At 43.7% G+C, this 57,580-nt stretch carries 37 protein-coding genes, 1 tRNA gene and 6 riboswitches; of the genes, 27 read left to right on the top strand and 11 right to left on the bottom strand.

The window, feature by feature from the left end:
• Positions 1-186, top strand: a riboswitch (cobalamin riboswitch). This riboswitch is flagged as partial in the annotation.
• Between the two features lie 207 nt (positions 187-393).
• From VB073_RS12290 to VB073_RS12260, 7 genes are all read left to right on the top strand, one after another.
• Complete coding sequence (locus VB073_RS12290) at positions 394-2,223, top strand: PKD-like domain-containing protein (RefSeq protein WP_323404476.1); 1,830 nt, start codon at positions 394-396, stop codon at positions 2,221-2,223.
• Positions 2,224-2,255: 32 nt separating this feature from the next.
• Positions 2,256-4,151, top strand: a complete 1,896-nt coding sequence (locus VB073_RS12285; RefSeq protein ID WP_323404475.1) for a DUF5074 domain-containing protein — start codon at positions 2,256-2,258, stop codon at positions 4,149-4,151.
• Between the two features lie 117 nt (positions 4,152-4,268).
• Positions 4,269-6,335 (top strand): TonB-dependent receptor plug domain-containing protein, encoded by a 2,067-nt coding sequence (locus VB073_RS12280; RefSeq protein WP_323404474.1) that lies wholly within the window; start codon positions 4,269-4,271, stop codon positions 6,333-6,335.
• Between the two features lie 104 nt (positions 6,336-6,439).
• Entirely contained in the window at positions 6,440-7,525 is a 1,086-nt protein-coding gene (locus VB073_RS12275) for a YncE family protein (protein ID WP_323404478.1), read from the top strand.
• A gap of 82 nt (positions 7,526-7,607) precedes the next feature.
• Positions 7,608-8,405: a hypothetical protein gene (locus VB073_RS12270; RefSeq protein WP_323404473.1), complete on the top strand. Its 798-nt coding sequence runs from the start codon at positions 7,608-7,610 to the stop codon at positions 8,403-8,405.
• A gap of 95 nt (positions 8,406-8,500) precedes the next feature.
• A complete protein-coding gene (locus tag VB073_RS12265) occupies positions 8,501-9,952 on the top strand; it encodes a PKD-like domain-containing protein (RefSeq protein ID WP_323404472.1) in 1,452 nt (483 codons plus the stop codon).
• Positions 9,953-9,990: 38 nt separating this feature from the next.
• Positions 9,991-10,563 (top strand): DUF6580 family putative transport protein, encoded by a 573-nt coding sequence (locus VB073_RS12260; protein WP_323404471.1) that lies wholly within the window; start codon positions 9,991-9,993, stop codon positions 10,561-10,563.
• 387 nt (positions 10,564-10,950) lie between these two features.
• Here VB073_RS12260 and VB073_RS12255 read toward each other — a convergent pair whose 3' ends face one another.
• The 6 genes from VB073_RS12255 to VB073_RS12230 form a co-directional block, all read right to left on the bottom strand.
• Positions 10,951-11,412 (bottom strand): DUF4395 domain-containing protein, encoded by a 462-nt coding sequence (locus VB073_RS12255; protein WP_323404470.1) that lies wholly within the window; start codon positions 11,410-11,412, stop codon positions 10,951-10,953.
• 252 nt (positions 11,413-11,664) lie between these two features.
• The gene (locus VB073_RS12250) at positions 11,665-12,855 is read right to left on the bottom strand and encodes a cation:dicarboxylate symporter family transporter (RefSeq protein ID WP_323404469.1); all 1,191 of its coding nucleotides are present in this window, start codon (positions 12,853-12,855) and stop codon (positions 11,665-11,667) included.
• Between the two features lie 23 nt (positions 12,856-12,878).
• Positions 12,879-14,165: an amidohydrolase gene (locus VB073_RS12245; protein ID WP_323404468.1), complete on the bottom strand. Its 1,287-nt coding sequence runs from the start codon at positions 14,163-14,165 to the stop codon at positions 12,879-12,881.
• 4 nt (positions 14,166-14,169) lie between these two features.
• Complete coding sequence (locus VB073_RS12240) at positions 14,170-14,982, bottom strand: C39 family peptidase (RefSeq protein WP_323404467.1); 813 nt, start codon at positions 14,980-14,982, stop codon at positions 14,170-14,172.
• A 20-nt stretch (positions 14,983-15,002) separates the two neighbouring features.
• Positions 15,003-16,640 (bottom strand): RagB/SusD family nutrient uptake outer membrane protein, encoded by a 1,638-nt coding sequence (locus tag VB073_RS12235; RefSeq protein ID WP_323404466.1) that lies wholly within the window; start codon positions 16,638-16,640, stop codon positions 15,003-15,005.
• A 49-nt stretch (positions 16,641-16,689) separates the two neighbouring features.
• Complete coding sequence (locus VB073_RS12230; RefSeq protein ID WP_323404465.1) at positions 16,690-19,755, bottom strand: TonB-dependent receptor; 3,066 nt, start codon at positions 19,753-19,755, stop codon at positions 16,690-16,692.
• A gap of 686 nt (positions 19,756-20,441) precedes the next feature.
• Between VB073_RS12230 and VB073_RS17490 the strand changes: the two genes are divergently transcribed.
• The 19 genes from VB073_RS17490 (at position 20,442) to VB073_RS12140 (ending at position 49,907) form a co-directional block, all read left to right on the top strand.
• Positions 20,442-20,672, top strand: coding sequence for a cysteine-rich CWC family protein (locus VB073_RS17490; protein ID WP_416349542.1), 231 nt, complete (start codon positions 20,442-20,444; stop codon positions 20,670-20,672).
• Between the two features lie 299 nt (positions 20,673-20,971).
• Positions 20,972-21,177: riboswitch (cobalamin riboswitch) on the top strand.
• A gap of 132 nt (positions 21,178-21,309) precedes the next feature.
• Complete coding sequence (locus VB073_RS12225; RefSeq protein WP_323404464.1) at positions 21,310-21,549, top strand: thioredoxin family protein; 240 nt, start codon at positions 21,310-21,312, stop codon at positions 21,547-21,549.
• Positions 21,546-21,914 (top strand): class Ib ribonucleoside-diphosphate reductase assembly flavoprotein NrdI, encoded by a 369-nt coding sequence (gene nrdI, locus VB073_RS12220; protein WP_323404463.1) that lies wholly within the window; start codon positions 21,546-21,548, stop codon positions 21,912-21,914. Before VB073_RS12225 ends, nrdI begins: the two co-directional genes overlap by 4 nt.
• A gap of 78 nt (positions 21,915-21,992) precedes the next feature.
• Positions 21,993-24,083: a class 1b ribonucleoside-diphosphate reductase subunit alpha gene (nrdE, locus tag VB073_RS12215; protein ID WP_323404462.1), complete on the top strand. Its 2,091-nt coding sequence runs from the start codon at positions 21,993-21,995 to the stop codon at positions 24,081-24,083.
• Positions 24,084-24,304: 221 nt separating this feature from the next.
• Positions 24,305-25,300 carry a class 1b ribonucleoside-diphosphate reductase subunit beta gene (nrdF, locus tag VB073_RS12210; protein WP_323404461.1) on the top strand — a complete coding sequence of 332 codons (996 nt, stop codon included), beginning with the start codon at positions 24,305-24,307 and terminating at the stop codon, positions 25,298-25,300.
• A gap of 50 nt (positions 25,301-25,350) precedes the next feature.
• Positions 25,351-25,543, top strand: a riboswitch (cobalamin riboswitch).
• A 163-nt stretch (positions 25,544-25,706) separates the two neighbouring features.
• Positions 25,707-28,004 carry a 5-methyltetrahydropteroyltriglutamate--homocysteine S-methyltransferase gene (gene metE / locus VB073_RS12205; RefSeq protein WP_323404460.1) on the top strand — a complete coding sequence of 766 codons (2,298 nt, stop codon included), beginning with the start codon at positions 25,707-25,709 and terminating at the stop codon, positions 28,002-28,004.
• Positions 28,005-28,024: 20 nt separating this feature from the next.
• A complete protein-coding gene (locus VB073_RS12200; protein WP_323404459.1) occupies positions 28,025-29,701 on the top strand; it encodes a putative transporter in 1,677 nt (558 codons plus the stop codon).
• Between the two features lie 256 nt (positions 29,702-29,957).
• Entirely contained in the window at positions 29,958-31,466 is a 1,509-nt protein-coding gene (gene accC / locus VB073_RS12195) for an acetyl-CoA carboxylase biotin carboxylase subunit (protein WP_323404458.1), read from the top strand.
• Between the two features lie 12 nt (positions 31,467-31,478).
• Positions 31,479-31,982, top strand: a complete 504-nt coding sequence (locus tag VB073_RS12190; protein ID WP_323404457.1) for a biotin/lipoyl-containing protein — start codon at positions 31,479-31,481, stop codon at positions 31,980-31,982.
• Between the two features lie 11 nt (positions 31,983-31,993).
• Positions 31,994-33,526 carry an acyl-CoA carboxylase subunit beta gene (locus VB073_RS12185; protein WP_323404477.1) on the top strand — a complete coding sequence of 511 codons (1,533 nt, stop codon included), beginning with the start codon at positions 31,994-31,996 and terminating at the stop codon, positions 33,524-33,526.
• A gap of 27 nt (positions 33,527-33,553) precedes the next feature.
• Positions 33,554-33,767: riboswitch (cobalamin riboswitch) on the top strand.
• 146 nt (positions 33,768-33,913) lie between these two features.
• Positions 33,914-35,953, top strand: coding sequence for a TonB-dependent receptor (locus tag VB073_RS12180; RefSeq protein WP_323404456.1), 2,040 nt, complete (start codon positions 33,914-33,916; stop codon positions 35,951-35,953).
• Positions 35,950-37,167, top strand: coding sequence for a YncE family protein (locus tag VB073_RS12175; protein WP_323404455.1), 1,218 nt, complete (start codon positions 35,950-35,952; stop codon positions 37,165-37,167). The genes VB073_RS12180 and VB073_RS12175 overlap by 4 nt, the downstream gene beginning before the upstream one ends.
• Positions 37,168-37,251: 84 nt before the next feature.
• Positions 37,252-38,928 (top strand): PKD-like domain-containing protein, encoded by a 1,677-nt coding sequence (locus VB073_RS12170; RefSeq protein ID WP_323404454.1) that lies wholly within the window; start codon positions 37,252-37,254, stop codon positions 38,926-38,928.
• 20 nt (positions 38,929-38,948) lie between these two features.
• The gene (locus VB073_RS12165) at positions 38,949-40,724 is read left to right on the top strand and encodes a hypothetical protein (protein ID WP_323404453.1); all 1,776 of its coding nucleotides are present in this window, start codon (positions 38,949-38,951) and stop codon (positions 40,722-40,724) included.
• Between the two features lie 20 nt (positions 40,725-40,744).
• Positions 40,745-42,985, top strand: a complete 2,241-nt coding sequence (locus VB073_RS12160; RefSeq protein WP_323404452.1) for a hypothetical protein — start codon at positions 40,745-40,747, stop codon at positions 42,983-42,985.
• Between the two features lie 224 nt (positions 42,986-43,209).
• Positions 43,210-43,450: riboswitch (cobalamin riboswitch) on the top strand.
• 167 nt (positions 43,451-43,617) lie between these two features.
• Complete coding sequence (nrdD, locus tag VB073_RS12155) at positions 43,618-45,735, top strand: anaerobic ribonucleoside-triphosphate reductase (protein ID WP_323404451.1); 2,118 nt, start codon at positions 43,618-43,620, stop codon at positions 45,733-45,735.
• 78 nt (positions 45,736-45,813) lie between these two features.
• Positions 45,814-46,296, top strand: coding sequence for an anaerobic ribonucleoside-triphosphate reductase activating protein (gene nrdG / locus VB073_RS12150; protein ID WP_323404450.1), 483 nt, complete (start codon positions 45,814-45,816; stop codon positions 46,294-46,296).
• 164 nt (positions 46,297-46,460) lie between these two features.
• Positions 46,461-46,671: riboswitch (cobalamin riboswitch) on the top strand.
• Positions 46,672-46,815: 144 nt separating this feature from the next.
• Positions 46,816-48,834 carry a TonB-dependent receptor plug domain-containing protein gene (locus tag VB073_RS12145; RefSeq protein ID WP_323404449.1) on the top strand — a complete coding sequence of 673 codons (2,019 nt, stop codon included), beginning with the start codon at positions 46,816-46,818 and terminating at the stop codon, positions 48,832-48,834.
• 11 nt (positions 48,835-48,845) lie between these two features.
• On the top strand, positions 48,846-49,907 hold the full coding sequence (locus VB073_RS12140) for a DUF5074 domain-containing protein (RefSeq protein WP_323404448.1): 1,062 nt from the start codon (positions 48,846-48,848) through the stop codon (positions 49,905-49,907).
• 134 nt (positions 49,908-50,041) lie between these two features.
• On the opposite strand, the gene VB073_RS12135 is transcribed toward VB073_RS12140, so the two are convergent.
• The 5 genes from VB073_RS12135 to purB all read right to left on the bottom strand — a co-directional run bounded on the left by VB073_RS12135 (position 50,042) and on the right by purB (position 56,772).
• On the bottom strand, positions 50,042-50,434 hold the full coding sequence (locus VB073_RS12135; RefSeq protein WP_323404447.1) for a hypothetical protein: 393 nt from the start codon (positions 50,432-50,434) through the stop codon (positions 50,042-50,044).
• A gap of 164 nt (positions 50,435-50,598) precedes the next feature.
• Complete coding sequence (lepA, locus tag VB073_RS12130) at positions 50,599-52,386, bottom strand: translation elongation factor 4 (protein WP_323404446.1); 1,788 nt, start codon at positions 52,384-52,386, stop codon at positions 50,599-50,601.
• Positions 52,387-52,459: 73 nt separating this feature from the next.
• Positions 52,460-53,857, bottom strand: coding sequence for an asparagine--tRNA ligase (gene asnS / locus VB073_RS12125; RefSeq protein ID WP_323404445.1), 1,398 nt, complete (start codon positions 53,855-53,857; stop codon positions 52,460-52,462).
• A gap of 195 nt (positions 53,858-54,052) precedes the next feature.
• The gene (locus VB073_RS12120; RefSeq protein WP_323404444.1) at positions 54,053-55,300 is read right to left on the bottom strand and encodes a pseudouridine synthase; all 1,248 of its coding nucleotides are present in this window, start codon (positions 55,298-55,300) and stop codon (positions 54,053-54,055) included.
• Positions 55,301-55,434: 134 nt separating this feature from the next.
• The gene (purB, locus tag VB073_RS12115; protein ID WP_323404443.1) at positions 55,435-56,772 is read right to left on the bottom strand and encodes an adenylosuccinate lyase; all 1,338 of its coding nucleotides are present in this window, start codon (positions 56,770-56,772) and stop codon (positions 55,435-55,437) included.
• A gap of 301 nt (positions 56,773-57,073) precedes the next feature.
• On the opposite strand from purB, the gene VB073_RS12110 reads away from it, so the two are divergent.
• A tRNA-Val gene (locus tag VB073_RS12110) sits at positions 57,074-57,151 on the top strand.
• Positions 57,152-57,580 lie beyond the last annotated feature (429 nt).

Genomic DNA, 57,580 nt, shown 5'->3' with positions numbered 1-57,580 from the left:
ACTTCAACGGCTTCGAAGTGAATGATGAAAAGGGAATCAGGTGAAAATCCTGAACAGACCCGCTGCTGTAAGCTCCGCTTACGTGCCGGACAAATACCACAATTGCCACTGTTCCGATAAACCGGGATGGGAAGGCGTCCAGCACGGGAGTAAGTCAGAAGACCTGCCGAAATTCCAAAAATGTTTTATAGCTTTCGGGGAATAAAGCTGACTACATCAAGAGGAATTATTTTTATATCCGTTTCCAGATCATTTTTATATACCGGAAGGATATGCCTCTTTAGGTGCGCATTCCCCTTACCGATTCTATCATTATCATTACCCCATTCGATGGATAAACTTCGTCGGATATGGAATAAGCCATGATAGTAAAAATATAAAAATAATTTAGATATGGAAAATAACTACTATTCCGTAAAACAGGTCTATATCCTGCTTACTTTTGTGTTATCTCTATTCTTATTTGGAGGATGTTCTGATAAAGAGGATGCATTATCTATTCTTCCTCCGCAGATATCGGGCTTAGAAGATGAATATACCATACTCGAGGGCACGGAATTGGAGTTGTCGCCTCTCGTTACCAATAGCAATGAGACTGTATATACCTGGTTATTGGATGGTAAAGAGGTATCTGCCACATTGAAATATACTTTTCGTCCCTCTTCTCCCGGAATCTGTCGGTTGAAATTTAAGGCAAAGAATGAGGGAGGTGAAGCAATAAAGGAGATAACCGTATCGGTAGTGGCAAAAGGTGAACCACCTGTCATTTCACGCCTTGAAGAAAAATATAATATCACCGTGGAAACCGAATTAGAATTATTCCCGGTTGTAACTAGCGATAAGGAGGTAACCTATTCATGGATATTGGATGAAAAGGAGGTTGCCACAACTCCCAAATATCTGTTTAATCCTTCTTCGGCCGGAAAATACACTTTGTTATTAAAAGTGACCAATCAGGGAGGTACCACCGAAAAAACGGTTTCTATTCTTGTAAGTTCGAAACCCAGAACCGAACAGGCAGAAACCTACACCATTCTTTCTCTCGAAGCGCCAGATTATATAGGTGAAGAGATGGAAATCACATGGAAGGTAGTTAAATCACCCACCGAACTCTATCGCCTCTCATACACCGATAATAAAGGCTCTTTATTTGTCACTACCAAAGAAGGAGAGTACGATCTGATCGTTTCAGACGGGGAGATTGAAAGTGAAATCAAGGTTGTAGTGAAAAAGAAAACAGGAAAGCTGAGTGCCTATATTGCTAAAGTCTTCGATTACCTTCCCGCCCCTGGTCAGTTTGTAAATAAGCTCCCTGATTATCAGGAAGGAGATACCCAAGAAGATATGGTAAGGAAAGCCAATGAATGGTTAGTAGGTGAAGATGCATGGATGATTACTCTTGGAGGATGGGGTGGCTATGTGACCGTCGGTTTCGACCATACCATCGTGAATGTTCCCGGTAAACGGGATTTTAGGATCAACGGAAATGCTTTCGGGGCGGCAATAGGACGTCCCAACGCTCCTTTCGGCGGCAGTTGTGAACCGGGTATCGTGATGGTAGCCTATGACAAAAATAAGAATAGCAAGCCGGATGACGACGAGTGGTATGAAATCAAGGGAAGCAGTAATTTTTCAGCTGAAAAAGAACCCTGGTATGGTTTTGCCTGGGAAAACGGTAATGATACGAGAGTTTTCCGTGATTACCAGATGACCTACTATAAACCGGAAAAAGAAGCACCGGAAATAGCAGGACAGCCGGATAACCCGCTTGCCTTTGTTGCCATTCAGAATTATATCCGTTGGGAAGATAATAAAAATAACAGTGGATACAAAGTAAAGAACGTCTATCACCAACAAACTTACTATCCGGCCTGGATAAAGGAAAATAAACTGACATTTAAAGGAATACGCCTGCCGGAAAATGGGATCAATGAGGGAGAATTTGTGCCCGGCATCAACGAGGGAAATATCTATTTCGTCCTTTATGGTTTCAGGTACGGCTATGTGGATAACCATCCCAATGTACAGGATGGTTCAGCGATTGATATCGATTGGGCCATTGATAAAGAAGGTAATAAGGCAGACCTTCCCGGTATCGATTTCATAAAGATATACAATGGGGTGAATCAGGAAAACGGATGGTTAGGCGAGTCCTCTACCGAAGTGGAACGGGGTGAGGATCTGCACATGTTAGGAAAAAATATAGGAACAATTAAAGAGTAATTATATTTCTAAAAAATTAAAAATCAACAAAAATGAAAAAAGTAGTACATTATTTATTGGTAACACTGCTCAGTATTGGTGTTTTCAGTTGTGCTGACGAGTATGATGATAGCTTCCTGAAGGAAGAGATCGAGAATATTAAAAAAGATCTGGCTTCACTGAAAACCCAGGTGACATCTATACAAACACTTGTGGATGCGTTGAATAAGGGGAAAGTGATTACGAATATAGAAAAGAGTGACAAAGGACATAAGATCACTTTCAACGATGGCGCTTCGATAGAGGTTCTCAACGGTGAAAAAGCGCCGGTCATAGGAGTTCAGGAATCGGAAAGCGTCTATTACTGGACTATTACCACCGATGGGAAAACAGATTTCTTATTGGATAAAGAAGGCAAAAAGCTACCGGTATCAGGGAAAGAGGGAATAGATGGAGATCCAGGAAAAACACCACAGATGGCAATTGATGCTGATGGATACTGGACCGTCGATGGTATACGGATAAAAGATGCAAACGGTGACCTGGTGGAAGCAAAAGGCGACTCATTCTTTAAAGAAGTCAAAGAAGATGACAATACTGTCACGTTCGTCCTGGCAGATGGATCGACCATCATCATCCCCAAATCGGAAGGAACATTTATCGCATTTGAAAAAACGATAGTCATTTTCAATCCGGGACAAACTCAACAATTGAGATTTAATTATGCCAATGTGCAATCGTTGGAAATTATTTCACAACCGGCAGGATGGGCAACCAATATCCACCAACCCCAAAAATATGTCAACGTGGTTGCTCCGGCTAACGGCTATGGACTGGGTGAAATCAAACTGCAAGGGATAGACAAAAACGGGTTGACTTACGTTACCATTGTAAAAGTAGGTATTGCCGGTAAAGGGTATTCTGCTACAGGAGGAATCTTTATCCTCAACGAAGGAAATATGACCACTGAAAACGCTTCACTGATTTATATCACTCCAGACGAACAGGTACTTGAGAATGTATATAAGGCTGCCAATGGAACCCAATTGGGAAATGTCGGACAAGACCTGTTTATCCATAATAACAAGATTTACATCATTACCCAAAATGGCAAGACAAATCCCCTGGGTAGCGTATTTGAAAACGACGGGATGTTGGTGGTAGCCAATGCAGAAACATTAAAAAAGGAAGCTGCATATACCGATGAGCTTTCAAACTTATCCTGGCCTTCTCATATTGCAGTATTGGACGAAACCAATATCTTTATCCGCGATAATGCCGGCATTTATCGTTTTAATTCCGTTACCAAAGAATTACAATTGATTTCCGGCACGAAAGGCGCCATAAAGAATAGAATGGCAGTGGCAGACGGAAAAGTGTTTTTCTATGTCGGCAAGAATTTGTCGGTAATCGAAAAAGGTGCCGATGCTGTAAGCTACTCCATCGAAATGAGTGGAACCATCAGAGGTATTGAAAAATCAAAGGACGGCCATCTTTGGGTAGCCACTTCCGACAAGAAAATATCCAAGGTCAACAGTGTAGATTATTCAATCATTAAGACAAATGATCTCACGGTCGGAAATGTAGGTAACAGCTTTTTTGCTACGCCGGGGATTACGTCGAAAGGTGATACGTTGTATTACGGTACAGGCAATATGGCCATCTACCGTCATATCTTCAGCACGGGAGAAAGTAAGGAAATGATCAATGCCGTTACCGTTAAATCATTGGTGCCGGATGCCGGCATGGAGTATAACGGTATTGGAGTACATCCTGAAACTGGGAAAGTCTATATGAATACAATAAAAGGATATGGCTGGGATTTCACCATCAGCAACATAAGTATATTCGATTTCGACGATGAGGATGCAGAATCGGTATTGTATGACAATTACCGCAATCATACTCGTTTTCCGGCAGGTTTCTTCTTCCCGGCCAATTTTAAATAATGATTCAATAACAATTCACAATAACAGTATGGCTCTCCTTCGGGGAGAGTCGTACTGTTTGATCTTAATGATATAATTTTGTTCTATTCAAAAGAATAGACAATCTTACGAGGTTTTATGCCAAATTTTTGTTTTATATATACGCTCGCGACGAGTATACTCCTGCTTACTGCCGGAAATATTTATGCTCAGGATTTACCGAAAGATTCGGCCGCGATGGCTTTTGATCTCGACGAGTTTGTGGTTTATGGTAGTCCTTTGATGAGAGAGGTGATCCCGGTACAGAAATTGTCGGGCGAACAACTCAAAAACCTGAGCGCTTTCTCTGTAGCAGACGCTATCCGTTATTTCTCGGGTGTACAACTCAAGGATTATGGCGGTATTGGCGGACTCAAAACAGTAAATGTAAGAAGTATGGGTACCCATCATGTGGGTGTGTTCTACGACGGTATCCAGTTGGGCAATGCACAGAATGGCCAGATCGATTTAGGGAAGTTTTCACTGGAAAATATCGAAGAGGTATCGCTTTACAACGGCCAGAAGAGCAATATCTTTCAACCCGGAAAAGACTTCGGTTCATCTGCCACGGTCTACCTGCGCTCACGCACGCCACGCTTTGGCGAAGGCAAAAATTATAACCTGAGAACGACCGTGAAAGGAGGTTCGTTCAATCTGGTCAACCCTTCCCTACTCTATGAATACAAAATCAACGATAACCTGAGTGTATCCATCAACGGCGAATATATCAAATCGTCAGGAAAATACAAATATCGCTATAAACGGGTCTTTCCCAATACCCGTGAGGTAATGTACGACACTACTGCCGTGCGCGAAAACGGTGATATCTACTCCACCCGTTGGGAAGCAGGCCTGTCCGGCACCATTCCCAAAGGTTACTGGAGGGTAAAGAGCTATTTTTACGATTCCGAAAGGGGGATACCCGGTGCCATCGTGAACAACAAGTGGAAGAACTCCCAACGGCAATGGGACCGCAGTTTTTTCACACAGGGAGTTTTCCAGAAAACGCTGACACCCAAATATGATATACTGATCAACGCCAAATATGCTTACGACCACATGCGTTATCTGAATCCGGATACCACGCTGATGCTGATCGACAACACGTTCGACCAAAAGGAAGCCTATATCTCTGCTGCCAACAGATATAGTATCACTAATAAATGGGACGCCGTACTGTCGACAGATTTTCAATACAATACGCTGACATCCGATTTGGCAGGATTCGTCTTCCCCAAACGACTTACTTCGCTGGTCGCCCTGGCAAGCGCCACCGACCTTGGTAAAGTGAAAATACAGGGAAGTATCCTGGCCACGTTTGTACGCGAACGGATCAACTCGGGCAATACCGCTGCCGATGAGGGAGCAAAGGCGGCTCCCGACAAGAAGGAATTCACGCCGGCTTTCTTCCTGTCATACAAACCGTTCAAAACCCAGAATTTCAATCTACGTGCTTTCTACAAGCATATTTTCAGGATGCCGACCTTCAACGACCTCTATTATACCGATATCGGCAATATCAACCTGAAACCCGAATATACCTATCAATACAACGTGGGATTCCAATACGAGAAAGATTACTCGTACAAATTTATAAAGCAATGGCACCTGCAGGCCGATGCCTACTATAACGAGGTGACCGACAAAATCGTGGCTGTACCCAAAGGGAGTGGCCAATACCGCTGGATGATGATGAACCTCGGTTATGTGGAGATAAGGGGTGTGGACATGGCCGCATCAATACTCTCGGAGCCGGTGAAGGATTTGATGCTCAATATCAGGCTGACCTATACCTACCAGAAGGCGCAGGACTTCACGCCGCGCCCGGGTGAGATACTGAAGAGAAGTACCTGGGGCGGGCAAATATATTATATCCCCTGGCACAACGGCTCCTTGATTGCCAGCATCGATTACAAAAACTGGCTACTCAATTACAGCTTCATCTACGTGGGTGAACGTTATCACTCTCCGGCCAATATTCCGGCAGAATATGAACAGCCTTGGTACACCAACGATATGACCATTACACGGAAACTGAAGTACAAGTCCGTGAACCTTCGGCTGAGTGCTGAAATCAACAATATCTTCAGCCAGGACTATGATGTGGTACTCAACTACCCGATGCCGAAACGGAATTATAAACTTGCACTAACGGTTGAATTATGAGGAGGAAGAAGTTAGAAGCTGGAATTTTTTTGGGTATAAGAGGCTTTGCCGTTACTCTCTCGCTGCTTCTCCTATTATTCTCCGGTTGTCGTGGCGATGTGGAGATGATTCTCTCGGAAGACATCGCGGTGGGCAATCCCGAGATTATTAAAGGATACAAGGGTTTCTACCTGCTCAACGAAGGAAATATGGGTAGCAACAAGGCGACCCTCGATTATTATAACTTCGCCACGGGGATATACACGAAAAATATTTATGCCGAAAGAAACCCGCATGTACCCAAGGAGATGGGAGACGTGGGCAATGATATCGGTATCTACGGTGGAAAGCTCTATGCTGTCATCAACGTCTCCAATAAGGTGGAAGTGATGGATGTGGAAACGACAAAACGGATTGGTCAGATTGAAATCCCCAACTGCCGTTTTATCAAGTTTCACCAAGGATATGCCTATGTCACTTCGTATGCCGGACCGGTAGTCATCGACCCCAATTATGAACAAAAGGGATTCGTGGCAAAAATCAATACCGCCACGCTGAAGGAGGTCGACCGCTGCATAGTGGGCTTCCAACCCGACGAACTTGAGATTGTAGGCGGAAAGATATATGTGGCCAATTCGGGAGGATATATGGGTGCAGGGGACACGAAGGGTTACGAACGTACCGTCTCGGTAATCGATATCGTCTCGTTCAAGGAGGAGAAGCGTATAGACGTGGCCTATAACCTGGAACGTATCAAGGCCGACAGCCGGGGTAACCTGTGGGTGAGCTCCCGTGGCGACTACAAAGGCCTTCCCGCACGACTCTTCTTCATCGATAGTGAAAAAGGAATGGTGACCGATACCATTCCCATCGCTGCGACCAACTACTGGATAGACGACAACTTGCTGTATGTCTATGGTACCGAATGGAGTTACATCACCAATAGCTGGGAGATTTCCTACAGCATCGTGGATACACGTACCCGGAAGATCATTACCCGTAACATCATTACCGACGGTACCGACAAGGAGATCGAGAAACCCTATGGCATCATGGTACATCCCGAGACAAAGGATATCTTTATCACCGATGCCGGCAACTATGTCACTCCAGGGGCACTTTATTGCTACGACAAGAATGGTAAACGAAAATGGGGTGTACAGGCCGGGAACATCCCGGGGCACTTTGCGTTGCATCCGATTTATGATTGATTTCTTTAGATACAAGAGCCAAGAACCAGGATGTAAGACAGGAGATAGAATAGACGTGAGAAAGAATACTAAAATGAGGCGTATGGAATGGAAAATATTTTTAATCATACTTTTGCTGGCCACTATTTTTGCCTGCAATCCGAACGATGACCCGATCAATGATATTGCCCCGGAGGACAAAGAGGAAAATATTGTGCAATTAAAATTGTCTGGCTCCGACAAAGAAATAAATATATTTGACATAACGATATTTAAGGTACGGCCGGATAAATCTGCAACCCTTCTGGATATAATGGATTCTTGCGATTCCATTGTGTGGTATATATCTGATCTTCAGGGAAGTTTTAATATTTATCAACCTAATTCTTTCATATTCCAATGGGGGCACAATTTCTTCCTGCCGGGAGAATATAAAACTTATCTATTGGCTTATAAAGACAAGAAGGTCGTCTATGGGGATACGGTATCGATAAATGTGGCCAACAACAAGGATTTTCTTGGATACAACTGGAAAGATATAAAGGGGCCCATAGGATCCAGTACAGGCTACATGGACGTTTTGTCGGACATAGAACTTGCGACATACCAATCTGTTTATAACAATGTTCCTTCCGTTCGATTTTTCGTTTGGAATGACTCCGAAGAAAATAGTGATAAAGTTCTTTCGGGTTATATCAATAAATTGTATGGTACTCCCATGTATAAGAAAGAAGAGGGAGAATCGCTTCTGGATAAATATAATGAACTGTTTAACTATAGAGAAGAGGGAGCAATTCCTGAAATCATCTGGATAACCCCTGCATCCCGTATCGTATTGTTAAAGGTTCCGCACAGGCTTGATTGGCGTGAGTATGAAATTTATGCTGAACCGAATATATAAATTAGATAAACCAACAAGTGAAATTATTTAAGTATACAAGTCTTTCTCTACTCTTTCTTCTTTTATTGAGCAGATGTGCCAAAGAGAATGAAGGAATGGTTCCTCCAATCATTTCCGGTCTGGATTCAGAGTATTTAGTTGCGGTGAACGAAGAGCTGAAATTGATTCCTATAATTACAAATGATAAAGATGTTACCTATTCCTGGATATTCAACCAAAAAGAGGTGGCCAATACAAAAGCATATAGGTTTAAAGCCCCTTCAACGCCAGGCAACTATAACTTGAGACTGAAAGTTACCAATGAAAGAGGGGTTGATGAACAATCTATATCGGTAACGGTAGCTTTTCTCACCAGAATATCCACTGGTATATGCACTCTTTTACAGTTGGACACGTCCGGAAAATTCTCAGGAAAAAATAATATTACGTGGACCGTCCTAAAATCTTTTGACAACTTATACCGTCTTGCATATACCCACACCGAAAAACCTATATTCACTTCTGCACAAACCGGAGAATATATTGTAAAAGCAAGTAAAGCAGAATTGGAGCATCTGTTCTTGATAACAGTGAATGACATGCCTACCCAAACACCTTACATCTCGCAGGTATTTGACTTCCTTCCTGCGCCCGGACAGTTTGTGAATGAACTACCTCGTTATGCTAAAGGTGATACCCACAAAGATATGGTAAGGAAAGCGGGGGAATCCCTGATAGGGAGGGATGCCAATATGGTATCCCTGGGCGGTTGGGGAGGTTATGTGACTTTTGGCTTCGACCATACTATTGTAAACGTACCGGATAGACGAGACTTCAGGATATCAGGCAATGCATTTGCTGCCTCTTCTAATCCTGATCCTAAAGCTTCTTTCGGCGGAAGCTGCGAACCGGGTATTGTCATGGTGGCATATGATAAAAACAAAAATGGAAAACCTGACGAGGACGAATGGTATGAAATAAAGGGAAGCGCCAATTTCACAGTAGAAAAAGAAACATGGTACCCGAAAGCAGTCGACAACAAAAACGATACAAATACAATTCGGGATTATGAGATGACTTATTACAGGCCCAAATTTGAAACTCCCGAGCAAGCCGGGGAAATAGATAATCCGGACAGCTTTGTAACTATCCAAAATTATATACGCTGGACTAATAACAAAGGACAGGAAGGGTATAAGGTTAAGAATGTATATCATTCACAAAGCTATTATCCGGCATGGATAACAGACGACCAGCTTACTTACCGGGGAATCCGTCTGGCTCAGAATGGAATCGATGAAAGTAATTCCGGGAGTTATTATGTCCTTTATGCTTTTGGTTACGGGTATGTGGATAATTATCCCAATACCCATGATAATAGCGGTATAGATATTGACTGGGCAATCGACAAACAAGGTAAGAAGGCTGACTTACCCGGTATTGATTTCGTAAAAGTATATAACGGCATTGACCAGGAAAACGGATGGTTGGGCGAATGCTCTACCGAAGTGGGTCGCGGCGAAGACCTCCATCTCTTAGGAATCAATATTGGGACTATCAATAAGTAAAAATCTATTAATCATAATTTATTAATAACTAACTCAAAATGATGTCAAAAAACAAAATAATCCTTCGTTACAGCGTGATAACGCTGTTGATCCTGCTAGCCGCTTTGAGCCGGCTAATCCCCCACCCTGCCAACTTCGCACCCATAGGCGGGATGGCGCTCTTCGGAGCGGCTTATTATAGTCGCCGTGTGTGGGCATTTGTGATTCCCGTCGTTTCAATGTGGATCAGCGATCTGCTGTTAAACAATGTAATGTATGCCGAATACTTCGACAGCTTCGTATGGTTTTATAGCGGTGCATGGTTCACCTATGGCGCGTTTATCCTGATCGCGCTGATGGGAACATTTACCCTGCAGAAAATAAAGGTGCCGAACCTCTTCTTCTCTGCCTTGGGGGCATCCGTTATCTTCTTTCTGATATCGAACTTCGGCGTATGGTTCTCCGGCACCATGTACCCGAAAGATTTCAGCGGATTGATCGCTTGCTATACAGCCGGAATACCGTTCTTCAAAAATACGGTGATGGGAGATCTGTTCTACACGGCTCTCCTTTTCGGTGCATTCGAACTGAGCGTACGCCGCTTCCCAATACTGAAAAAGGTCGACGCCTGACAGCGAATCTCCCGTTTTATCCTTAAACAGGGATAACACATAAAAACCGGAGAACATATTAAAGTGATACTTTGGCTGTTCTCTGGTTCTGTTTTTGTTATTGTCTTCCATTCGGTCGGGAGTATCGAACACGTTGTCTTCAGGGATCGGTATAATTCAGAGCCCTTTCAATAATAACTGAATAATCGTTTCATTAAGCATATCCTTTGAGCGTATGTTGAATATTATTTTTATTGAAGTACTGACGGATCAACGTACTTTTACCAACACCCAAAAATCCAATGATACCCATAATATCTCCTTAAGTGACTTTCAGGCTGACATTTTTCAGCATAGTGAAAGGCCCTTTTGTCTTATAAAATGTTTTAGAAATACGTCTGATTGAAATCATATCTCTCTCCCTTTTCTTTTTCCCGCATTTCTATTGACAATAGGTGCTACTACCCAATTATAGACATAACACCCCAGGCAAATATTGAAAACAGCTTCCAGTATCGCACAAGCAATTAATATTCCTCCTGTGACATAGACTGCTGCCAGATAGTGGTAGTAAAGGAATATCGCAATACTCAATGAAAACACTAATCCCAGGCCAGCCGCAAATCTTTTGGGTGGAGCAAAAATAGGTTTCGGCGTTAACCCAAATGCCCTCGTTAATCCTTTGGCGATTATAGCCAGTGGTGAAGGTATACGTGTAAAAGCCCTCAAAGCAAAATCGGCGGCTAAAAAGAGCGCCGGCCATATCCAACCTGTCACTAATGTGAACAATGTGAGAAAAATCACCTGTGCGGCAACAAGCCTCACAACTTTTTCATTTACATGATTTTTGGAAGTAATCTTTTTATTCATACGATTTTATATTAATATATTCTTTAATCACCCATTAATATTGAAATTGAAACTATAGAGCCAATTTTTGGACAAACAAGCAACACTTACTCTCCGCTGCTTCAGACAGTTTATCTCCCCTTAGATTTTTTCAATAATTCAAAGACGTCAACAGAGCAAAGAAAACTTTTATCCTCATTTGATTAATTTTTTATAATCTATTACTTTAAACTTATTCTACCATTCAATATCATTAGCTTCATCTCCTTTAATTCAGACAACGGGGACAGGTATGTTCTTTTCTCCCTCCTTCTTATCTGAGTATTTTGTCAGGATCAAAGATAAAGCACCGTCACTCGTGATATTGTGGGTCGTACCGAAACTATCCAATAAAGCGAAGATAGTTATCATCAGGGCAATCCCCTCTTCACCTATTCCCAATACAGCCTGTATTAACCCGAGAGAAGCGAAGAGTGTTCCTCCGGGCAGTCCCGGAGCGGCCACGCCAAAAACAGCAAGAAGCGGGATAAATAGAACTACCCTTTCAATTCCCGGCATTGTTCCGGTTAACAGATAAGATACTGCTAATCCTAAAAAAACGATATCCAAAACAGAACCGGGAAAATGAATATTACCCAATAACGGAATAGAAAAATCCCTTACTTCCGGCTTTAGCACAGGGCTTTTCCGGGTTTCTTCTATGGCCACCCCCAGACTTGCTGCCGACGATTGAGAACCTAAAGCTGTCAACACAACCGGTCCATAATATCTGAGCACATGCCACGGATTCTTCCCCGAATAAATTCCCGCCGAAGTGTACAGAAAGGTAAGCCAGACAATATGGCAAAGAATTGTAATCAGAATAATCAATAGAAAAACAGGTAACCTGGATATTAAATCTCCTTCGTATGCAAAAATAGTAAAATTTGCAGCAATAAAAAATGGCAGAAGTGGTATCAATACTCTTTTAACCATTACAAATACGATATCCTGAAATTCGTACAAAGCATTCTCTATTTTCCGGGAGTTTGTGATGAGTATACCTATCCCTACGAGGAAAGCCAATAAAAGTGCACTCAATACCGGCATCAGAGGCGGAATATCCAAACGGAATATCATTTCCGGAAGCACTTTCGAGGTTTCATTATTCGGAGTAATATTGAGCAATGGTATGGTATTGTAACCAACTAAAGCTGCCAATGTAGAACTACCCACACATGACAAGTAGGACAAAACGAGCGACAAAGACAACAGTTTGGAGGCATTACTCTTTAAACGGGTTATGGCAGGAGTAATAAATCCGAAAACAATCAGGGGGATCAGGAAAAAGATGATCTGTCCCAAAATATATTTTATCGGAAGGACGACGGCAATTGCTCCTTCTGTGGCGAACCGACCTATCACCAATCCGGTAATTACTCCCAGGAATAAACGAAGACTTGTATTTGAAAAAATTCTTTTCATACCATAAATTGGTTATTTTACAGTTAATCTGTGAATGAATGCAGGTATTGCACTGCAAATTGGGTCATTGCTCCCACACCATATTGTAGTGCATCCTCATCGAGATCGAAACGGTCATTGTGATGTTCCGCACCACTTCCCAGATCCTTGTTTCCAATCCCTACAAAAAGAAAAACGGTAGGTGCCAACTGACTATACTTGGCAAATGTTTCCGACGCATACCAGATATAATCCTCACCTGAGATTACCTTATCGGGATAAATCTCTTTTACGGCTTCACGGGTAAATTCAGCCAGGACTGTATCGTTCACTACTGGATCCAGGACAATCCCCATGTTATCATGGAAGATGATAGAACATTGATGCGCCCTCGCTGTGTTTTCACTTACCTCCCGCAGGATGGAGAAGCCCTTTTTACCTTCATTGAGATCGAAGAAACGGATAGTTCCCCCAATAAAAACCGAATTGGGAATTACATTATATATCTCTCCTCCCTGTATTTGCGTAATACCCAATGTAAGGACTTTGGTAATATCCCTCTGATTGTTCCATGCACTTGCAATGCCGGTCAGTATATTGGCGGCCGCAAACACAGGATTGACGGAAAGATCAGGACGGGAAGCATGCCCACCTTTTCCTACAACATCAAATGCTACCGTCCCGGTTCCGGCCATCACCGGGCCTTCCTGAATAAAAAGCTGACCCGTATTTAAGTTCGATTTGAGATGATTTCCATAAATAGCATCAATCTCCAAAGGACGTAAAGCCTCTACCATTGCGTCTATACCCGAGTTAGTCTCTTCACCCTCTTCAAAAATAAATACTATCTTGCCCCTAAGCTGATGTTGCAGGCTGTGAAGAACTTTTGCAGCACCGAGTAAGATAGCCATGTGTCCATCGTGCCCGCAAGCATGCGATACACCTTCATTTTTCGAGATCCATTTCTTCTTTTGATTCAGGTTCAAAGGATTTTCAGCTATAGGCAATGCATCAATATCTGTACGCAACCCGATGGTTTTTCCGGGGCGTTTCGTGTCTAAAACAGCATAAAATCCCGTTCCAGGAATTGTTATCACGGGTAATCCCAATTTAATCATTTCTTCCTGAAGGAAACGGCTTGTTTCAAGTTCTTCACCTGATAATTCCGGGTGCTCGTGTAAATAACCTCTTGTTTGCCTGAGATAACTATCTACTGATCGGACTTGTTCAAGAATAGCTTCCCTGGAAACCGTTTCTTGTCCCGACAATGAAAATATGCAAAAAACATAACCTGACAACAATAATATACCTGATCTTCTTTTTTTTATCATAAATTTATTTTTTATTAAAGGTATTGTGTCCTTCCGGCCATACAGCCAGAAATAAACCCCACTTGTAATCGGGATCAAAATGTGTTCGCCATAACCCGTCGTAAAAATGTTGTAGCGAAATAATGATATAGCCGTCCTGATGATGGTCGGTGGTATCATATGGATCTGCCAATATAAGTACATCATCGGCCGTATAGGGAGTTCCCATCGTATCATAACCAATGATGACCTGCCAATGGCCGCTCCATGTATCGGTACCGACAATCACGGGAATACCCCGTTGAAGGTATTCTTCGAAAAAATTCTCAGTTATCGTTTCCGGACACGGTTCTTGAAAATCATATGTTGACACATAGTCAAAACCTCCTATTCGGTCAAAAATATTGATCATATGCCTCAAATAAGTGGTGTCCTGTCGTGTGCCCCTCAATTGCTGCAGTTGATTCTCGTTATATCCGTTGCGCTTACCGTAATGCTCCAGCACCATAAGAGCGCAAGCCGGGCCACAGGTCACCTCGGAGGCCTGTGGGACTGTTTTGAATCGTTCGATCAAAGTAAGGGTTCCTCCGCTCTTCTCATTGTAAAAATCAACGTGCATGTAATATGGCGAATTCTTTATATCAAAAACTCTTTCATACTTGGCCGCTCCCTCCAGGGTTAATCCGGGATCATGAGGAATTGTCCGTGTGATGCGGACAGGGCCATTACACCCTGTCCACGACATCAGCAAGTAGCAGGTTATAATAACCAACCCCAGTAACGGAACAACCATCTTATTCATACCTATCGAACCTGAATTTTCAAGAAATACCGGCATATTTTTAATATAATATCCTATCAGTTGGCAACCGGGTCACCATAACCCGGATTCTGAGGACGAATTCCCAAGTCTTCAAAGTTGGATCCCTGAGGAATAGGAAAACGATAATTACGCCCCTTTACATTCTCGTATTTACCCCGCAAATGCTTGTGGTATCTTGCAAATACAGCTCCGACCCTATGTTCTATTCCATTTACGGTCACAATATTATCCGGGTCTGCAAATTTCTCATCGTAATATGTATAAGTAGGGACTAAAGTAAGAACAGTAGAAATAAGATTTTTCCAACGGGTAAGATTGAGCCAACGATGTTGTTCATACTGAAACTCATACTCCCACTCATCTTGTACATCTTTGAGTGTGACAGAAGCAATATTATGACTGGTATCTCCAAAAGCTCTTTTTCTAATCTGGTTAATGAGTCTGGTTGCCTCAGCATTGCCTTTACCAAGCTGGACCAACGCTTCAGCTTTGGTAATCAGCACTTCCGCATAGCGAATTTCAATCCTGTCCACATCGTTTGTCAACTGGGTAAGATAAGCGGAATTGGTATAACTCCTGTCAACACCTTTTCCATTACGGGGTAGTGAATAGGGCCACTGATATAGATGTAGGGAATCTGTAACAGGATCTCTTAATTCAGTCAATACGGAGAATGCTTTGCGTGGATCATCATCACTCCACCAATCGTAGGTGTGGACAGGTTGAATATGCGCAGGTTCCTTTTCATTCCATGGATCATGATTTGCACAGTGTGTCTGATGATTGCCTTGCTGGTCGATGCCGTCACCGTCGTGATGGATAGTGAAAATTTGCTCGGGACCTTTGCTCTCATTGGCCCGTCCCCATAAATTACGGAAATCCGGCAGAAGGCTGTAAAGATTACTGTTTATCACTTTGTCGGCATATACAACGGCAGAGTCGAGGAGATCCCGGTTATAGGAAACGGTCGGATCCGTCCTGTTATTCGCAATAGCAGCTACCTGCTGCTGTGTAAGCGGATTATTCCCCCAGGCCAGATAAACGCGGGCTAAAAGTGCGTTTGCCGCACCTTTTGCAGGATTGGTTGGTTTTGTGAGCCCATTTCCCGCCGGTAGTACGGTAGCGGCTTCTTTCAGGTCTTTTACGATTTGTGTATACACATCGTCGATAGAACTACGTCTTTTAGCGTCTCCACCGGTTTCCAGAAGAAGAGGCACCTCTCCCCAAAGTTGTACCAAATAAGAGTAATACAAGGCACGCTGAAATTTAGCCTGGGCAATTGCCTGATCCTTACCTTTCTCACTGATCTGATCAGAATTGTTTATTTTATTAATAGCATCGTTTACAATACCTATTGATTTGTATAATGCATTGAATGTTTTCCGCGGATACAAATTGGTATGTTCGATTTTGATCTGCGCGGCAAAAGTACAATCGTCATCTTCTTTTCCCAGAAAACTTGTATAACCGTCTACCGGGGTATCGATCAGGGAGGTAAAGGTAGAACTGAGTGTTTGATATGGCCTCCATGCAGAATTAATCAGAGCAAGTGCTGCATTATCATCTATGTTCTCGCCTTCAATGATATTTCCTCCCTGTTTATCATCACATGCCGCAAAACCCAATACGAGGATTACAGCTAAAATAACATGAATAAAATAATTCTTTTTCATTTTTTCTAAATTTTAATTGTTCGTAAATAATACTGTTTAGTTGTATTTATTAATAAATATTCAGTCCAAAACCAACGGAGAATGTCCTTGCCGAAGGATATGCCCCAACATCAATTCCGTTAGCTACCTCAGGGTCATAACCTTTGTAAGCTGTTATAGTAAAGAGATTTTCCGCAGAAAGGAATATCCTGACACCCGCCCGTAAATTCTTTACTTTCGGTATATTATATCCGATGGTGAGATTCTTCATCCGAAAATATGAAGCGTCTTCCACGTGCCGGTTATCGATGAATTTCATTTGATATCCTGCAGAAATACGGGGTATTTCATTTGAAGGATTATCGGGAGTCCAGGCATCGAGAAGAGCCGCGGATAAGTTGTAGCTTGAAGTGGCACGTTCAAGGTTCCGGCGAAGAGAATTGACCACTTCATTGCCTTGTGAACCCTGGAAGGATGCAAAAAAATCGAAATTGCGATAAATAAGAGAAGATGACAATCCGTAAATAAAGTCAGGATGAATACTTCCGAGAATAACCCGGTCATTCAAATCAATACTTCCATCCTTTTGAATATCGACAAATTTGACATCACCAGGTTGCGGAGTTGATCCATTGACTAATGGCAATTGTGAGATATCTTCACCAGATTGCACAATTCCATCGAAAATAAATCCGTAGAACGATCCGAAAGACTCTCCAACTTTCAATATCTGTTCGCTGTATTGTCCTGACAAGATACGGTCATCATCTCCCAGGGCGGTTACCGCATTGATATTCCGGGCAATATTGGCAGAGATATCCCATCTCAGTTTTCCCTTGTCAATTAAAATGGCATTCACGCCAAATTCAACTCCTTTATTTTGGACATTCCCAATATTTACCATTTGTTTATCTACTCCGGAACCAAGTGGTGCAGGCTTCTCAAGTAACAAGTTATAAGTATTCTTATGATACAGGTCGAGAGAGAAATTAAGATGATCCTCCATTAATCCTCCGTCAAGCCCGAGATTATATTGAGTTGTCGTTTCCCATGTGAGATCAGGATTACCCAAATTATCCATTTGGTATACGGTTTGTCCGTTATACTTCTGTGCCCTGAAAATTTGAGCGAACAAATAGTCTCCTATTTCGGTATTCCCGACCCCGCCTGCAGATAGACGTAATTTTAAAGTACTGAACAAAGACTGTTCCTGAAGAAATTTCTCCTTATCGATGTTCCAGGAAACCCCTATGGAAGGGAAATACCCCCAACGTTTTCCGGGTGCAAAACGATCCGAATAATCGGCACGGAAAGTGGCTGTCAGATTATATTTTTCCTGTAGAGTATAATTCAATCTTGTAATAATAGAATGCAGTTGGGATGCAAAAATTCCGTTTAGTGTCGGAGTTTGCACCTGACCGTCACCCAGGTTGTTGTGTTTCAGGGTTTCATTGGTAAAATGACTGGCCCGGTTTATCAAATAGTTTTCATGTACATGCTGATATGTATAGCCTCCAAGAAAATTAATAAAATGGCTGTCATTGAACTGCCTGGAATAATCAATTGTTGCATCGGCTTGCCATATCTCATGCTGTTTCTTACCGATAGACCCGACCCCCACTTCATTAAGGCCGAGAGCTGATGTAGATGGCGCGAAAAAGTTTTGAGTAATGGAACTCTGGTCTGTGGACAAATTAAGTTTTGCCACAAGACCGTTACGGATTGTATAAAGAGCATATACATTCGCCAAAATCGAATTGTTAATAGATTCGGCTACGCTATTGTTCAAATCGGAAACGGGATTTGCCTGTCGTCCGTTCAGTGAAAAGTGAGAGCTTTCCCATGGATTCAAGTAATTGTAACTCCCATCTGCATTATAAATTGGAACTGTTGGCGGCATGAATAAGGCATAGGTCAGCGAGTTTGTTATGCCGTCTCCGAAAGGTGAAGAGTTGTAATTTACCTCCTTCGAAGTTGTCAGGCTGTTCTGGTTACTTTTACCGAACGTGGTACTTGTTCCTATAGTCAGGTTTTGGTATATATCGCGGTCGATTTTTATATGTATATTGTAGCGACGGAATCCGGAGTTAATAATGATTCCGGACTGGTCAATAAAATTGCCGGAGAGCAGATACCTTGTTTTCTCATCTCCGCCACTTACCGAAATATCGTGATTTTGTCTGAATCCTGTTTGCAAAACAGCATCCTGCCAATCATAACCATGTCCGATTTGGGCAAGTTGTTCCCCGGTAATATTTCCTTTATTCCCAAAATAATCTATTTGCACTCTTGCCCATTGTGTCGCATCCATAAGACGTAAATGCCTGGAGGGTATACTCCATCCGGTCGTCAGCGTATAGTTGATAATATTCTTATCCCGACGTCCTTTTTTTGTCGTAACAATGATTACTCCATTTGCACCGCGTGAACCAAAGATAGCAGTGGCCGACACATCTTTCAAAACTGAGATTGATTCAATGGTTGCCGGATTTATAGCAGCCAGAGGATTTATACTGCTCTCTACCGCCACTTCACCTCCTCCTGCACCTGCATTTGTTGAACGAGGATAGACAATAATCCCGTCGATCACATACAAGGGGTCGTTACTTGCATTAATAGAATTTCCACCACGGATACGTATACTTGACGCAGCTCCCGGTTGACCGGAACTTTGTGTAACATTCACACCTGCAACGGCACCACCCAGCAATGCGTCGAGGGAGGGAGCTGTATTGTATTCAAGATATTGTTTTGATACTGAACCTACAGCCCCGGTCAACTCCCTCCTTCTCTGTGTTCCGTAACCAATAACTACTACTTCATCGAGATTCTCGGCAGTTTCCATCAATACTACTCGAATCTCCTTTCCCGCTTCATAAACATCAGTATCTACCTCCTCATACCCTAAGAAACTTACAGTGAGGGTTGCCGGTAGAGTGTTTTCTAAGGTTAAATGAAATTTTCCATCAATTCCTGTCACAACACCCACGGTAGTAGATTTCACCACAACCGTAGCCCCGATAACCGGGAGATTATCCTTATCCACCACCATTCCGTCAAGAATAACCTGCCCATGAACGCAGCAAGCCAATAATAACCCAATAAAAGAAACGGAAACACGTTTACTCTTTTTCATCCTGTTTTTTATCAATTATTTGTTCAAACCTAAATTCAATCTAAAAAAAAACTCCACCGAAAGCCGTTCGGTGGAGTTTTTACATACCTGCTGTTTTACTCTTGCTATTCCACACGACGGCGCCTGCGCGTTCTGCACATACACATACACATGACCATAGATATACCATCTCCTGTTACCGCGTTAGATGCGGAAGAGATCATCGTAGAATAGTGAATATTTCTTCTTGTTGACATTTGCAATATAAAAAAATCGGATATACTTAAATATAAAAAAGCCCTCCCGATATGTATCGGAAGGGCTTCTATATTCTATTATTTACCAAATATCTTAGCTTATCCGACACATCATTGCTCGAACATCATACACATAGGGCAACACATTGCTCCAAATGCATTAAAGTTCCTGTTGATATGTCGAATAGAAATATGATTCATTTTAACCTGAAATTTTACAAAAGTTCATCCTTTTAAAGGAGGATTTGCAAAAGTAGCATGAATTTATAGTAACTTCAAAATGAAAAACAATCTTTTAACTTTAATTATGTAATTACGCCTATAAATTTTTAAGATCAATCATATTTAATAAATTGATGGCCGAAATCAAAGAAGAAAAAGAATGAATGTCTATAATTTTTTATACTTTTATACGGTCTGTTGGTATATGTCCACTCAAAAAGTAATACAATGGAAAAAAATTGCCCCCGCTGCGGAAATAAATTTGAATGTAGGCCTAATGATATTTTCTCGTGCGAATGCGCCGATATCTATATTCCGCCTAACCTGGCATTCCAGATCGATTCTATGTATAGCGAATGTATTTGCACTAAATGTTTGAGAGAAATGATAAAAGAGTTTCATCAATCGAGAACTGAAGGGAACAAACAAGCAAAAAACCAAAATACTGTCACAGAATAATAATTTTTATAACCAAAACAATATTGCGGTTGCGAATTCAGTATAAGGAGATAATTGAACCTTTTAATCCCTATTCCATTTCAACTAAATATGATTATATTTACCCTTAATACCTGAAGCAAAAGACAATCCCCTTTTACAAGCTGGAATTATAATCTTGAAAAATTTGTATTATAATTTACAAAAAGGAAAACTTTTTGATTTAAAATAAGATTAAAGTTTTCCATTTATATAAACTTCATCAATATATCATAGAAAATAAATTACTTTTTATGGTACCAATTTTATTTTTTTATTCGATATTTGTTGGACATTTTGGTGTTCCGGATGGGAGACCTCTCAATCGGAATGAAAAGGGAATCAGGTGTAAGTCCTGAACAGATCCCGCTGCTGTAAACTCATTCAAGTGTTTTTGCAATTCTTTTTGCCACTTTTATCTATCTGTAAAGGGAAGGCTGCCGAAACAGAGTAAGTCAGAAGACCTGCCAAAATGGGAAATAAATTTTCTTTCGGGTGTACAAAGAAAATGTTTATTGTGGAAATTTCGGATAATTCTATTGGATATTTATTTATCAAACGCATGACAGGATATGTCATGTATATATAGACTATTTAATAACATATAAAGCAGATCAAAATGAGAAAAATTGTCAAATTTGAAAAAGAAGATTGCAATCCGTGCGTTATGGTATCGCGATTCCTTGAAGATAAAAACATTGCATTTGAAGTAGTCAATCCGTTTAATAGCCCTGAATTGGCGATGAAGCATAAAGTGCGATCGGTTCCCACCACTATCCTGATCGACGGGAGCGAAGAATTGGTGCGTATTATAGGCTACGACCCGGAGAAACTCAATACAATGGTAGCGCAACTATGACAATCTATTACGACAGCAGGACGGGCAATGTGGAGCGTTTTGTACGCAAGATAGAAGCTAAAACCGGATGGCAATGCCTGAAGATAGCGGATCATCTGGTCGCATCAACTCCCGGCCACCTGATTACCTATACGACCATGATAGGTCATGTGCCGGAAACCACTGAGCGCTTTATGCAGGAAAACCGCTCCTCTATTCTATCTGTTTCATCGAGCGGAAATATGAACTGGGGTACCAACTTCGGTCTGGCAGCCGACAAGACCTCGGCAAGATATGGAATACCGATACTGCTGAAGTTCGAACTGTCGGGATTGGAACGGGATGTAATTGCCTTTATCGAGAGAGTGAATACTTATCACTTTTAATTCTTCACTCTTAATTTTTAATTTATAAAAAAAAGTCTTGGTTCTTGGCTCTTGAATCTTGATTCTAAAAGAAAAAAAATGAAAGTAAAAAACTGGATATTACTCAACAATCAGGTAATGGTGAAAAAGGACGATGAGTTTCAGTTCGAGAAGGACAAAGAGGCTGTACGTTCCTATTTTCTCGAATATGTGAACAAAAACACCGTCTTCTTTTATACGCTGAAAGAAAAGATAGATTACCTGATCGAAAACAACTATTACGAGAATTTGCTGGAATGGTATTCCTTTGAAGATATCAAACAGGTGTATGATTTGATGTATGAAAAAAAATTCCGTTTCCCCTCTTATATCAGCGCGTTCAAATTCTTCCAGAACTATGCCTTGCGGGACGATAGCGGTGAGAAATTCCTGGAAAGGTACGAAGACCGATTAGCCTGTGCGGCACTCTATCTCGGGCGGGGTGATATAAACCAGGCGATGGAATATGCCGAATTGTTTATCAACCAGGAATACCAACCCGCCACACCCACTTTCCTAAACGCCGGTAAAAAACGATCGGGAGAACTGGTTTCCTGTTTCCTTGACGAAATAGGTGACAGCCTGAACGGGATCGGCTACGCAATCAACTCTTCGATGAAACTTTCCTCTATCGGCGGCGGTGTTTCACTCAACCTCTCCAAGCTGCGCGGACGTTCGGAAGCGATAAAAGGGGTGGAGGGACGTGCCAGCGGCGTATTGCCGGTGATGAAGCTTTTAGAGGATGTCTTCTCCTATGCCAATCAACTGGGACAACGGCCCGGTGCCGGAGCGGTCTACCTGAATGTATTCCACTCCGATATCGAGGAATTCCTCGATTGCAAGAAGATCAACGTGGACGAGAAAGTACGTATCAAATCCCTCTCCATCGGTGTGGTGGTGCCTGACAAGTTTATGGAGCTTGCCGAAAAGGATGAACCGTTCTATGTGTTTTATCCGCATACCGTCTATCAGGCGTACGGACAGTACCTCGACGATATGGATATCAATAAGATGTACACCGAACTGATCGATAACCCCAAAGTAAGGAAGAAAAGGCTCAATGCCCGACTGCTGCTGGTAAAGATCGCACAGACACAAAAAGAGAGCGGATATCCCTATCTTTTCTTCAAGGACAATGCCAACCGCGAGCACGCGCTGAAAGATATCGGTGAAGTGAAATTCTCCAACCTCTGCACCGAGATCATGCAGTTGTCGGAAGTATCGGAGATCAACGATTATTACGAGGAGGATGTGATCCGCCGGGGTATTTCCTGTAATCTAGGGTCGCTGAATATCGTGACCGTAATGGATAACAAACGGATCAAGGAAGCGGTGAAAACTGCCATCAGCTCGCTGACGGTCGTTTCGGATATCTCCAATATCGATATTGTCCCTTCCATCAAAAAGGCCAACGAGGAGCTGCACAGCGTAGGATTGGGAGCGATGAATCTGCACGGGTTGTTTGCCAAGAATTTTATCTCGTACGAAAGTACCGAAGCACTCGACTTCTGCAACGTCTTTTTCATGATGATGAATTTCTACTCGCTGGAGCGTTCCATGGAGATAGCCCGTGAAAAAGGAATTATCTTCAAGGATTTCGATAAATCGGAATATGCCAAAGGAACCTATTTCGATAAGTATACCGAAAAGGATTATCTGCCTAAAACCGATAAGGTGAAAGCGTTGTTTGAAGGAATTGAAATCCCGGGAATCGAAGAGTGGAACAACCTGAAGGAACAGGTGATGCAACACGGCCTGTATCATGCCTACCGGTTGGCAATAGCACCCAACCAATCGACCTCTTACATTATGAGTTCTACCGCTTCGGTAATGCCTGTAGTGGATACGATTGAGGTACGTGAATATGGCGATAGTACATCATTTTATCCGATGCCTTACCTCACCAATGACAATTACTTTTTTTACAAGTCGGCGTATGATATGGACCAGATGAAAGTGATAAGGCTGATCTCGGTGATCCAGCGTCATGTGGACCAGGGTATATCGACCATACTACATACCAAGAGCAGTCATACTACCCGCGATCTGGCACGGTATTATATCTACGCCCATAAAGCGGGATTGAAATCATTGTATTATACGCGGACAAGGAAAACAACAGTTGAAGACTGTATCTCCTGCTCGGTATAACTATCAGTAGTATGTACTCGACCAAATCGTTCGACAAATGATATTTTGTGACCAGTCGGATACATATTCCAAAAGTGTTCACAAAATAAAAACAACAATTATAAAAAACAAGCATAAATCAACGGCCAGCATTAATTAGTAAAGACCCCTTGCATCCTAACAATAGGAATGAAAAGTCTTGTGTCTTGGCTCTTGATTCTTGGCTCTAATATTTATTCATAATGAAACAATTTAAAGCCGTCAACTGGAATACTCCCGAGAATGACTACGTGGAGATGTTCTGGGAACAAAACCTGAAACAGTTCTGGATCGATACCGAATATATCCCCTCGAAAGATATCGACTCCTGGAAATCGCTTTCACCCGAACTGCGTGAAGCCTATAAAAAAGCATTGGGAGGACTGACTCTGCTCGACACCCTGCAGAGCCATACCGGCATGCCCAAAGTGATCGATAATATCGAGGGATTGCAAAACAAGTCGGTACTTTCCTATATGTGTATGATGGAAGCTATCCATGCCAAATCCTATTCGACCATCTTCACCACCGTGGCTTCTACCACCGAGATTGATGCTATTTTCGAATGGGCATCCACTAACGAGCAGCTACAATTCAAAGCTAAAACCATCGACAGCTATTACCGGAAACTCGACAAGGATAATGTATCCCAGGAAGAGATATACATGGCATTGGTCGCTTCGGTGATGCTTGAAACATTCCTCTTCTACAGCGGTTTCTTCCTTCCCTTATGGTTGGCCGGGCAAGGACAGATGGTGGCCAGTTGCGATATCATAAAAAAAATCATCGCCGACGAATCGATCCACGGAGTATTTGTAGGGTTGCTTGCACAGGAGATTTTCAACACTTTCAACGAAAAGAAAAAGGAAAAACTGAAAGCCGAACTACTCTCCCTGATGGATATACTTTATGACAACGAGATGAAGTATACTGATCATGTTTACAGCGATGTAGGCCTCGGAGCCGAAGTAAAGGAATATATCCGGTACAACGGTAACAAGGCGTTGATGAACCTCGGCTTCGAACCGCGTTACGAAATCAATGAAGTGAACCCGATCGTATTGAACGGTCTGAATGTGGAAACAACACAACACGATTTCTTCTCCAAAAAATCGACCAATTACGAAAAGACCCTTGAGGTGGTACATCTTCACGACGATGATTTCAACATGAAAAAAGAATTGGAGATGGAGATTTGATGTTATTCATCTATTTTTCCCTATCTTTGACGCGTAAAAGTTCTTTTTATCATTTCTTCAACCAGTAAGGTGCCCCCTAAAAAGGGATAATAGGGAACCACGTGAAAATCGTGGACTGTCGCGCAACTGTAAGCACGGTCAATGTTTCCGCCTGTTAAATATCCACTGCCCCGACAGATCGGGATGGGAAGGATGGCGGAAATCGTGCAAGTCAGGAGACCTGCCTTAATTCGGATTGACAATGCTTCGCGATAAAAGTATATGGTCAGGCTCATTCGTTTCTCCCTGTGTATAAGGGAAGAAATATCCCTGCTTTACTCCATCCTTTTTATCGGTCGTTGCATTGCGAAAGTTCGGAAAAGAGCTTTTAGCTTCATGGGTTATTCACTTTAAAAAGTTAAAAGCGATGCAAACTAACATTCTTGGTTACCCGCGGATCGGTAACCGGCGCGAACTGAAAAAAGCCTGCGAAAGCTTCTGGGCAGGTAATATCACCGAAAATGAACTACTGAAAACCGGAGCAGCAATCAGACAGCAAAATTGGACGTTGCAGAAAAAGGCGGGCATAGACCTTATCCCTTCAAACGACTTCTCTTTCTACGATCAGGTACTGGATACTACACTAACGATTGGCGCCATCCCTCCCCGTTATGCTTCACTGCAAAACGACAGGCTGGCACTTTATTTTGCCATGGCGCGCGGTTACCAGCGGGATGGCATGGATATCACTGCGATGGAAATGACCAAATGGTTCGACACCAATTATCACTATATTGTTCCCGAATTTACCAAAACTCAACACTTCTCCCTGTTTTACAATAAGGCGCTTGAAGAGTACCGGGAAGGGAAAGCACAGGGCATCGAAACCAAGCCGGTATTACTGGGTCCTGTCTCCTATCTCTTATCAGGTAAGGAAAAAGAAGAGGGATTCCATCGAACCGATTTGTTAGATCGGTTGCTGCCCATATATATCGAAATGCTCAAAGAATTAGAAGAAGCAGGAGCGGCATGGGTGCAACTCGACGAGCCTTTCCTGACGACGGATATCGACGAACAAACAAAAAGGGCATATACCGAAGCTTACTCAGCCATACGGAAAGCCTGTCCCGGTCTAAAATTGTTGATTGTAACCTATTTTGAAGGATTAAGGGATAACACCGCACTGGCAGTACAATTACCGGTGGATGCGCTGCATATCGACTTGGTACGTGCACCGTTTCAACTGGATGATGTATTGTCACAACTCCCGGAGGACAAGATCCTTTCATTAGGTGTGGTGGACGGTCGCAATATCTGGAAAAACGATTTCGACCAGTCATTGACCATGATCGGCAAAGCGATCAACAAACTCGGGGAAGGACGGGTGATGATCGCCGGTTCATCGTCGTTCCTGCACGTACCGTACGACCTTGATCTGGAAGCGAACGAAAAGGCTCTTACCCCCGAAATAAAACAGTGGATGGCCTTCGCCCGGCAGAAAGTGGAAGAACTGGCCCTGTTAAAGAAGCTGGCGAAAGGAGATCCATCCGTTAGGGATGCTTTGGAAACGAACAGGCGGGTAATGAATGATAAAGGTACCTCTTCGCTGATTCACAACAAAAGAGTAGAAGAACGATGCGCTACCGTACCGGACGATGATACCAAACGGAAAAGTCCGTTTTCAGAAAGGAAAAGTATACAGCAGCAGGTGTTACACCTCCCCTCCTATCCTACTACCACCATCGGTTCTTTCCCGCAGACAAAAGAGGTACGCTCCTGGCGGGCAAAATTCAAAAAAGGAGAACTGTCGGCAGAAGAATATGACCTATTGCTGAAAGCAGAGACCAGGAGGACCATCGAATGGCAGGAAAGGATCGGCCTGGATGTACTGGTACATGGTGAATTCGAACGGAACGACATGGTGGAGTATTTCGGCGAGCAACTCGATGGCTTCGTCTTTACGCAAAACGGTTGGGTACAGAGTTACGGTTCACGGTGTGTGAAACCGCCCGTTATATACGGCGACGTGTCCCGCTCCCACCCTATGACTCTCTATTGGACAAATTATGCGCAGTCGATTACGTCCAGACCGGTGAAAGGGATGCTCACCGGGCCGGTCACGATCCTGCAGTGGTCGTTTGTAAGAAATGACCAGGAACGTTCCAAGACCTGCCTGCAGATAGCATTGGCCATCCGTGATGAAGTGCGCGACCTCGAACAGGCCGGCATCAGGGTCATCCAAATCGACGAGCCAGCAATTAGGGAAGGGTTGCCGATCCGGAAAAACGACTGGAAAGACTATCTGGATTGGGCGGTAAAGGCGTTCTGTATTGCTTCGACGGGTGTGGAAGACAAAACCCAGATCCATACACATATGTGTTACTCCGAATTCAACGATATCATCGAACATATCGCCCTTATGGATGCCGACGTGATTACCATCGAATGTTCCCGTTCGCAGATGGAACTACTGGATGCCTTTGTCCGCTTCAGCTATCCGAACGATATCGGTCCCGGTGTATATGATATCCACTCACCACGGGTACCAGGTGTAGAAGAGATTGTAGATTTGCTCAGGAAAGCTGCCCGGGTTATTCCACAGGAGCAGCTATGGGTCAACCCCGACTGTGGATTGAAAACACGAGGCTGGAAAGAGACGGAAGAGTCGCTGATCACGATGGTGAAAGCAGCCCGGCAAATGCGGGAAGAACAGGCACGAGATTAACTTTGAATTATTAAAAATCTATGGAGTGGTTTCATTCGCTTCTTTTCGAGGAGGGTATTGCCCATACCATCCTCTTGTACGCGTTGATTATTTCCGGGGGAATAGCGTTGGGGAAAATCAAAATATTCGGTATTTCACTGGGAGTGACATTCGTATTATTCGTAGGTTTGTTTGTGGGACATCTGGGATTTGACGCAAACCATGAAATCGTGCATTTCATCCGGGAGTTCGGACTGATACTGTTTATCTTTTCCATCGGACTGCAAGTAGGTCCCGGTTTTTTCTCCTCCTTCAAAAAAGGAGGGATGAAGATGAATCTGCTGGCTGTATCGGTGGTATTACTCGGTGTGGGGGTCGCAATCGGACTCTATTATATCCTGGATGGAAGTGTATCGATGCCGATGATGGTCGGTATCCTGTCAGGGGCTGTCACCAATACGCCCGGTCTTGGGGCGGCACAGGAGACCCTGCGGCAGTTGTCGGAGTCGGGCGTGATCGGCGAAGCTCCCCAGATAGCTTTGGGATACGCCGTAGCATATCCCTTGGGGGTGACAGGCATCATCTTATCACTAATCGTAATCCGGCTTGTTTTCAGGATCGACCTGAAGAAAGAAAATCAAAGGATCAAGGAAACCAATGATGCACAATCAGAAAAGATTGAATTCCTGACCATCAGACTGATGAATAAACATTTCGACGGAAAAAAACTGCACGATATCAAACGGCTGGTCGAACGAAGTTTTATCGTATCGCGGATGATGCGGGAAGGGAACTTCTCGGTTCCTCTCGGAAACACCCTATTGAAACAGGGGGATATCCTTTTTGTGATCACCTCCAGTGCGGCAGCCGAAGCGGTCACTGCATTCCTGGGAGAATTAACTGAACTCGACTGGAAAGAATCGGATAAGATACTGATATCACGCCGGATCGTCATCACCCAGAACAACATCAACGGAAAAACGGTGGGCGACCTGCATCTGCGCTCCATCCTGGGCACCAATATCACGCGTGTCCATCGTGCAGGTATTGATCTGTTGGCTACGCCGGATCTGGTGCTGCAGGTAGGCGACAAGGTGACGGTAGTAGGCGAAGCGGATGCCATCAAAAAGGTGGAAGACCTGCTGGGTAATACCCTGAAACGGTTGGATCATCCCAATGTCACTACCATTTTCATAGGAATCGTGTTGGGAGTACTGGCTGGGAGTATTCCTTTCGCCATCCCCGGTATCCCGATGCCGGTCAGGTTAGGCCTGGCCGGTGGTCCGCTGGTCGTGGCCATCCTTCTGGGGCGGTTTGGCTATAAGATCGGGCTGATCACTTACACGACCCTGAGTGCCAACCTGATGTTAAGGGAAATCGGTATTTCACTTTTCCTGGCAAGCGTGGGACTTGCTGCAGGAGGAAAATTTGTGGAGACAGCCATTTCCGCAGACGGACTGTTGTGGGTTGCCTGCGGTTTTGTAATCACCACGCTGCCACTGTTGATCACCGGAATTATCGGTAAAAAAATATTCGGTATGGATTATTTCACTTTGATAGGATTACTGTCAGGAAGCATGACCGATCCACCGGCACTGGCCTATTCCAATTCCATATCGGAAAATGATGCCCCGGCAGTAGCCTACTCTACTGTCTATCCACTGACAATGTTCTTCCGTGTGATTTCGGCGCAGATACTGATTCTTTTGTTCATATAAAGGTGAATGTGCGGCCTAAATAGAGAGCTTATGCATTTTTCGTGAACCACCCACAATGCACAAGTAGCGTTAAAATGAGAACAAATAGAGTAAAAGTTTGTTTGAACTATACTCCATTAGAGATAACGAGAATTAAGAGTTAGGGGGATTATTGTTTTTCAATTGGCACAGCTAGTTTTTATTTCCGAGTCTAAAAGTCTCGGTTGCTGATTCTTGATTCTGAAAGATTGTAAGGTTTAACTCCATTTATACAACAATGATACAAAAAATTTTGATAGCCAACCGGGGCGAGATTGCCGTACGTGTGATGCGTACCTGTAAGGAGATGGGCATTCGTACTGTGGCTGTCTATTCTGAGGCTGACCGTACTTCAAAGCATGTCTCTTATGCCGATGAAGCGGTATGCATCGGCCTGGCCTCTTCGCAAGAGAGTTATCTGAATGCCGATAAGATCATCAAAACAGCGAAACAGTTCAAGGCGGACGCCATTCATCCCGGTTATGGGTTCCTGAGTGAAAACGCCGATTTTGCACGCCGCTGTAAAGAAGAAGGCATCATCTTTATCGGGCCCTCGGCTGAGAGCATAGAGGCGATGGGCGATAAGATATCGGCACGTCGTACAATGATAAAAGCCAAAGTTCCTGTCGTACCCGGGACATCGGAAGACCTGAAGCCGAGGGATCTGTTCCGTGTCTGCCGGAAAATAGGGTTTCCCGTGATTATCAAAGCAACAGCGGGCGGAGGCGGAAAAGGTATGCGTTTAGTATATGAAGAGAAGCAGCTACAGGCAGCCTATGACTCTGCCAAATCGGAAGCAAGGGCTTCGTTCGGGAACGATTCGGTCTATATCGAAAAGTATATCGAATCGCCCCACCATATCGAGATACAGTTTTTAGGCGATTCGCATGGGAACGTGATACACCTGTTCGACCGCGAATGTTCGGTACAGCGTCGTCACCAGAAGATCGTAGAGGAAAGCCCCTCCCCTTTTATCGATGACAAAACCCGTCTGGCAATGGGCGCTATCGCCGTAAAGGCTGCCAAATCCATCGGGTACGTAGGTGCCGGCACCATTGAGTTTCTGGTGGATGGAGAGATGAACTTCTATTTTCTGGAGATGAATACCCGTCTGCAGGTAGAGCATCCCATTACCGAAGAAGTGCTGGGCGTGGATCTTGTAAAAGAACAGATACATATTGCCAATGGGAAAAGGCTCCGTTTACGACAAAAACAACTGCACCAGCGCGGACATGCCATCGAATGCCGTATATGTGCCGAAGACCCGGAAAACAACTTCGCTCCGTCTCCCGGTATCATCCGACATATCCAGACCCCTGAAGGGATAGGTGTGCGGGTGGATAGTTTTATCTATGACGGTTACGAAATTCCGGTTTATTACGACTCGATGCTCGGCAAGCTGATCGTCTGGGCAACCAGCCGCGTCTATGCACTGGAACGGATGCGCCGCGTGCTATATGAATACAAGATCACAGGGGTAAAGACCAATATCGATTACCTGCGACGTATCATGGATACGCGTGACTTCGTAAAAGGGAATTATACCACGCACTTTATCGAGGACAACAGCAAGAAGTTGCAGGAATCTACCGTCAACGACAATGAAATTGAAGATATGGCCATCATCGCTGCCTATATCGATTATATAGTAAATAACAACGATGCGCCTTCTTCATCACCCGCCGATAACCTTCCTATAAGCCGGTGGCGTGCGTTCGGCAAACAAAAGGGCGTTTTGAGGATATAAGGAGGAATAGATATGAAAGCAAAAATAGACAACAGGACCTGTGAGGTGGAGCTGATCTCCAAAGATGGAAACAGGGTCGAGATCTCACTGGACGGGAAGATATACGATATCGACGTGGTGATGTCGGAGAACGGATTCTGCTCTATCCTCCACGAAGGAAGATCCTACAATGCCGAATCGGTACGTCATTCGGAAGGTAAATATACGATTACGACAAATTTCCGATATTTCGATATCGAACTCTCCAATCCCCAGAAGAAATATTTAAGAGGACGAAGATCTGCAGAGGAAGAGGTGCAGGAAACCATTACCTCCCCAATGCCGGGAAAGATCATAAAAGTAATGGTCTCGGAAGGGATGGAGGTAAAGCAGGGCGATCCGCTCATCGTGGTGGAAGCCATGAAGATGCAGAGCACCTACACGGCCGCCCAGAATGCCATCGTGGAGAAGATCCACGTAGGAGAAGGCGATTCCGTGGCGCGTGGTCAATTACTGATATCCTTTAAAACCAACTAAAAACAGCAATGATGACATTAGAAGAAATATATCAGGCCTTCGAGGAAAAGAATAAAGCTGCCGAATTGGGTGGCGGGGAAAAGGCAATCGAAAAACAGAAGCAAGCCGGTAAACAAACTGCCCGTGAGAGGATAGACATGTTGTTGGATGACAATACGTTTGTCGAAATCGATAAATTTGTGGTTCACGAATGCCACAACTACGGCATGCAAAACAAACGGATTGATGGCGACGGTGTAGTGGCCGGTTACGGAAAAATAGACGGGCGACTGGTATATGTCTACGCCTACGATTTCACGGTATTCGGTGGTTCACTGAGCCGTACCAATGCCAATAAGATTGTCAAAGTACAGAAGCTGGCAATGAAGAACGGTGCTCCTATCGTCGCATTGAACGATTCGGGCGGAGCCCGTATCCAGGAAGGAGTGGTCGCCCTTAGCGGTTATTCCGATATCTTCTATCAGAATATCAAGGCTTCGGGTGTGGTGCCCCAGATCTCCGCTATCCTGGGGCCATGTGCCGGTGGTGCGTGCTATTCCCCTGCCCTTACCGATTTCATCTTTATGGTGAAGGAAAAAAGTTATATGTTTGTCACCGGCCCGGATGTAGTCAAAACGGTCACACACGAAGAGTTGACCAAGGAAGAGCTGGGAGGGGCAAATACCCATGCATCCAAAAGCGGGGTGGCACATTTTGTGGGCGAAGATGAGGAGGAAACACTGATGATGATCCGCGAATTGCTGAGTTTTCTCCCTTCCAACAATATGGAAGATCCTCCGGTAGTGCCTACCAACGATAGCATTAACCGGGAATCCCCCGAACTACAGAAGCTCATCCCCGATGATCCCAATATCCCCTATAATATGAAAGAACTGATTGAAGAGGTGGTGGATGAGAATTACTTCTTCGAGATCATGCCGCAATTCGCGCAGAATATCATAGTGGGATTTGCCCGCATGGGCGGCCGTTCGGTCGGTATCGTGGCCAATCAACCGGCTTACCTCGCCGGCGTACTGGATATCGATGCGTCCGACAAAGCAGCACGGTTTATCCGTTTCTGCGACTGCTTCGATATACCGATCATTACCTTTGAGGATGTGCCGGGCTTCCTTCCCGGACGTGACCAGGAGCACAGCGGTATCATCCGGCACGGAGCCAAGATCGTCTTCGCTTATGTGGAAGCCACCGTCCCGAAAATAACGCTGATTACCCGTAAAGCCTATGGCGGTGCCTATATCGTGATGTCGTCCAAAGAGACGGGAGCAGACGTTAACCTGGCCTATCCGAATGCGGAAATCGCGGTGATGGGTGCCGCAGGTGCGGTGAACGTGCTCTATCGTTCCTCCAATGAAGAGGAACGCCAGAACGCGCTGAACGAATACACCGAACTGTTTTCCAATCCATACCGGGCTGCAGAAAAAGGATATATCGATGAGATTATCCTGCCGAAAGATACCCGCTACAAACTCATCCAGGCATTGGAAATGACAGCCAATAAGACGGAGACCAATCCGCCAAAAAAACACGGGAATATTCCGCTATAAAAATTTTCGTATTCAAAAGAATACCCTACCTTTGTACTCAGTTTTGGTGTTATTCATTTCAACGGCTTCGAAATGAATGATGAAAAGGGAATCAGGTGTAAATCCTGAACAGACCCGCTGCTGTAAGCTCCGCTTACGTGCCGGACAAATACCTCAATGCCACTGTTCCGATAAACAGGAATGGGAAGGCGTCCGGACACGGGAGTAAGTCAGAAGACCTGCCAGAATTAAAATATGTTTTATAGCTTTCGGGGATTAGAGCTTACAACATCGAGAGGAATCATTCCTTTATCCATTCGTGATCATTTTATATTCCGGAAGAATGTAACCTCTTCATGTGTGCACTTTTCGCGCAAAGCTGTTTATTAGCAAATAATAATCGGCGAAATGAAGTTTTTCACTATAGTCAGAATCGGTTTTGTTGCCATTGTTCTTTTTGCGTTCAATCCGGTCGCCGGGCAAGATACCGACTCCATTACCACCTATTCGTTGGAAGAATTCGTCGTGTCGGCACGACGGATTCAAATGGATGTGATTCCGGTACAAACCCTTTCGGGGCAACTCCTGGAGAATCTGAGCGCCCACTCGGTAGCCGATGCACTGCGTTATTTCTCAGGTGTGCAACTCAAGGATTACGGAGGGATCGGTGGACTCAAGACAGTGAATGTGAGAAGTATGGGAAGCCAGCATGTAGGGGTATTCTATGACGGCATAGAGATTGACAACCCGCAAAACGGCGTAGTTGATTTGGGTCGCTATTCCCTTGATAACATCGAAGCCGTTTCACTTTATAACGGTCAGAAAAGTGCCATATTTCAGCCGGCCAAAGATTATGCCTCTGCCAGCTCTATCTATATGGATACCAGAATCCCTGCATTCGAAAGTAAAAAAAACCGGAATCTCAAATTTACCTTCAAAACGGGATCTTTTGGTCTAATTAACCCTTCAATTTATTTAGAACAAAAACTTTCGAATAAAGTATCCTCTTCACTTAATCTGGATTATACCAACTCTTCGGGAAAATACAAATTCAGATATAAAGTAGACAATAAATCAGATGACTGGGGCGGATATGACACAACCGCTGTCCGGCAAAATGGTGATATCCAATTGTTCAGGTTGGAACAGGCACTTTTCGGTAAGATAAAGGATGGAGAATGGAAAACCCGTCTCTATTTTTATACTTCGGAACGGGGATATCCGGGTGCTATCGTCAAGGAAGAACCGGGACGGTTCAAACATGAAGACCGCCAAAAAGACCGGAATATCTTCTTGCAAACATCCGTAAGAAAACGTATCACCGACTTCTATTCGGCCAAATTATCGGGAAAGTACGCCTACGATTACCTTTATTATGAATCCGATACCTTGATACAAAAGCTGCGCAACAAGTATACGCTGCATGATTTTTATATCTCGTCGGCCAATCTGTTCGAAATTCTATCCTTCTGGACAGCCAATACCTCTGCAGATTTTCAATGGAATAAAATGAATTCGGATATAACTGAATTTATCTATCCGCAACGGTGGTCGGGTTGGATCGCGGCAGCCACTTCATTTGATCTTCGCAGATTGCAAATACAGGCAAGTCTTTTAGGAAATCTTGTACATGAAACGACCCGCGAACATAAACAGGATATTCAGCGGGACTGGAGAAAAATAACGCCTACCGTGATGGCTTCATGGCAACCGTTTGAAGATAATGAACTTTTCCTGAGGGCTTTTTATAAGGATATATTCCGGATGCCGACATTTGCAGAGATGCATTTGGCATATATGGGAAGCCTTTCATCCTACCTGAAACCGGAATTCACGAAACAATACAATGTCGGCATGGTATATTCTAAAAATATTACCCCATCATTTTATCTGCAAGGACAGGTGGACACCTATTATAATGAGGTGACCGATAAACTGCTGGCCGTACCCGGCGGGGTGAATTTCCGGTGGACGATGATGAATGTGGGATTCGTAAAGATAAAAGGAACAGATATATCACTCTCGACAACAAACAGGCTTAGTAAAGACCTGACTGTTGATACGCAACTGACATATACATGGCAGAAAGCGCAGGATTACACACCAATAAGTGTAGAGAGTGACACAATCACCTATAAGGGGCAAATCGCTTATATCCCGACACATAGCGGATCGGCAATTATAAGCTCAACTTACCGATTTTGGAGCCTGACCTATAGTTTTATTTATACCGGAGAACGGTTTACCGGGAGCGCCAATATCCCGCGCAATGGATTACAACCCTGGTATACAAGTGATTTAGGGTTTGGAAGATCATTCCGATGGAATAATGCAGCTATGAAAGCGACACTGGAAGTGAACAACCTCTTTAATCAGGCATACGATGTGGTGTTGAACTATCCGATGCCGGGGACAAATGTGAAATTTATATTCAATATTACGATATGACGCAGAATACATTCAAATTTTTATTCCTGTTGCTGATTGTCGGGACAGTTCTCTTTGCTTCCTGCCGTGGAGAAGAGGAACAAATACTCCCGCCGGTTATAACACCTCTTGAACCGGTTGTACCGGAGAATGATTCGACCGTTACAGAAGGAGATCCGAATATTGTCGGAAATGATCGAATCAAAGGTTTCTTCTTACTGAATGAAGCCAATATGGGATCCAACAAAGCCTCCATTGATTATTTCGACCGGAAAACCGGTAAGTATTGCCAGAACATCTATCCCTATCTTAATCCAAATATTGCCCATGAATTGGGAGACGTTGGCAACGATATTCAGATTTACGGGAGTAAACTCTATGCAGTCATCAATGTTTCCGGATATGTGGAAGTGATGGATGTCAACACGGCGAGACATGTCAATTCATTGACCATTCCCAACTGCCGTTATATTACTTTTGACAAGGGATATGCCTATGTGAGCTCATATAATGGTCCGGTAAAGATCGAACCGGATGCGCCACTTGGTTGTGTTGTAAAGATCGATACGACCACCATGCGGGAAGTCGGAAGAGTGACCGTAGGATATCAACCCGAAGAGATGGTAATCAGGGATAACAAGCTTTATGTAGCCAATTCGGGAGGCTATCGTGTTCCTAATTACGACAATACGGTATCGGCGATAGATCTGGATAGATTCGAGGAAATAAAGAAGATAACTGTCGGCATCAATCTCCATCGCCTCGAATTAGACAGCGACGGCAATATCTATGCCAGTTCGCGCGGTGATTACAAGACCATCTCTTCCAACACTTATATTATCGGCAAAAACGATCTGGTCAGCAAGGTGATGAACCTGCCCTGCTCCGAAATGACGGCAATGGGTGATTCCATCTATATGTACAGCGTGGAATGGAGCCATATAACACAGAAGAATACCATTACCTACGCCATTGTCAATACGAAAACCCAAACCGTGGTATCCCGCAACTTTATTACCGATGGAACCGATAAGCAGATCGTTGTTCCTTATGGTCTTGCCATCCATCCTGAAACATGGGATATATACATAACCGACGCGAGAGATTATGTCAGTCCGGGCGTATTGTATTGTTTCGACCGGAATGGTAAACGTAAATGGTCGGTGGTGACGGGAGATATACCCTCAAGTATGGCATTTACCAAAAAACGACTAACAAGCCTGGTATTGGATTAATTCAATCCTTTTTGTCACTATTGCTACATATTAAATCATATTACTTTAAGAAAGTATTTATCTATCAATAAAATAAATCAGTTTATGAACTATTTTTTCAAATTAAGAAATGTATTGTGGCTTTTCGTATGCCTCACTGCCTTTTTCTCCTGTTCGGATGATGATCCTGCCGAACTGGTAAAACCGCAGGTCTCATTCTCCTCCGAAACTGGAGAATACAAAGTAAAGGCCGGTAAATCAATTACACTGGAGCCTGTTGTTGAAAATGCTGTTAATCCCGTTTATTCATGGAAATTAGACGGCAAAATTATCTCAACGGATAAAACGTATGAATTTTCAACAGACAAACAAGGAGAGTATTTTATCACTTTTCGTGTCGATGCCGAGAATGGATTTGACGAAAAGCAAGTGAAAATTTCTGTCCTCGATAAACTGCCGCCTCAGATTAATTTAAAGCAATCTTTTGCCGGTTTTGTGAATGAAGATGTGGAAATAGCACCTGAAATAGAAAATCCCGAAGGTGTAACTTACGAGTGGTTGTTAAACGGTAAAGTGATAGGAAAAGATCCTGTTTTGAAATTCAATCAAAATGAAGTTGCCAGCTATCAGCTGATTTTATCGGCAACCAACGAAGACGGTATTGTGATGGCGGCTACCAGTGTTGTCTTGTTAATAAAACCCGAACCGGCACTCTTTTTCGATGACGGAAAATACCGTACTGCGGAAAACCGCAAGGTTCGCCTTAGCGTGCCCTTCGGACGCAGTTTGGTATTAGCTCCCGTAAAGGTGATCATAAGCGATAAAGCCACTTATCAATGGAGTGTTGACGGAGCCGTACAATCGGGTGTTACAAAAGATATATTTACTTTCAAACCTGCTGAACAAAAAACATACAAGATAAAGGTCACTGCAACCGATGGGGAAAAAATTGTAAGCGGTGAAGTTGACGTGGAGTGTGTTAAGCCCGAAGGTGCCTATTATCGTCCGGCTACAGCGACGAGCATGGTAGTAACCAATCAATCTTTCGGTTTTGTGCAGGCACCGGGACAATTTGTATCGATTACTGTGGGAACTACTGAGGTTCAACAGACACAAAAAGCAACTGATGCTATCAAAGTGAATACCGGCGGTTGGTGTTTTTCGCTCGGTGCATTTGGCGGATACGTGATTATGGGATTCGACCACAGCGTGGATAATGTTCCTGATGTTGCCGACCTTGAAATTAATGGAAACGCTTTCGTGGGATGGAGTGAGCCGGGAATTATATATGTTATGCAGGACGAAAACGGTAATGGATTGCCCGACGATATGTGGTACGAACTCAAAGGAAGCGTGTACGGTACAAAACAACATATAGCCCGTTATGCGCTCACCTATTTCCGTCCTAAAGGCAACGAAATATTCTGGGTGGATAACCTGGGTAATACAGGAGCCGGTTCCGCATTGAGTGGAGGTATCACCAAATATCCCAATTTTGTTCCGGGAGACCGGGTTACATTCGTCGGTACTTGTTTGCAGTCAACCATGAACGAAGGTGGAATCATTACGAATCCGGGATACGATTGGGGATATGTGGATAATGTCAACTCCCGAACCGGTTTTTATATCGAGGATGCGGTACAGGCCGACGGTACGCCGGCAAACCTGAAATACATCGACTTTGTGAAAGTCCATACCGGAATGAATGTAGATGCCAAAATTCTTGGGGAGGTTTCCACTGAGACAAGTGCGGCTTTCGACTTACATTTAAAAAATAAGTAACAGCTAAAATGAAGTAAGAAATGAAAATAATAAAACATCTTTTAATAATACTCCTGACTGTTTGCTTTTTTGCTTGCAGTGAAGACGACAACCTCTTCTCAGGTACGGATAATTACATAAAACAGTTTACCATAACACAGGGAAACGATAAATATTTCGGTGTTTTTGAAGGCGACAGCGTTATTGTATACTTTAAAAACGGAGTGTACAGCCAGGGCATGGAAGCAACTATTGAGTTAAGTGAGAATGCTAAAATCTTTCCCAATCCGCAAGAAGTCGGCAATTGGCTGGAAGAACAGCAGTTTGTAGTAACGTCTTACAATGGTACCCGCCGTACTTACCGCTATATTCCCAAAATCGGGGAAGTCAATCATTCGGGTGATGTGGTATTAAGAACTCAGGAAGAAGTGGATGCTTTTGCCGGTTCGGGTATTACAGTTATATCCGGTAATTTGATCATTGGAAATTTGTCGGGACAGGATTCCATATCATCCACAGAAGGTTTTAGAAATCTAAAAAAAGTTGATTATGATATCACAATAAATTCCTGTTATAATGGAGAGAATTTAACGTTGGAAAACCTTGAAGAGGTTGGAAGTATTAAAAGAAACAGTTCGAATAAGATTACTCAAATTGTGCTGCCCAATCTGAAAAGAATTAATCTTTCTGCAAATTTCGGTTCAGTATATGAGTTGGAAGTCCCTAATTTGGAAATCGTAGGTAAAGATTTTACAGTTGGTAACCTCTCCCAGATGTATTGCACACTGGCTTTCCCTAACCTGAAAAAAGTGGACGGTACATTGACAATAAACAACACCAATTTCCTTATCAGTATGTTTACTTTGCCAAAATTGGAGGAAGCAGGAAGTTTGACATTATCGTTTTACACCTATAACATGGGGTTCCCGATGCTACAAAAAGTTACGGGTGCAATAAATATTAGCAATAATAATATGTTGGCACTCGACCTGCCAAAATTAAAAACAGTAGGCAACATTTCACTTTCCGGAAGTAATCTTGTGAAATTGAACATGTCCAAACTCGAAGAAACGGGCAATATCAGTTTTACAAACCTGAAAATAAAAGAGTTGGATTTCTCCCTGCTGCAAACAGCAGCCAACATAACGCTGTCAGGAATTGAGAATATCAACGAATTGGCTTTTCCCGTATTGAAAAAAGCTCAGAATTTTTCGTTATCAAAACCAACGAATTTAAAAACGTTGGATTTAGGTGCTTCCGAAATAGGCGGTTTGACTCTTTCCGATTTCCAATCTATTTCAATAAAAGGAACCGGTAAGATGACCGGTACCTTATATCTGAGCGGTACAGCCTTGTCTTGTAAAATAACCGGGATAAAAGAGATAGGAGCAATCACATCTTATACATCGGCGCCCTATTTGGAGTGTGCGGGATTGGAGCAGGTAAACGGTAATGTGTATGTACAGCATTATGAGAAAATGCTTTTCCCTGATTTAAAGAAAATAACAGGAAGTTTAACGTTTCAGTGCTATTATGCTCAAGATACGACGGATAGTCATGTGACCTTTGCTAAGCTGGAAACCGTAGGTGGAGCGCTCTCCGTATCGGGAAGCAATGACGGGCTTACACATCTGAATATGTTTTCTTCACTCAAGTCGGCACAGTCAATAGCGGTGACCAATCTGAAAAAATTAGTGGATTACACCGGTTTAAAAAATGTCATTCATTCTATCACCGATAAAAACTGGAGAGCCACGGGTAACGCTTATAATCCCACTTATCAGGATTTACTGAATGGAAAATGGACTAATCAATAAGAAACAGGTTAAAAATAAATATGATGAATAAATTTAAAATAGCCCTTTTTGCCATACTTGTTGGTTTTATAATGGCAGCATGTAGTGAAGAAGACACCGATTTTCAGGGTTCCGACAACATTATTGCATCATTTGCGCTGGAACAACAAGGAGGTGCAAAGTATTATGCAACAATCACGGCAGACAGTATTATCATCTATGTCTCGAAAAACGTCTCACTGGCAGGGGTTGTACCCCGAATAACCGTGAGCGAAAATGCGACGGTGACTCCCGATCCTGTTTCCGTCACCAATTGGGAAAAGGATATGGAATTTACGGTGAAAGCATTTAACGGTACACAAAAAACATATAAATATACTGTCATAAAACAGGATTTGAATTTTAAAGGGAATGTAACTTTATTGACACAAGCCGATGTGGAAGAATTTGCCATATCGGGAGTATCTATGGTAGATGGAGTGTTGAATATCGGTACATCTGTGGTAGACGATACCATCAAATCGCTTAAATCCTTAAGTCATTTGACATCGGTAAAATATAATTTAAATATCGGTTCCTATTTTGGAGGTAATAGTCTGGAGGGATTGGAAAATCTTGAGAATGCGGCTTCAGTTAGTATCGGAACCAACCGTAGCTATAAAATGGACAGCTTGAAGCAGATTTCATTACCGTCTCTCAAAAAAGTAAATAATGACTTGAGCCTGAATGCCCCATCTGCCAAGATAATAGACCTGCCTTTATTGGAGTTTGTAGGGGGAGCTCTTTCTTGTAATGTGGATTCGGTTTATACATTCAAAACTCCTGTTCTAAAGACTATTGGAGGAGAATTCAGAGTGTGGTATTCCAAAAATCTCAAAAAGCTGGATATGCCCTCGCTCAAAGAGATGTATGCTTTAGTGTTTGCAGATAACAAAATCCTGGCTGAGATGAATTTCCCCGCTTTAACAAAGATGGTAGACCGTTTTTATATAGGCTCAACAGCTACATTGAAAACAATCAATGCTCCGTTATTGGAAATATGTGGTGGATTGGATATTTCAGCTTCAAGCACAGAGTCTGTAGATTTTGGTTCATTACGTTTATCAACAGGCAGGGTATATATTTATTCGTTGACGGGAGATGTAAATTTATCCTCGTTGGAAGAAGTAACAAGTGATGTATATTTACCTACAAATGCCAATAATTTACAATTGGGAGCCTTAACTAAGGTTGACGGTGCAATGAGCATTACTGCCAGCAAGGATGCCGAGGCCTTGGTGGGTTTTGAGAAATTGGCATCAGTGGGGAAAACCCTGTCTATTAATGGGAATGATAAAATATCCGGATTTTCTGGCTTGAATTCTTTGACGAATGTAGAAAGATTAGAAATACTAGGTTTCACAAAACTGAAAGATCTTACAGGTTTGTCGTCTCTGGAATCTGTTAATATTCTGTATATGAGAAATGTAAGCATGGCAAATATTGATACGAATACTTTTCCTGCTTCCCTGAAAAATGTATCCAAAATAGAAATTTGGCAAATGCCGTTGGAAAAACTGGATATCCGCAATTTACAAGTAAAAAATGTTGTATTGGAATATATGCAACAACAGGAAATCGAACTTATAGGAGATGGTTCTACTTTGGACGAATTATATATAGAGGCTTGTAAAAAAGTGGAGTGTACGGGTGTGGATGAAGTGAAATCATTAAGATTCTGGAGTAACGGGGCTTATGGATTGGATATTGTATGTACGGGTGTGAAGAAAGTGAGCGGGAATGCTGATTTGTATCATGGGGCATCTACACTTACCTTGCCAGATCTTAAAGAAGTTACCGGACAATTGAAACTATCATTTCCTACTAAACTACCTGCCCTTACATCGGCAGGAGAAATTTTGGGCAACGGTTCTACATGGGATAACGAATTGCCGGCAATTGAAACAGTGTCGGGAAATTTCACTATGCCTACAGGGTATGGCGCTTATTCCCTTGAAAAGATAGGTATGCCCAAATTAACCCGTGTGGATGGGAAGTTTACAATTAAAGGGTATAACAGTACAGCAGCATATCAAAACACAAAACTACAGAACCTGGATGACTTGTCAGCTCTTATAAAAGTAGGATCCATACAGATTCAGAACAATCAGGCTTTAACAGATTATAGTGGATTAAAAAATGTAATTGGTTCATTGGCAACTGGTGCTGATTGGGTTACAAACAATAATGGGTATAATCCTACTTATCAGGATATGATAGACGGTAAATATACTAAACCTTAATAAGATAATGGCATTGCAAGACAATAGTTGAAACGTTGTTTCAACTATTGTCTTGCAATATTTTTTACAGAAAATATCAAAAAGGAAAACTCCACTTTTTTTTCTTCAACGTAAATTACACTTTATAAAATATAACTATATATTATACAGATATTTAAAACAAATCATAAATATTGTTGATAACTTTTTTGGAAAACTTTATATTTTATTTTATAGAATAAGTTATCTTTGTTTTTGCATTTGGTTTTTGTTCGCACATACTAAAAATCGGCTGCGAATAAAATGAAAAGGGAATGCCGTGAAAGTCGGCAACAGTTCCCGCTGCTGTAAGCTTTATCAAGGACCTTTGCGCAATACTCATATCCACTGGTTAAACCCTTTCCTGTGAAAGGGGTGACAAATGGCCGGGAAGGACGCGCAAAAGGAGAGTAAGTCAGAAGACCTGCCAGATGCTGCACTTTTTGATCTCTTTCGGGTAAAAAGAGGGTCGAAATTGGATGATTTTCTATATCAAAAGCCAACCCAGCTTCACGAAGAATAATTCATCGTCCATTCCCGGCGACCATCTCCCGTATCGAAAAAAGTGTATCGGTATTGACACAATAGTTCAAACACTGAAAAAATATATTCGTATGGGAAACTTAGTGCTACAAATCGTGAAACGGGACGGTAAACGTGTCCCCTTCTCCATTAAAAAAATTGAAAATGCTATCGCAAAAGCATTCCTGTCGGTAGGTGCGTTCGCCACCGAGGATGACTTCATCTCCATCCTCTCCCGACTCCATATCTCCGACGGGATGAGTGTGGAAGAGATCCAGAACCAGGTAGAAACAGCATTGATGGCTGAGAAATATTTTGCCGTGGCCAAATCTTATATGCTTTACCGCCAGAAGCATACCGAGACCCGTGAGATCCGCGACAACCTGAACTTCCTGATAAACTATTGCGATGCACAAAACGCCGCTACAGGAAGTAAATTTGACGCCAATGCCAATGTGGAGAAAAAGAATATTGCCACGTTGATCGGTGAACTACCCAAGAAAAGTTTTATCGACCTGAACCGCAGGATGATCACCGACCGGCTGAAAGAGATGTACGGGAAGGAACTGGCGGACAAATATATCAGCCTGCTGAACCAGCATTTCATCTACAAGAACGACGAAACCAGCCTGGCCAACTACTGCGCCAGCATCACCATGTACCCGTGGTTGCTGAACGGTACCCTTACTATCGGCGGTAACTCTACCCCACCAACCAACCTGAAATCCTTCTGTGGCGGGTTCGTCAATATGGTATTTATTGTGTCAAGCATGCTGAGCGGTGCCTGCGCCACACCCGAGTTCCTGATGTACCTGGATTACTTTATCCGCAAGGAATATGGCGATGACTACTTCACAAGAAGCGGAGACGTGGTGGATCTCTCGAAACGGCAACGTATCCTCGACAAGGTGATCAACGACTGTTTCGAACAGATTGTCTACTCCATCAACCAGCCGACGGGCGCACGTAATTTCCAGGCTGTCTTCTGGAATATCTCCTACTACGACAGGTTCTATTTCGAAAGCATCTTTGGCGAATTTAAGTTCCCCGACGGTACAGCACCCCAATGGGAATCACTCAACTGGCTCCAGAAACGCTTTATGAAGTGGTTCAACAAGGAACGCACCAAGACCGTGCTGACATTTCCGGTAGAGACGATGGCACTTCTGACCAGGGAGGATGATGTAATGGATAAAGAGTATGGTGATCTCACTGCCGAGATGTATGCCGAAGGACACTCCTTCTTTACTTATATGAGCGACAATGCCGATTCACTGGCGAGCTGCTGTCGCCTGCGTAATGAGATACAGGACAACGGCTTCAGTTACACCCTCGGTGCCGGAGGCGTTTCCACCGGTTCGAAAAGCGTGCTGACCATCAACCTGAATCGTTGCATCCAGTTCGCGAAACGTACGGGACAATCCTACACGGTATTCCTCGAAGAGGTGGTCGACCTGACACACAAGGTACAAACCGCCTATAACGAAAACCTGAAAATGTTCCAGCAGAAGGGGATGCTACCGCTGTTTGATGCCGGATTTATCAATATCAGCCGCCAATACCTGACTATCGGTATAAACGGATTGGTAGAAGCAGCCGAATCGATGGGTATCGAGATTAACCATAATCTCCGTTATGTGGATTTTGTACAGGAGATCTTGGGTATTATAGAAAGGTATAACAAAAAATACCGGACGAAAGAGCTGATGTTCAACTGCGAGATGATTCCTGCCGAGAACGTGGGTGTGAAACATGCCAAATGGGACAAGGAAGACGGCTTTTCTGTTCCGCGCGATTGCTATAACAGCTACTTCTACCGGGTGGAAGACACCACACTCAATGTAATTGATAAATTCCGCCTTCACGGACGTGATTACATCGAGCACCTCACCGGCGGTTCGGCCCTCCACATGAATCTCGAAGAACATCTCTCGAAATCACAATACCGGCAATTGCTGCGTGTGGCAGCCACTGAAGGATGTAATTACTTCACCTTTAATATTCCCAATACGGTATGCAACGATTGCGGCCATATCGATAAGCGCTACCTGAAACAGTGCCCGAAATGTGCTTCCAAGAACCTGGATTATCTTACCCGCATCATCGGTTACCTGAAACGGGTAAGTAATTTCTCTATGCCCCGACAGGCGGAAGCATCCATCCGTTATTACGGGAAACTGGAATCGGAAAAAGAGAAGGTGGTTCATTGATGGATCGGAGTCTGTTCATCAACAAAGGTTTTACATCAAAAAAGGCTTTGATAAGCCCTCAGCAAACAAACTGTCTCCATGTTGAAATTTGTCGATTATGATATTGTCTTTCAGGAAATCCCGGATGAAGTAACGCTGGCGATCAACCTATCAAACTGCCCATACAGCTGTAAGGGATGCCACAGCCCCCACTTGCAGCAGGATATAGGTACAGCGCTGAATGAGTCTGCATTGGCCGGTCTACTGCAATCATACGGGAAGGCAATCACCTGTTTATGTTTTATGGGTGGCGATGCCGATACCGGTCAACTATATCAGTTGGCGTATTTTGTCAGGGAAAGTTGTGGAGGAAAAATAAAAACGGCATGGTACTCGGGAAACGACAGGATACCCGACAACTGCAAGGCTTATTTCGATTTCGTGAAAACCGGCCCCTATGTCGAAATGCTCGGAGGATTGAACAAAAGTACCTCCAACCAACGACTGTACCGGATCGAGAATGGCGATATTACCGATATTACATACCGGATGCAAACTGCCGTCGAAAGTTCAACTCAATAGGATATCACCGGGCAGAAATAAAAATTATTCCCGAAAGGGATATAAACTCTCTACATTAATTTATTATTTTGACAAGAAAGGCATTCCAAGTGATTGGCGTGCCTTTCGCTTATACAGGAGGCTGTTTTGGAAAATTTATTGGATAAAATCCAAAAGAATAGTCTATCTTTGTACTGAATTTTGGTGTTCCAATAACAAAGTCTTGTTATCTGAATGAAAAGGGAATCAGGTGAAAATCCTGAACAGACCCGCTGCTGTAAGCTCCGCTTGCGTGCCGGACAAATACCACAATTGCCACTGTTTCGATAAAAGAAATGGGAAGGCGTCCGGACACAGGAGTAAGTCAGAAGACCTGCCGAAATTCCAAGAATGTTTTATAGCTTTCGGGGAATAAAGCTTGACAAGAATTCGAAGAAAATTTTCATATTCCCCTTTTAGATTTTTTATCGTCGATTGATTATACCAACAAATCTCATTCGGTAAGGATCATTGCGACTGAGAGTCATGCGACAGGTATTGATGAAGATTTATAGGAAGATTGTTTTTTTACTGCTTACGATTGTCGTTTCTACGTATGGGGTATATGCACAGGAATCGATCGACACTCTGAAGCTACCGGAAGTGATGATCACGGAGAGGTATAACAACCGGGAGATCCGTTCTTCGGCTCCAGTGCAGATATTGTCCGGGGACCAGATCCGCTACCTGCACACGTTGCAGTTGTCGGATGCGGTGAAGCATTTCTCGGGCGTGACCATCAAGGACTACGGCGGTATCGGGGGATTAAAGACCATCTCGGTACGGAGCCTCGGCGCTCATCATACGGCAGTGACCTACAATGGCGTGACTATTACCAACGTACAGACCGGCCAGATCGATATAGGCCGCTTCTCTCTCGATAACGTGGAACAGGTTTCACTATATACCGGTCAGAACGACCAAATCTTTATGCCGGCCACCGCTTTCGCCTCGGCTTCCTCACTCGTGATCCAGAACATAAAACCCCAATTTGACAAGGGTGAACGGATAAACGGAAAAGCATCCGTCAAAGCAGGTTCGTTCGGATTGTTCAATCCTTCGCTGTCCACCAATATCCGACTGAGCAACAGGCTGGCAATCACTTATGCCGCTGAGTGGCTGACGTCGAAAGGCGAATATCCGTACCTGTTGCACTATGGGAACAAGGGTGACAGCACCTCCCTGGAAAGAAGGAATAATACCGATGTGGACAACCTCCGGCTTGAGGGAGCACTTTTTGCCGACTTCTCAGCCAACACCAAAGGCGACCTGCGTGCCTATTATTACCAGTCGGAACGGGGGCTACCGGGTGCCACCATCTTTTACAATACAAAGAATTACTCGCAGCAGCGGTTGTGGGACCGCACTTTCTTCGTCCAGGGAAACATGGAGCATATCTTCTCCCGGAAATGGATAGTGAAAGGCAATGCCAAATATAACCGGGGTTATCTGCGCTATCTCGATCCCGCCTACCAAGGCGCCGGAGGAAAATACGAGGATATTTTTAATCAACAGGAGACCTATGGAGGAGTGTCTGTTCTTTATAGGGCTTTTGAACGGCTCTCGTTCTCGGCATCAAGCGATTTGTCGTCCGCCACGATGCATGCCGAACGGAAGAATTTTACTACCCCTACCCGACTCACTTCACGATCAGTGATGGCGGCCAAATGGATAGGTGAACAGGTGATGGCCACGACCAACCTGCTATATACCCATACATTCGAATCTGCCCGGAATGGTGAAGCAGCCGACAACAGGAGCAAGCTGTCACCTTATTTCAGTATCTCGGTAAAACCTTTCGCTGAGACCGATCTGCATCTACGGGCCTTTTATAAAAACAGCTTCCGTCTGCCCACTTTCAACGATCTCTATTACCCTGCCGTAGGTACGCGCGACCTGAAACCCGAAGATACCCACCAGCTGAATGCCGGTATCACCTATGCTTCACTATTGGAGAACAACAGCGATTCCCGTTTTAGCGTCACCTTGGATGCTTACCGCAATCAGGTAAAAAACAAGATCGTGGCTTATCCCGGCAGTAACCTGCACGTATGGACAATGGTAAACGTGGGAAAGGTAATCATCACCGGCATGGATCTCTCCGCGGAGGGGATCTTCTCACTGAAGGATCAGGTTCAGCTATTTTTGGGCGGGAATTATACATTTCAATCGGCACTCGACATGAGCGATCCGTCAAAAAGTACCTACAAGCACCAGATAGCTTATACGCCACGCCATTCCGGCTCGGGTCGGGCCGTGTTGCAACTGCCTTGGTTGGATGTAGGCTACACGCTGTTGTGGAGCGGTGAGAGATATTCCAATAACTACAATGGCAAAGAATTTCGGATGAAAGGATACAGCGATCATGCCTTATCGGTCTCGAGGGATTTCCCCACCTGTTTCGGCAGTATCGACCTGCAACTGGAGGCGCTGAACCTGTTGGATAAGAATTACGAAATCGTACGCAATTACCCCATGCCGGGACGCTCTTTCAGAATAAATGCATCTTTTACATTTTAATAGTATATACAATGAATAGAAAAAAACTCTTTTTGTACATGTTGCTTCTCGCGACGCTGTTTATCTCGGCTTGTTCCGATGATGATAATCCCATTGATGATGGAATTCGTTCGACGAAAGCCTTGCTGATCCTCAGCGAGGGAAAATGGAATGAGAATAATAGTACCCTTTCCCGGTATGATCTGGTGGAGAAGAAACTGGACAAAGATTATTTCCTGACGGTAAACAAGAGGGGACTGGGAGATACAGGCAACGATATGATCCAGTATGGCTCCAAAATATATGTAGTTGTCAATGTCTCTTCCACCATTGAAGTACTGGATGCGGCTACCGGCAAATCCATCCGGCAGATTGATATGAAAAAGGAGGATGGAAAAGCAAAGGAACCCCGGCAGGTTGTCTCCCATAAAGGTAAGGTATACGTGACTTCGTATGATCAAACCGTCACCCGTATCGATACCGTCTCCCTTGCAATCGACGGCTCGGTGAAGGTAGGCATGAATCCCGAAGACATCATCATTAAAAATAACAAGCTATACGTCGCCAATTCCGGATTCAGTTATGACAACACGGTATCGGTCATCGATATAGAAAGTTTCAAGGAAGAGAAGAAAATTGAAGTCGGCTCAAACCCGGTCAACCTGGGAGTCGACAGCCAGGGTGATGTGTATATCGCCTTGATGGGAACCTATGGGGACAATCCTGAAGCGCCGTCATTCAAACGGATAGACAGTAAGACCGAAGAAGTGAAGACTATTGGTACGGTAAAATCTCCCGGCCGCTTTGTGATATATAATAACAAGGCCTATATCATCAACGGCACGGACAAAACGGTAACGGTATATGATTGTCTGGAAGAGAAAGTTGAATCCGATAATTTTATAAAGGACGATACAAAAATAACAAGCTTTCCCTACAGCATTGCCGTGGATGAGAAATCGGGTGAATTCTTTATCTCCGAAACCGATTATGTCACACCGGGCACAGTATACTGCTTTAATAAGGAAGGAAAGTTACAATACAGGATCTCCTCGGTAGGTATCAATCCTACGGCTGTCATCACTCTCCGATAATCGGCAACATAGTATTATAAAAAAGCCACGCGATAACGTGGCTTTTTTACACTTGTTTATAAGGCATCCCAGACGATGGTGTACCTTTTGTTTTAAGTCGGAAGTCTTTTTATAAAGAGGTTAAAGGCTTCCTTTTATTCGACCGAAAAAGTCTCTTCCACTTTAGAAGTGGATATCCTTTTACTGTTGTCTTTGCGTTTCAGATAGAAAATCTCTGTCTCATCTTTTGAGTCACGTACCACCTCTATCAATTCGAAACCCTCTTTACTCAACATATTCAGTACGGCGATCATACCATTAAAAGAGACCACCCTCCGGCGGTTATCGGTAATCTGGGGAATACGTCCACCCTGTCCATAATCGACCCTCACCGTGATTTTCGAGCTTAACAACGGTCCTGAATCCGACCATACCCGGATATAATCAGCATCCAATTCGCTGATACGCTTCTCATTCACAAACTGTGCGTTAGCCAGCGATACACTTCCCAACAGGAAGAATAGCGGAAGTAAAAATTTTATTTTCATAATTTCAAAAATTAGAGTCAAGACTCATAGACTTATAGACTTATAGAACCAAGATTTATAGACTTATAGAACCAAGATTTATAGACTTTTAGAACCAAGACTTATAGACTTTTAGGATTTATCAATCTCGTTATTCTCATTGGCACATTGGCACATTAGAATCATTAATCCAGTTTCAGTACTGCCAGGAATGCTTTCTGCGGAACTTCCACATTACCGACCTGTTTCATTCGTTTCTTTCCCTCTTTCTGCTTTTCGAGCAGTTTACGCTTACGGGAGATATCACCACCGTAGCATTTTGCAGTTACATCTTTCCGAACAGCCTTCACTGTTTCGCGGGCAATAATCTTCGCCCCGATAGCTGCCTGGATAGCGATATCAAACTGCTGACGGGGAATCAGCTCTTTCAATTTCTCACACATTCGCCGCCCGAAACTCTGGGCATTATCGATATGGGTCAGCGTGGAGAGTGCATCCACCTGTTCTCCGTTCAGCAATATATCCAGCTTTACCAGCTTCGATGGGCGATAGTCATGGATATGATAATCGAACGAGGCATATCCCTTGGAAATGCTCTTCAACTTATCATAGAAATCAATCACGATCTCGCCGAGCGGCAAATCATAAATGATTTCTACCCTGTCGCCGGAAACATATTCCTGTTTGATCAGCACTCCCCTCTTCCCGAGACAGAGTGTCATGATAGGACCTATATAGGTGGTGTTGGTGATGACCGATGCACGGATAAAAGGCTCTTCGATACTTTCGATCAGCGTGAGATCGGGTAATCCACCCGGATTGTGCACCTCTTTCATATTCCCTTTCTTGTCGTATACCTTGTAGGAAACATTGGGAACCGTAGTGATCACATCCATATTGAACTCCCGCTCCAACCGTTCCTGAACGATCTCCATATGAAGGAGACCAAGAAAACCGCACCGGAAGCCGAAACCCAGCGCTACCGACGATTCGGGCTGGAAAGTGAGCGATGCATCGTTGAGTTGCAACTTTTCGAGGGATGAACGGAGATTTTCAAAGTCTTCGCTCTCGATGGGATAGACGCCGGCAAAGACCATCGGCTTCACCTCTTCAAACCCTTCGATTGCCTTCGATGCAGGCTGTTTTACATGGGTGATGGTATCTCCTACCTTCACCTCTTTCGATGTCTTGATACCGGATATGATATAGCCTACATTGCCACAGCCTACCTCCTCTTTCGGTATCATATTCAGTCGCAGAATACCCACCTCGTCGGCATCGTACTCTTTGCCTGTATTGATGAATTTCACCATATCTCCTTTCCGCAGGGTACCGTTCACGATCTTATAATAGGCGATGATACCACGGAAGGAATTGAACACAGAGTCGAAGATAAGCGCCTGCAACGGTGCGTCGGGATCTCCCTGTGGAGCCGGTACCCGTTCGATGATCGCACGGAGGATCTCTTCGATACCAATCCCTGTCTTGCCGCTCGCCCGGATGATATCTTCACGGGGAACACCGAGAAGTTGGACGATCTGATCTTCCACCTCATCGGGCATGGCACTCTCCAGGTCGATCTTGTTGAGGATGGGGATAATCTCCAGGTCATGCTCGATGGCCATATAGACATTCGATATGGTCTGCGCCTGGATACCCTGTGCCGCATCGACCACCAGCAAAGCGCCTTCACAGGCGGCAATGGAACGTGACACTTCGTATGAGAAGTCCACATGCCCCGGCGTATCGATCAGGTTGAAGGTATATTTCTCCCCTTGATATTCATAATCCATCTGTATCGCATGGCTTTTGATCGTGATGCCCCGTTCCCTCTCCAAGTCCATATTGTCGAGCACCTGCGCCTGCAGGTCCTTTCCCTCTACGGTCTTGGTGAACTCCAGCAGACGGTCGGCCAGCGTACTTTTACCGTGGTCTATATGTGCAATAATACAAAAATTGCGTATATTCTTCATCTAACTTTCTTCTTACTCTAAATTTTTCGGGAATTCAAACCTTCCCACTATCCCACTTTCCCACCGTCTCACTTTAAAAATCAGCATTATTCGGTGTTCTGGGGAACGGGATCACGTCGCGGATATTGGCCATGCCGGTAATAAACAACATCAGCCGTTCAAACCCAAGGCCAAAACCCGAGTGAGGAGCAGTACCGAACTTGCGCGTTTCGAGGTACCACCAGATTGGATCGGTATGCATGCCGGTCTCCTCTATCCTGTTCATCAGTTTATCATAATCCGCTTCACGTTCCGATCCGCCAATAATTTCACCAATCTTCGGGAATAGTACATCCATCGCACGTACGGTTTTTCCGTCTTCGTTCTGCTTCATATAGAACGATTTGATCTCCCTCGGATAATCGGTCAGGATCACCGGCCGTTTGAAATGCTTCTCTACAAGGTAACGTTCATGTTCCGACTGCAGGTCCGTTCCCCAGTGTACGGGAAATTCGAACTTTTGCCCCGATTCTTCGAGTATCTTTACCCCTTCAGTATAGGTCAGGCGCACAAAATCGTTTTCCACCACGAAATTCAGACGGTCTACCAGTTCTTCATCGTACATCTTGGCCAAAAACTCGATATCCTCCCTACAATGCTCCAATGCATAGCGGATAAGATATTTTAAAAAATCTTCCGCCAGATCCATATTGTCATGGATATCATAGAAAGCCACTTCCGGTTCAATCATCCAGAACTCTGCCAGGTGGCGGGGGGTGTTGGAATTCTCAGCACGGAAGGTGGGACCAAATGTATAAATTGCTCCCAGGGCCATAGCTCCCAACTCTCCTTCAAGCTGTCCGGAGACAGTCAGGTTAGTCTGGCGTCCGAAAAAGTCCTGTGAGAAATCCACCTTTCCCTCTTGTGTGCGCGGCGGATTTTCTATATCGAAGGTAGATACCTCGAACATCGAACCCGCTCCCTCTGCATCTGAGGCTGTGATAATAGGCGTATGGAAATAATAAAATCCCTTGTCATTGAAATATTTATGGATAGCATACGACATATGGTGCCTCATCCTGAAAATAGCTCCGAAAGTATTAGTGCGGGGACGAAGATGCGCTATTTCACGCAGGAACTCCAATGAATGTCCTTTCTTTTGTAACGGATAGACAGCGGGATCGGCTGATCCGTACACTTCTATCCCAGTTGCGTGTATTTCCACAGCCTGTCCCTGTCCCTGCGACTCCACCAATTCTCCGTTTACATTGATACAGGCTCCTGTGGTAATAGGCCGAAGTAATTCTTCATCAAAATTGGCTATATCAATAACTATCTGAATATTATTAATCGTGGATCCGTCATTCAGAGCGACAAAACCGACGTTCTTGTTTCCTCTGCGGGTACGCACCCACCCTTTCACATTGACTTCTTCACCGAAATTTGTAAGCTTTAAAGCTTCTGAAATTTTTGTTCGTTTTAGTTGTTTCATAAACTATATACTTCAATATCGCAGGCAATTCGCATTCATCACACCTCTTCGAAGAACGATCATGCTACCCTTCATACGATTAAATTGGCCTAATAAATATTCAACCTGTTCCCGCACGAAACCGCACGGGAACAGGAATTGTTGTTGTTTTATTTGTTATCGACGGTAACTCTCCCGCCTGGGGAAATCCGTTCGTTAATCAAATGCTCCCATTCGAAGCATATTCACCTCTTGTTCTGTAAGATAGCGCCATTTTCCGCGTGATAGTTTTTTCTTGGTCAGTCCCGCGAAATAGACCCTGTCGAGTTTCATCACCCTGTAGCCTAATTTTTCAAAAATACGGCGGATAATACGATTCCTACCGGAATGGATCTCAATACCTACCTGGGTGAGGTCTTCTTCCGACACATAACTGATCGCATCGGCGTGGATCTCACCATCTTCCAGTTCGATACCGTCGGCGATCATCTGCATATGCTCCATCGCTACCGGCTTATCAAGCCATACCTGATAGATTTTCCGTTTTTCGTACTTCGGATGTGTTAATTTTGATGCCAGGTCGCCGTCGTTCGTCAGCAGCAATACACCTGTGGTAGCCCTGTCGAGTCGTCCCACCGGATAAATCCTTTCCGATGCGGCGCTTTTTACCAGTTCCATCACCGTCTTGCGGTTTTCAGGATCGTCGGTGGTAGTGACGAAACCTTTCGGCTTGTTCAGCAATACATACACTTTGCTCTCGAGCTGTATCGGCTGGTTGTGGAAAACCACCTGATCAGCACGGGTGATCTTGGTACCCAGTTCCGTCACGACCTCTCCGTTTACTTTCACAACACCGGCCTGGATGAACTCATCGGCTTCACGGCGTGAGCATACTCCGGCATTGGCCAGGTATTTGTTCAGACGGATAGGTGCATTGGGATCTGCATTTTCTTTGTACTTAACCTGCTTGAACGGCTTTTTCTTCTTCAGCTTTTTCACCGGCTTGGCAGGCTTACCCGGTCTTCCCGGTCCGGCTGACGGCTGGTTACCCCAACCACGGTTATTATTATAACCTCCGCCTCCAGTAACCCTTTGTGGCGACTGAGGACGTTCACCTACGCGGGGGCGCCTTTTTCTCATGCCTCCTTCGCCATTCCCACCGTAATTGTCCTGACGGGAATCCCTGTTGTAATTAGGGTTGTAGGAGGATCTTTCCTGATGGTACGACCTATCCTGGTTATAGGATGACCTATCTGAATTATAAGACTGCCTATCCTGATTATAGGATGGCCTGTCTTGATTATACGATGGTCTGTCCTGGTTATAGGATGATCTATCCGAATAATAACCATCTTGGGATGATCTCCGATCATTACTCCAATTTCTGTTTGAGGAAGCGTGTCTCTCATTGTTCGCGCTGTGATAACTCCGCCTTGGGCGCGACTCTTCATTGTTTGTTGTCATTGTTGCATTTACTTTTGATTTACATAATGAAACCTCACGGTTTTTTCTTTTTTAAAATCGCATTTTTTCGAATTACTACCGCCCGGCTAACATGACCGGGTCTGGATTTCTTCCAATTATTATTTACTGTGCACTTAAATTCCTGTATAATTTTGAGGTGTGATCTCCTTCAATTCCCGCTTTATCTGTTCACTCACATCCAAATCGTCAATAAATTCCGAAATGCTTTCCCGGGTGATACGCGTATTGGTTCGTGTCAAAGCTTTCAATGCTTCATAGGGTTTCGGATATCCTTCGCGTCTCAGAATGGTCTGGATCCCTTCGGCAACCACTGCCCAATTATTCTCCAGATCGCGTTCTATTGTCTCCCTGTTTAATAACAACTTAAGTAGCCCTTTTGTTGTACTTTTTATTGCAATTAATCCATGTGCCATGGGAATGCCTATATTCCTGATGACTGTCGAGTCGGTCAGGTCGCGTTGCAACCGCGAAACGGGCAACTTTGCAGCCAGATATTCCAACAGCGCGTTGGCGATCCCCAGGTTTCCTTCAGCATTCTCGAAATCGATCGGGTTCACCTTGTGAGGCATGGCCGAAGAACCGACTTCTCCTTCTTTGATCTTCTGCTTGAAGTACTCCATCGATATATATTGCCATATATCCCTGGTGAAGTCAATCAGTATAGTGTGGATACGCTTCATGGCGTCGAATGATGCCGCGAAAGCGTCATAATTGGAGATCTGTGTTGTATACTCTTCCCTGCACAGGTTGAGCTTCTCCTGCAGAAAACGATTCCCGAACAGCTTCCAGTCGATATGGGGATAAGCCACCCGGTGTGCGTTGAAGTTACCGGTCGCCCCGCCGAATTTCGCTTTTGCCGGAATATTTTTGAGTACTTCAATTTGTCCGGTCAACCTGTACGAAAAGACCTTCATCTCTTTTCCCAGTCGTGTGGGTGAGGCAGGCTGCCCGTGCGTACGCGCCAGCATGGGAATATCTTTCCACTCATCTGCCAACCCGTCGATCAGGGAGGCCAGTTTTTCCAGTTCGGGGATATATACCTTTTGCAGTGCATCACGCCACATCATCGGCGTGGCGGTATTATTGATATCCTGCGATGTCAATCCGAAGTGAATAAATTCTTTATAATCGGCCAGTTGAAGCGCGTCAAATTTCTCTTTCAGAAAATATTCCACCGCCTTTACATCGTGATTGGTGGTTTTCTCAATCTCTTTGATCTGTTGGGCATCCTCTTCACTGAAATCAAGATACACTTTCCTTAGCTGTTCGAAGATGGCCTCATTATTGAATGGAAGAATCCCTTCTTCACAAAGAGAGATAAAATAATCGATCTCCACATGTACCCGATATCGGATGAGTGCATACTCCGAAAAGAATGCATCCAGACCTGCGGTCTTATCCCTATATCGTCCGTCGATGGGTGAAATGGCTGTCAGTTGGTCTAAGTTCATTGTAATTTGGCTCGTGTTGCTTATCGAAAACATCCATTTATGAATGGTGGAAAATCACTTTTCTACACATCCACCAGAACCTTTTTAATTCTGTGTTATCTTGAAAAAAATACCACTTTTTGATAATGTATTCAATACCCTCGTTTTGATGATACAAAAATAGCGATAATAATAGACCCGTGAAAATTTTTATAAAAAATATTCGCAAAAAGTTTTGCAGGAAAATAAAAACAACCTATCTTTGCATCGCTTTTCAGAAAAGCAACCTCCACAAAGGTGGTAAGGATGACAAAACAAATTCGGGCGTTTAGCTCAGCTGGTTCAGAGCATCTGCCTTACAAGCAGAGGGTCGGCGGTTCGAATCCGTCAACGCCCACCAAGACATAAAATTGGTGGAAGTCAACAAAAGACAGAAACTTCAATTCAGAGACAAGGATCCTGTTGGTCAGTAGATTAACAGGATTTTTCTTTTTACATAGTGGACACGGTAGGACAAGAAGAGACATAAAGAGACAGTGGGTTCGTGTGCAAATCGTGTGCAAAAAACAACCTCAAATTCTGTACACGAATAGAGAAATAATCAGCTGGAATTAAGTGTCTTACAAAGACCTAACTTGGCGTTTTCAGGGCGACAAATCCTTTAACGATAAACTATAATTTTGTCGAATTAAAAGGAGAAAAAATGAAAAGTACCTATCGTGTTCTGTTCTACATTAGAAAAACAAGACCTAACAAAGACGGTTTAGTAACAATTGCAATCCGTATTACGATTGATGGAGAATCTATTGAGTTTAATCCAAAGTTGTTT

Source organism: Proteiniphilum sp. (assembly GCF_034927365.1).
In the GTDB taxonomy this organism is placed as follows: domain Bacteria; phylum Bacteroidota; class Bacteroidia; order Bacteroidales; family Dysgonomonadaceae; genus Proteiniphilum.
This window is presented reverse-complemented; position numbering and strand designations above follow the sequence as displayed.

Excerpts from the sequence above, each read along its gene's own strand:
- VB073_RS12160 (WP_323404452.1), top strand. The coding sequence starts at position 40,745 with ATGATGAATAAATTTAAAATAGCCCTTTTTGCCATACTTGTTGGTTTT.
- VB073_RS12225 (WP_323404464.1), top strand. The coding sequence starts at position 21,310 with ATGAGAAAAATTGTCAAATTTGAAAAAGAAGATTGCAATCCGTGCGTT.
- VB073_RS12140 (WP_323404448.1), top strand. The coding sequence starts at position 48,846 with ATGAATAGAAAAAAACTCTTTTTGTACATGTTGCTTCTCGCGACGCTG.
- VB073_RS12120 (WP_323404444.1), bottom strand. The coding sequence starts at position 55,300 with ATGACAACAAACAATGAAGAGTCGCGCCCAAGGCGGAGTTATCACAGC.
- metE (WP_323404460.1), top strand. The coding sequence starts at position 25,707 with ATGCAAACTAACATTCTTGGTTACCCGCGGATCGGTAACCGGCGCGAA.
- nrdG (WP_323404450.1), top strand. The coding sequence starts at position 45,814 with ATGTTGAAATTTGTCGATTATGATATTGTCTTTCAGGAAATCCCGGAT.
- VB073_RS12235 (WP_323404466.1), bottom strand. The coding sequence starts at position 16,640 with ATGAAAAAGAATTATTTTATTCATGTTATTTTAGCTGTAATCCTCGTA.
- VB073_RS12245 (WP_323404468.1), bottom strand. The coding sequence starts at position 14,165 with ATGATAAAAAAAAGAAGATCAGGTATATTATTGTTGTCAGGTTATGTT.
- VB073_RS12255 (WP_323404470.1), bottom strand. The coding sequence starts at position 11,412 with ATGAATAAAAAGATTACTTCCAAAAATCATGTAAATGAAAAAGTTGTG.
- VB073_RS12290 (WP_323404476.1), top strand. The coding sequence starts at position 394 with ATGGAAAATAACTACTATTCCGTAAAACAGGTCTATATCCTGCTTACT.
- VB073_RS12170 (WP_323404454.1), top strand. The coding sequence starts at position 37,252 with ATGAACTATTTTTTCAAATTAAGAAATGTATTGTGGCTTTTCGTATGC.
- VB073_RS12135 (WP_323404447.1), bottom strand. The coding sequence starts at position 50,434 with ATGAAAATAAAATTTTTACTTCCGCTATTCTTCCTGTTGGGAAGTGTA.
- VB073_RS12285 (WP_323404475.1), top strand. The coding sequence starts at position 2,256 with ATGAAAAAAGTAGTACATTATTTATTGGTAACACTGCTCAGTATTGGT.
- purB (WP_323404443.1), bottom strand. The coding sequence starts at position 56,772 with ATGAACTTAGACCAACTGACAGCCATTTCACCCATCGACGGACGATAT.
- VB073_RS12265 (WP_323404472.1), top strand. The coding sequence starts at position 8,501 with ATGGTTCCTCCAATCATTTCCGGTCTGGATTCAGAGTATTTAGTTGCG.
- VB073_RS12175 (WP_323404455.1), top strand. The coding sequence starts at position 35,950 with ATGACGCAGAATACATTCAAATTTTTATTCCTGTTGCTGATTGTCGGG.
- lepA (WP_323404446.1), bottom strand. The coding sequence starts at position 52,386 with ATGAAGAATATACGCAATTTTTGTATTATTGCACATATAGACCACGGT.
- VB073_RS12250 (WP_323404469.1), bottom strand. The coding sequence starts at position 12,855 with ATGAAAAGAATTTTTTCAAATACAAGTCTTCGTTTATTCCTGGGAGTA.
- VB073_RS12190 (WP_323404457.1), top strand. The coding sequence starts at position 31,479 with ATGAAAGCAAAAATAGACAACAGGACCTGTGAGGTGGAGCTGATCTCC.
- nrdF (WP_323404461.1), top strand. The coding sequence starts at position 24,305 with ATGAAACAATTTAAAGCCGTCAACTGGAATACTCCCGAGAATGACTAC.
- VB073_RS12145 (WP_323404449.1), top strand. The coding sequence starts at position 46,816 with ATGAAGATTTATAGGAAGATTGTTTTTTTACTGCTTACGATTGTCGTT.
- asnS (WP_323404445.1), bottom strand. The coding sequence starts at position 53,857 with ATGAAACAACTAAAACGAACAAAAATTTCAGAAGCTTTAAAGCTTACA.
- VB073_RS12165 (WP_323404453.1), top strand. The coding sequence starts at position 38,949 with ATGAAAATAATAAAACATCTTTTAATAATACTCCTGACTGTTTGCTTT.
- VB073_RS12200 (WP_323404459.1), top strand. The coding sequence starts at position 28,025 with ATGGAGTGGTTTCATTCGCTTCTTTTCGAGGAGGGTATTGCCCATACC.
- VB073_RS17490 (WP_416349542.1), top strand. The coding sequence starts at position 20,442 with ATGGAAAAAAATTGCCCCCGCTGCGGAAATAAATTTGAATGTAGGCCT.
- VB073_RS12230 (WP_323404465.1), bottom strand. The coding sequence starts at position 19,755 with ATGAAAAAGAGTAAACGTGTTTCCGTTTCTTTTATTGGGTTATTATTG.
- VB073_RS12275 (WP_323404478.1), top strand. The coding sequence starts at position 6,440 with ATGATTCTCTCGGAAGACATCGCGGTGGGCAATCCCGAGATTATTAAA.
- VB073_RS12240 (WP_323404467.1), bottom strand. The coding sequence starts at position 14,982 with ATGCCGGTATTTCTTGAAAATTCAGGTTCGATAGGTATGAATAAGATG.
- VB073_RS12260 (WP_323404471.1), top strand. The coding sequence starts at position 9,991 with ATGATGTCAAAAAACAAAATAATCCTTCGTTACAGCGTGATAACGCTG.
- nrdD (WP_323404451.1), top strand. The coding sequence starts at position 43,618 with ATGGGAAACTTAGTGCTACAAATCGTGAAACGGGACGGTAAACGTGTC.
- VB073_RS12280 (WP_323404474.1), top strand. The coding sequence starts at position 4,269 with ATGCCAAATTTTTGTTTTATATATACGCTCGCGACGAGTATACTCCTG.
- accC (WP_323404458.1), top strand. The coding sequence starts at position 29,958 with ATGATACAAAAAATTTTGATAGCCAACCGGGGCGAGATTGCCGTACGT.
- VB073_RS12180 (WP_323404456.1), top strand. The coding sequence starts at position 33,914 with ATGAAGTTTTTCACTATAGTCAGAATCGGTTTTGTTGCCATTGTTCTT.
- nrdE (WP_323404462.1), top strand. The coding sequence starts at position 21,993 with ATGAAAGTAAAAAACTGGATATTACTCAACAATCAGGTAATGGTGAAA.
- nrdI (WP_323404463.1), top strand. The coding sequence starts at position 21,546 with ATGACAATCTATTACGACAGCAGGACGGGCAATGTGGAGCGTTTTGTA.
- VB073_RS12270 (WP_323404473.1), top strand. The coding sequence starts at position 7,608 with ATGGAATGGAAAATATTTTTAATCATACTTTTGCTGGCCACTATTTTT.
- VB073_RS12185 (WP_323404477.1), top strand. The coding sequence starts at position 31,994 with ATGACATTAGAAGAAATATATCAGGCCTTCGAGGAAAAGAATAAAGCT.